This is a genomic window from Qipengyuania vulgaris, from assembly GCF_009827325.1.
Lineage (GTDB): Bacteria > Pseudomonadota > Alphaproteobacteria > Sphingomonadales > Sphingomonadaceae > Qipengyuania > Qipengyuania vulgaris.
The window spans coordinates 286,196-337,380 of the sequence record NZ_WTYC01000004.1 but is presented as its reverse complement, the minus strand read 5'-3'; the positions used below and the strand labels follow the sequence as shown (position 1 = coordinate 337,380).

Here is a 51,185-nt window from a genome sequence, read left to right as displayed (position 1 = left end):
CCATCTGTGGACGCCCCGCAGGATGCAAGCGGTATTTTGAGAGGTTTGGCACGTAGTCGGATGCTGCCATCTGTCCGGCCTCCTGGTGCAGCTTTTCGTGCTGCGGGCCCGTATGGGAGTTCGCGGACCGGAACCACATCACCCTCAGCGTACTGATGAAGCACGGTGGAAAGCCCTGGTTCTTCCGGTCCCGTCTCGCCGACTGTTTTGCCATACTCTCCTTCGTCCGCCTACGTCCTTCCGGCGACCTCTGGTCCGGCCCGGCTTACGCCGCGACCGAGACCGGAGCCCTGTAATCCTCGTTCTTCGTCAGCACTGCCCAGACGATGCGCGCGGTCTTGTTCGCGAGCGCCACCGTCACCAGCATGCGCGGCTTGCGCGCCATCATCTGTTCCAGCCACGATCCCGCGGGTGCGCCGCGCCTGCTTGCCTGGAGCACGACCGCGCTGCTGCCGATGATCAGCAGCCGCCGCAGCGTTCGCTCGCCCATCTTCGAGATCGCGCCGAGCCTCTGCTTGCCGCCGGTCGAGTGCTGGCGCGGTGTAAGCCCGACCCATGCGGCAAAGTCGCGGCCCTTGGCAAAGGTGCCGGGCGGAGGTGCAAGTGCGGTGATCGCGGTTGCCGTGATCGGTCCGATGCCCGGGATCGTCATCAGCCGCCGCGCGGTCTCGTCTTCGCGGGCACGCCGGGCGATCTCCCGGTCAAGTTCGGCAATGCGCTCGCTGAGCACTGCCATCTGATCGAGCATTATCTCCAGTACCGGCCGTGCGCTCTCGGGAACCGCGTCGGGATCCTCAAGCAGTGCGGCCAGCTTCTTCATGTGCGCCAGGCCTTGCGGCGCGATCCAGCCATGCTCGGTCATGTGACCGCGAACGGCGTTGCTGATCTGCGTGCGTTGCTTGACCAGCAGGTCGCGGGCCCGGAACACCAGCGCGGCTGCTTGCTGTGCTTCGGTCTTTACTGGCACGAACCGCATGCTCGGGCGCTGCGCCGCCTCGCAGATGGCCTCGGCATCCGCAGCATCGTTCTTCTGGCGCTTCACGAACGGCTTTACGTAAGCTGGCGCGATCAACCGGACCTCATGACCCAGCTTCGCCAGTTCACGCGCCCAGTGATGCGCGCCCCCGCACGCTTCCAGGACCACCTGGCAGGAGGGCTGCGAAGCAAAGAACGGCAAGAGCTTCGCCCTGCTGATCTTCTTGCGGAGCACCGCACGGCCCGACGCATCGGCCCCGTGAACCTGGAAAACAGACTTTGCGATATCCAACCCGATGATGCTAACTTCCGACATGGACGCCTCCTCTCTAGTGGTGTTCAAACACCTCCACTATGGCACATCGATGCCGCCGGGGGGCGTCCACCCCATCACCCCAAATCGGACCAATCACGCAGTTGCGACCGGCCCTGAAAGCGGACGCGTTCCGTTTGAAGTCTCAGCGCTCCCTCAAGCGCGGCATGAGTTCGACGAAATTGCAGGGGCGGTGGCGGCTGTCGAGCTGGTGGGCGAGGATCTTGTCCCAGCCATCCTTCACCGCGCCGTTCGATCCGGGCAGAGCGAAGATGTAGGTCCCGCGCGAGATCACTGCGCAGGCGCGGCTCTGGATCGTGCTGGTGCCGATGGTCTCGAAGCTCAGCCAGCGGAACAGTTCGCCGAAACCGGGAATGTCCTTGTCTTTCACCCTGTCCAGCGCCTCGGGCGTGACGTCGCGCCCGGTCAGCCCCGTTCCGCCCGTGGTGATGATTGCATCGATCTGCTCGTCATCGATCCAGCGGTGGAGATGGGCGGCGATTTCGTTCTTGTCGTCACGGCTGATCTCGCGTGAGGCGAGGGTGTGTCCTGCGCCCTCTATCCGACCGGCCAGGATATCGCCCGAGGTATCGTCCTCCGGCGCGCGGCTGTCGGAGATGGTCAGCAGCGCGATGTTGATCGGCTTGAACGGCAGGCTCTCGTCTAAAGCCATCAGCGGGTCCTTCTATCGGGTACGGGGAAACTGCGGCCAGTCGTTTTCGGCAAGGTCCGTCCGGCTCGGCGCGGCGGCGTCTGCCTGGCGTAGATACATCCAATAGTTGCGCATCACGATGGCAACATAGGAGCGGGTTTCCCAATAGGGGATCGATTCCATCCAGAGCAGGGGATCGTTCTGGTCGTTGATCTCGCTGTTCCAGCGCGCCACCGGTGTCGGGCCGGCATTGTAGGCGGCCATGATCTTGGGCAGGTGGCCCCGCGTATATCCCGCCTGTGCCAGCGCCTCCAGCGTGCGCTGACCGAAGGCGAGGTTGGTCTTGGCATCCTTGAGGTCCGCGCCCGCGCTCATGTTGATCGATGCGGCATATTCGCGCTGGGTGATCGGCATGATCTGCATGAGACCGATCGCCCCGGCGGGACTTACGACCCGCTCGCGGAAATTCGATTCCTGCAGGGCGTGGGCAAAGGCCAGCGCAGGATCGACCCGCCATCCGCCATGGGGCGTCTCGAAGGCGACGGGCCAGCGCAGGTTGGGCGGCGATGCGGTGCCGCGCGGCGCGTTGTAGGCCATGAAGGTTTGCGCCCCGGCCAGCCCGAGCGCACGGGCGAGGCGGGTGAGGGCGGCGAAATCGTCGGGATTGCCATATCGCACCTGCCAGCGGAGCACTTCGTCCGCAACATCGCGGCGGCCGACCTCGGCCAGCATGATCGCCTCGCGCACGGCGGGCTCGTCGGACAGGCGCCGCCAGTCCTCCTGCGTGAAATCCGGCGCGGTGTGATCCCTTGGCAGGTCCGTTCCGAGCCGTTCCGCTGCGAGCATGCCGTAGAGCGTTTCGTCATAGCGCGCTGCGCTGCGCAGGTGGGCCTGCGCCAGTGCGGCTCGCGGCAACGCACGAGCGCGCGCGCTGCCCAGTAGTGCGCGGCAACCTTCAGTTCGGGATTGGCCGCCCCGGAAGATGCGGCGTTGAAGAATTCGCCCGCGCGCGAACAATCGCCCAGACGCCATGCGGCAAGGCCCGCCACCCAGTCGCCCTCTGCCACCCACGGTCCGGATCCCTGCGAGACCTGCTGCGCCATGCCATAGGCTTCCGCATCGCGGTTCTCGATATAGTAGCTCCACGCCACGCGCTGGCGCCATTCCGCGCGCGCCTGCCCCGATAGCGAGGCATCGACGCCGTCGAGCAGCAGTCTTGCGCCGTCGGGATCGTCGTTACGGATACGTTCGAGAATGGCTGCGCGCACATTTGCGGGCATCGTCCCGTCCTCGATAGTGGAGGGCAGGGTCCGGCGGGTAATGCCGGGTTGACGCGAAAGCGAGCGTTCGTTCGGGAGACCGGGCATCCACGAAAGGCCGCGGGTCTGGCCGAGCCGGACGATGCCTTCCACCTGCGGATTATTGGGATAACGGCGCAGCCAGTCCTCGATCCGGGGCAGTTCGATACGGGGGCTGTTGGAATCGAGATAATAAGTGGCCAGTGCCGATCCGTGCAGCGGTCCGTCGGGACGCTGCGAGAACATGAGTTCGACGCGGTCCCAGTTCTGCGCCTCGATCGCCTCGAACAGCGAGGCGTAATAGAAGCGGTCTTCCTGCTGCAGCAGGCTGGGCAGGGCCGAGGAATGGGTGCGGGAAAAGTAGTTCACGCTGTCCGACTGGGCGGCGGCGGGGGTTGCCGAGGCGAGGGCAGCGGCGGCAGCGAGGAGGAGGGGGCGTAAGGTCATGCGGTCCAATCCAGCCAACGGTTCCAGAAATTGCGGCGGCGCGGCGCGGAACGAGCCAGTTCGGCCAGTTCCGGCGCAAGCAACAGGGGCAGGGTCTTTTCCCCGGCCTTCACGACCGCAGGCTCGCGTGCCCGTTCAAGCGGTACGTCGAACAGCGGTGCCAATGACCGGCCGAAGACGAGTACCCGGTGCGGCGCGGCGAGGGTTACGTGATGCCGGGTGACGTCGGCCAGCCCGCGCACGGCCAGCTCCGACCAGTCGGGCAGGGACGAGGGCGCGGGCAGTGCGCTGGCAAGATAGGCCTCGTGATCGGGTATCCCCATCGCGGCGAGGATGGCCGAAAGGAAGCGACCGGGAGTGCCGGAGAGAAGTTCCTCGGTATCGGCTTCCAGTGGCTCGGGAACGAGGATCATGAGCTTCGCCCCGGCAACGCCGCGCGGGGGAAGCCTCCGGTCGGGGCCGTGAGGGGAAAGCGTTTCGGCGCTCATCCACCATTGGCGAAAATTTTCGAGGGTTTGCGGATAGGCGTCGACCGGCCCGCCGATGTGCGCGGCGGCGGCGGACCCTTCGAACGCCCGTTCGATCGGAGTCTGCTTCGGTTCTTCTGGCGGCTTCTTGGGGCTCGGCGACGCTACGGCGTGCTTTTCTTCCGGTTCGGCGAGCCACTTGCTCGCCTCGTCGGTATAATCGTCCTCTACGCCTGCCTCGCGCCACCAGTCGAGCGCTGCTTCCAGCGCATCTGCAGGCGATAATTCGCGTGTTCCCGGCGTATCTGCGATCATATTCCGTCCGTGCTGGGTCTTGACCTCAAACCGCCCAGCAATCAAGGCAATCCCACAGTTTACGCGACGAAAAGAGAGAGACATGAGCGAACGCGAATCGATGCCCTGCGACGTCGTCATCATCGGCGGCGGCCCGGCAGGCCTTTCAGCGGCGATCCGGCTGAAGCAGATCAACGAAGAGCTCGAGGTCGTCGTGCTGGAAAAGGGCAGCGAGATCGGAGCGCATATCCTGTCCGGCGCCGTGGTCGACCCCAAGGCCATGAACGAACTCTTCCCCAAGTGGCGCGATATGGATTGCCCGCTGGCGGAAACTCCCGTGACCGAGAACCACCACTGGGTGCTGTCGGAAGGCGGCAAGTCGGACCTGCCCGAATTCCTCCTGCCGCCCTTCATGTCCAACGATGGCAATTACACCGCCTCGCTTGGCAACACGTGCCGCTGGCTGGCCGAGCAGGCCGAAGGGCTGGGCGTGATGGTCTTCCCCGGCTTCCCCGCCGCCGAAGTGCTGTTCGACGATCGTGGCGCGGTCGCCGGCGTGGTCACGCAGGACATGGGCGTGGCAGAGGATGGCAGCCACAAGCCCGACTACCAGCCGGGCATGGAAATCCAGGCGAAGTACACTCTCTTCGCCGAAGGTGCGCGCGGCAATCTGACGAAGAAGATGAAGGCCAAGTTCGACCTGGAAGCCGATTGCGAGCCGCAGGTCTATGGCTTGGGCGTCAAGGAACTGTGGGACGTCGCACCCGAGAAATACGAACAGGGCGTCGTCATCCATACGCAGGGCTGGCCGCTCAGCGAAACCGGCACCTGGGGCGGTGGTTTCATCTACCACCAAGCCAACGGACAGGTCGCGCTCGGCTTCGTGACCGCGCTGGACTACAAGAACCCTTACGTCTCCCCGTACCAGGAATTCCAGCGCTGGAAGCATCATCCGGAAATCGCGGCGTTGCTCGAAGGCGGCAAGCGCGTTGCCTACGGTGCGCGCGTGATCAACGAAGGCGGTTGGCAGAGCGTGCCGAAGCTGGCCTTCCCAGGCGGCGCGCTGATCGGCTGTTCGGCCGGCTTCGTGAACGTGCCGCGCATCAAGGGCACGCATACCGCGATGAAGAGCGGTATGCTGGCTGCCGAGAGTATCGCTGCGGCGATAGCGGCAGGCCATGAGTACACCGAGCTGGTGGATTACGATGCCGCCGTGCGTGACAGCTGGATCGCCACCGAACTCAAGAAGGTCAAGAACGCGCAGCCCGCCGTTGCCAAATACGGTGAAGACCTCGGCACGGTATTGGCCGGGATCGACATGTGGATGCGCACGCTCAAGATCGGGCTGCCGATCACGATGAAGCATCACCGTGATCACGAGATGCTCGAACGGGCGGACCTCTATGCGCCGGTGAAATATCCCAAGCCCGACGGCACGCTGAGCTTCGACCGCCTGACCAATGTCAGCTTCAGCTACACCAATCATGCCGAAGACCAGCCGGTCCACCTGAAGGTGTGCGACCGCGAGTTGCAGCGTGAAAGCGAACTGGAAGTCTTCGCCGGTCCCTCCGCCCGTTACTGTCCGGCAGGGGTGTATGAGTGGATCCTGGAAGATGGCGAGGAGCCAAAGTTCCAGATCAATTCGCAGAACTGCGTCCACTGCAAGACCTGCGACATCAAGGATCCGAACCAGAATATCGAATGGACCACGCCGGAAGGCGGCGGCGGGCCGAATTATCCGAATATGTGATCCCTAGGTGGCCATCACCGAAATCGCATACGCCAAGATCAACCTCGCGCTGCATGTCCGCAAGCGGCGCGAGGATGGGTATCACGAACTCGAGACGCTGTTCGCCTTTGTTGATGCGGGCGATGTTCTGCGTGCATCACCTGCTGCCCGGGACAGTCTCACCGTCGTCGGTGAGTTTTCGGGTTTCCTAAGCGACCCGTTCGACAACATCGTGATGCAGGCGCTGGGGAAACTTCCGCGGCCCGAGGGGCTGGACATAATGCTCGAGAAGAACCTGCCGGTCGCGGCAGGACTGGGGGGCGGTTCGGCAGATGCGGGGGCCATATTCAGGATAGTTGAACAGGCGCACGGCCTGCCCGACAATTGGCCAGCGCGCGCGTCTACACTGGGGGCGGATGTACCCGCTTGCGTGGAGAGCCGCACATGCATCGGGCGCGGCACAGGGACCGAGCTTGAAATTGTGGACGGCAGCCTAGCCGACAAGCCCGTCCTGCTGGTCAATCCACGGATTCCTCTCGCGACCGGGCCGGTTTTCATGGCTTGGGATGGCGAGGATCGCGGTCCGCTTCCTTTGGGCGATGCCCGGCACATCGCGCTGGAGGGTCGCAACGATCTCCAGGCGTCCGCGATTTCCGCCTGCCCTCAAATTGCAGACGTCCTTGATGCAATGCGCGGAACCGAGCCGTTTGTCGCCCGTATGTCCGGTTCAGGCGCGACGTGTTTCGCCCTCTACGAAAGCAATACGGCGCGTGACCTTGCAGCCGAACGCATAGCATCCGGCCATCCGGAATGGTGGCACTTGAAAGGTAACCTTCGATGATGATCGACAATCTGCCGTATCGCCAGGTCGGTGCGGAGAATGTTCGTCCGGACGGCCTCATGTGCGTCGCCGATCACGCTTCAAACTACGTACCGCAGGGCATCGAGCTGGGCATCGATGCGAAGCTCATGAACGAGCATATTGCGCTCGATATTGGGGTGGAGGGCATTGCTGAGCGCCTTTCCCGCCGTCACGACATGCCGGCCCACATCGCCTGCGTCAGCCGTCTCGTATGCGATTTCCACCGCCGGGAAGACGAGCCTGCCGTCGTTCCTGCGGAAAGTGACGGCCGGTTGATACCGGGGAACATCGGCGCCGATAAGGAAGCACGCCTCAATCTTTTCCATCGTCCCTATCACCGGGCGCTGGGCCAGATGATCGACCGGATCAAGCCGCGCATGATTGTGTCGGTGCACAGCTTCACGCCAAGCCTCGAGACGAGCGACGAGAAACGTCCGTGGCAGGTTGGCCTGCTCTACAACCAGGATGACCGTGCCGCACGCCACGCCATCCGTCTTTTCGAAGAGCAAGGGCTGACTGTGGGCGACAACCAGCCTTATTCGGGCAAACAGCTCAATGCCACGATGGACCGTCATGCAGAGGCGAATGGCATTCCCTATTGCACGGTCGAGATAAGGCAGGATCAGATTGCCACCGAAGCAGGGCAATCGCGATGGGCGATGATGCTTGCCGACGTAATGGGACGCGTCGCGCTCGAAGTCTAGGGGCGGGCCAAGCTTTCCTATGGGAGCCGGCTATTGCACCGGTCGGCCATCCCGCTCTACTCATCGGTAAGCAGATCAGCCCCTCAGCCGTTCGCGCTGAGCTTGTCGAAGCCTTGTCCTTCCCCTTGGTAGCAATGGCGAAGGAAAGTGCAGCCCATCGGCAAGTTCAGGGCGAACGGGGTAGGGAGGTTCCGGAGGGTTTCAGGTGGCAAAATTCGACAAATCCCGGCTCCCAAGCCGCCATGTTTCGGTCGGCCCCGAGCGCGCACCGCATCGCTCGTATTACTATGCGATGGGCCTCACCGAGGAAGAGATCGCCCGCCCCTTCGTCGGCATTGCCAGTGCGGGGAACGACAGCGCGCCCTGCAACACGACGCTCAATGCACAGGCGGATATTTGCCGGCAGGGAGTAAACGAGGCGGGCGGCATGCCCCGCCGGTTCAATACCATCACCGTGACCGATGGCATCGCCATGGGCCATCAGGGCATGAAAAGCTCGCTCGTCAGCCGCGAGGTGATTGCCGACAGCGTGGAACTGTCGGTGCGTGGCCATTGTTACGATGCGCTGGTCGGCTTTGCAGGTTGCGACAAGAGCCTTCCCGGCATGATGATGGCCATGCTGCGGCTCAATGTGCCGAGCATTTTCGTCTATGGCGGATCGATCCTGCCGGGGCGGTTCCACGACAAGGACGTGACGGTAGTGGATGTGTTCGAAGCCGTTGGCCAGCATGCGGCGGGTAATTGCCCGTTGAAGGAACTGACCGCGCTCGAAAAGGTGGCCTGTCCGGGGCATGGTGCCTGCGGCGGGCAGTTTACCGCCAACACTATGGCTTGCGTCGGTGAGGCCATCGGATTGTCGCTTCCAAACAGCAATATGGCTCCCGCTCCTTACAAATCGCGTGAGGAAATCGCAGTGGCGGCCGGGCGTCAGGTGATGCAACTGCTCGAGCATAACCTTAGGCCGCGCGACATCTGCACGCGCGCCGCGTTCGAGAATGCCGCCCGGGTGGTTGCGGCCACCGGTGGTTCGACCAATGCAGCGTTGCATCTGCCGGCCATGGCCCATGAAGCGGGCATCGCCTTCGACCTCCATGATGTCGCCGAAATCTTCAAGTCGACGCCATACATCGCCGACCTGAAGCCGGGCGGAAGATATGTTGCCAAGGACATGCACGAGGCGGGCGGCGTCTACATGGCGATGAAGACGCTGCTGGATGGCGGCTTCCTCGATCCCGAACCCATGACCGTGACCGGCAGGACGCTGGGCGAGAACATCGAGGAAATCACCTGGAATCCGGACCAGAAGGTCTTCTACGATGTTGCGCACCCGATCACTCCAACCGGCGGTGTGGTAGGCCTGGAGGGCACGCTCGCGCCCGAGGGGGCTATCGTTAAAGTAGCGGGAATGGAACGATTGCAATTCACCGGCCCCGCCAGGGTTTTCGAGTGCGAAGAGGACGCTTTCGAAGCGGTCGAGCAGCGGCGCATCGAGGAAGGGTGCGTCATCGTCATCCGCTATGAGGGGCCGAAGGGTGGCCCCGGCATGCGCGAGATGCTTGCCACCACGGCTGCGCTTTACGGACAGGGAATGGGCGAAAAAGTCGCGCTGATTACCGACGGGCGCTTTTCAGGCGCAACGCGCGGCTTCTGTATTGGCCATGTTGGACCGGAAGCGGCCGATCGCGGGCCGATCGCGCTGGTCGAGGACGGCGACGAAATCGCCATCGACGCGGCGCAGGGCACGATAGATCTGAATGTGCCCGCATCGGTGCTGGACGAACGCCGCAAGGCATGGCAGCCGCGCGCCAATGATTACCAGTCCGGAGCCCTGTGGCGCTATGCGCAGAATGTCGGCCCAGCCTATGCGGGCGCCGTCACGCATCCCGGTGCTGCCAAGGAAACGCACGTTTTCGCGGATATCTGAGGCACGCGGGGGCGCGCTGTGACCGGCTTCGTCCTGACCGTCGAACAGATGCGCGCCGCCGAGAAAGCGGCGATGGATGCCGGCACTTCCGAGTGGGAATTGATGCGCCGCTCAGGCGAGGGGGCGGCGCGCTGGATTACCCGCATCGCTGCCGGAGGCCCGGTCTGCTTGCTGTGCGGCCCAGGCAACAACGGCGGGGACGGTTACGTGATCGCCGAGTACCTCCGCCAGCTCGGCAACGGCGGGGAAGTTTTCGCGCCCAAGCCGCCAGCGACCGAGACCGCCAGGAAAGCCCGCGAGGCTTTTTCTGGAGAGATCGCCAGTGGTCCCCTGCCTTCGAACCGGGTCTTCGTCGATTGCCTGTTCGGCTACGGATTGACCCGCGAGGTCGAAGGGGAGTTTGCGGACCTGCTGCGTGCGTTGGGTGAAACAAAGGGCCAGAAGATCGCGATCGATATTCCGAGCAGCATTGCCAGCGACAGCGGGCAGCAGCTCGGACCACTCGTGCGATATGACCTGACTTTGGCTCTGGGCGCATGGAAGCGAGCGCATTTCGTCATGCCGGCCATGGCTTCCATGGGCCAGAAGCGACTTGTCGATATCGGGCTCGACTTCCCCGTCGGCTTGCCGCGCCTGAGCGCGGAGCCGCACATTGATCCGCCTGCTCCGGATGCGCACAAATATCGTCGCGGCCTGTTGGCTATTGTCGCGGGCGACATGCCCGGTGCTTCCCTTCTGGCAGCGCAGGCCGCGCTGCGCAGCGGTGCGGGCTACGTCAAGCTGCTGAGCGATCACTCCCATCCCGATGTGCCTGCCGAACTGGTGGTCGACGATGGTCCATTGGCCGAAGCACTGGAAGACGAGCGGATCGGGGCTTTGCTGATCGGTCCCGGACTTGGAAGAACTCCCGCCGCAAGGGACAGGCTCTCTGCGGCTCTGGCGGCAAAGCGTCCGATCGTTCTGGATGCAGATGCATTGCACTTGCTCGATCCAACGATGATATCGGGCGCCGACACTGCCAACATCGCCATTACGCCACATGAGGGCGAGCTTGCCCAACTGTGCGAGGCATTCGGGATTGAGACGGAAGGAAAGATCGCCAAGGCTCAGGCGCTGAACGCAGAAACCGGCATGGCCGTGCTCGCCAAGGGTCCCGATACCGTTCTGGCCGGACAGCGGGGCACCCGCTTTTTCGAGCGCGGGCCCGCGTGGCTTTCGGCAGCCGGGACTGGCGATGTGCTTGCGGGCATTTCGGCCTCGCGGCTTGCGGTGCATGGAGAGGCTCATCGCGCTCTCGAAGAGGCCGTCTGGCTGCATCACGAGGCTGCACGCATAGCGGGCGCCGCATTCACTGCGGGCTATCTGGCCCGCGCAGTCAAACCGGCGCTGGAGGCTTTCCTGTGAGCGAAGAAATCACGCGAATTGCTGCCAAGGGCGACGGAGTTACCGCGACCGGCCGGCATTTTGCAGGCGCGATTACCGGCGATATTGTGTCGGAAGACGGCACCATCATTCCCGGACCGCATCATGTCGATCCGCCCTGTCGCCACTTCGGGACCTGTGGCGGCTGCCAGCTCCAGCAAGCCGACGATGCGGCCTTGCGGCAATTCGTCACCGAACGGGTCGTCTTTGCGGCAGAATCGCAGGATATTCAGGTCGGACAGCTCCTGCCCACGCATCTTTCGCCCCCGCGGACGAGGCGGCGGGCGACGCTTCACGGTCTCAAGGCGGGGAAGGGGGCCGTCATTGGCTTCCGGGAAGGGCGCAGCAATCGCATCGTCGATATGCGCGAATGCCACATCCTGGCGCCGGAACTCTTTGCGCTCGTCGCCCCACTACGAAAGCTGATCGCCGATCATGCGGGCAAACAGCCCATCGATATTGCCCTGACGCTGGCCGATCAGGGGGTAGACTGCTTCCTCAAGAATTTCGCCGCCGACGGACTGGCTGCCACCGAAGCGTTGCTCGAATTTGCCGGCACTCACGGACTTGCAAGGCTCTCGTTCGACCAGGGCTATGGCGCGGAAACGGTGTGGGAGCCGGATCCCGTAACGATCACTTTGGGCAATGTGCCTGTGGACATGCCGCACGACTCTTTCCTCCAGCCGACCCGTGACGGAGAGGACCTGTTGGTGGGCGATGCACGCGACTTCGTTACAGGCGCGAACACCGTCGCCGACCTATTCTCGGGTCTCGGCACATTCGCTTTTGCTCTTGCCGGTCCTGCGAAAGTTCTGGCGGTAGAAGCGGCGCGCGACGCGTTCCTCGCCTGCAAGGGTGCGGCCAATGGTCATGGTGTCCCCATTCATGCCATGCACCGCGACCTGTTCCGCAATCCGCTGACCGCCGAGGAGATCGGCCGGTTCGGAGCGGTGGTGCTGGATCCGCCACGGGCGGGCGCGCGGGAACAGGTCGCGCAGATTGCAGCCAGCGAGGCCAATCGCGTTGCCTATGTAAGTTGCAACCCTTCCAGCTGGGCCAAAGATGCGAAGGCGTTGGTAGAGGCCGGTTTCCGACTGGAAAAGCTTCGCCCGGTAGGTCAGTTCCGCTGGTCGACCCATGTCGAATTGACCAGCTATTTTACACGGTAGAAGTCAGGCCCCGATGCACTTTGCTTCGGCAAAGGCGAGCAGCCCGCCGTAGGTATCCAGCATTTCGGCATCGACATCCTCGTCTTCGATCACGATGCCGAGGCGATCCTCCATTTCGGTGAACAGCGTGGCGACGGCCATGGAATCGAGTTCAGGCAGATGCCCGAACAGTCCCGTGTCGCTGTCGAACCCGTCGACCCGCTGGGCATCGAGCGACAGGACGTCGACCAGGATTGCCCGCAACTTATCGTCGATCTCGCGGCGGCTCGGGCCGATCGGTCCTGCGGTGGCGGTCTGGCCGGTCATCCTGAATCTGTACACCCTGCTGCTGAATGGGCCTGCCCTTAGCGGTGCGCCCTTTGCCGCGCAACAAAAGGGTTCGCGAGGCCCCCTTGCGCTATGCGGTCTATCGCGTGATAGCGATCCACGATGTCCCTACCCGACGCCAGCATTCCCGACCCGGTTCCGTACCCACTGGACCATATCGCAGAGCGGGGTGAACCCGACAGTCCGGCCGTGGTCCTGAAAGACCGCACGCTCAGCCACCGCGAACTGGCAGAGAGGGTTGCGCTTCTAGCTGGTTGGCTCGCCACCCGGTTGGAGGAGGGCGACCGAGTTGCCAGTTGGGCAGCGAAAGGTGAACTGACGTGTCTTCTGCCGCTGGCCGCTGCGCGGGCGGGACTGGTGCACGTTCCGATCAATCCGCTGCTCAAGCGGGCACAGGTCGGACATATCATGGCGGACAGTGGCGCGACCTCACTGATTGCAACAGCTTCACGAATCAACTCTCTGGAAGAAGGCGACATTCCAAATGGATGCGCCACGGTTGAAGAGGCTTCCGCATGGCAGGAGGCAGAGCTTGCGGGCGTCAGTCAGGCGCCTTCCGACCGCGATCCGCAGGAGCTCGCCGCAATCCTCTACACCAGCGGATCGACCGGTAAGCCCAAGGGCGTGATGCTGACCCATGCCAACATGTGGCTGGGGGCGGTGTCGGTGGCGCACTACCTCGGGCTGGAGAAAGACGACGTTACACTGGCAGTGTTGCCATTCAGTTTCGACTATGGGCAGAGCCAGCTGTTATCGACCTGGTATGCTGGAGGGAATGTGGCCCCGCTCGACTACCTGTTCCCGCGGGATGTGCCGAAAGCCTGCGCAAGGTTCGCGGTGACGACACTGGCCGCAGTCCCGCCGTTGTGGGTGCAGCTTGTCGAAGCGGATTGGCCCGAATCCGCAGTGGCGTCCATGCGCCGTGTGACCAATAGTGGCGGTGCGCTGACGGTGGATCTGATCTCAGCATTGCGCTCCATCTTCCCGGAAACCCATATTTTTCCAATGTATGGTCTGACAGAAGCCTTCCGCTCGACCTTCCTCGATCCAAACCTTGTCGGGGCTAACTCGACTTCGATGGGCAAGGCCATTCCCTTCGCCGAGATTCTCGTCGTGAATGACGAAGGGGCCCTGTGTAAACCGGGCGAAGAGGGTGAACTGGTTCATTGCGGCCCGCTGGTCGCTCAAGGATATTGGCGAGATGCCGAACGGACGGCGGAGCGCTTCAAGCCAGCCCCCGCGGCATCGCGGTACGGGGGGACTGCCGTCTGGTCTGGTGACCGGGTGAAGATGGACGAGAATGGTTTGCTCTATTTCGTCGGTCGGCGAGACGCGATGATCAAGAGTTTGGGCAACCGGATCAGCCCGCAGGAAATCGAAAGTGCCGCTTTGGCGACAGGACTGGTCAGCGAAGTGGTTGCGTTGGGCGTGGCCGACAAGAAGCTAGGACAAGCGATCCATCTGGTGGTGCGCGGGAATAACAAAGGCTTGGACGAATTGAAGAAGCAGTTGGCGCGAGAACTTCCCAATTTCATGCAGCCGCAGGTCATCCACTGGCGTGAGTCCATGCCTTTGAACCCTAATGGCAAGATCGATCGGGCAGCGCTCGCAAAGGAGCTCGAGGCATGAAGCCTGTCGGCCCAATTCCTGAAGGCTTTCAAACACTCGATGCCGAACTGGCTGTGTCGGGGCAGAAGGCGAGCACACTGGTCGCCATGGCCGGTCGGACCCCTCTCTTCGCCTACTCCCGCTCGATGATCAGCGATCGCGTAGCGAGCCTGCGCGAAGCAATGCCTGAGCGATTGCGGATCAATTACGCGATCAAGGCGAACAGCTTCCCGCCGTTGCTGGAGCATGTCGCCAGTCTGGTCGACGGTCTCGATATCGCCTCGGGTGGCGAACTGGAGATAGTTCGGGCGGCAGGCGTGAGTGGCGAACGCATGAGTTTCGCAGGACCGGGCAAGCGCGACGAAGAACTGGAGGCCGCAATTTCTGCCGGCGTCACGCTCAATCTCGAAAGCGAGAATGAGGCCCACCGCGCGCTCGCCATCGGTGAAAAGTTGGGCATCCCACCGCGTCTCGCCATCCGCGTGAATCCCGACTTCGAGCTCAAGGGATCGGGCATGAAGATGGGCGGCGGGCCAAAACCCTTCGGCGTGGATGCGGAACGGGTTCCGGCTCTTGCACGCGAGATCGTAGCCGGGAACTGCGAGTGGCGCGGGCTGCATATCTTCACCGGGAGTCAGGCACTGGACGCTGGTGCAGTCATCGAAGCCCAGGCGAACACGCTGGATCTGGCCCACCGGATCACCAGAAAGGCGGGACTTGAGCTACCCAAGCTCAACATGGGCGGCGGCTTCGGTATTCCCTATTTTCACGGCGACACGCCGCTGGATATCGGTCGTGTCGGTTCGGCACTGGCGGACCGCTTGGAGAGCCTTCCGGAAACATTGGCCCGCGCGGAACTCTACATCGAACTCGGCCGCTATATTGTGGGTGAGGCGGGCGTTTATCTGACCCGGATTGTCGACAGGAAGCAGAGCCACGGCGAGACATATCTGATCACCGATGGCGGCCTGCATCACCAGCTTGCGGCTTCGGGAAATTTCGGGACGGTGGTTCGGCGCAATTATCCGCTTGCGATAGCATCACGTTTCGGCGCCGAACCGCACGAAGTCGCCAATGTCGTGGGATGTCTGTGTACGCCGCTGGACCGGCTTGCCGACAAGGCGCACCTACCCCGCGCAGAAGTAGGCGACATCGTCGCAGTGTTCTGCGCGGGAGCCTATGGCGCCAGCGCGTCTCCCTCCGCCTTTCTCGGGCACGGGCCTGCGGCGGAAATACTGGTATAGGACGCGCTTTAAACACTTTAACCATATTTGAGGGTTAAGGGTCGCACAGGCGCCCGCGCGGCAGGATCAGGACCACAAGAGCGACATATGTACGAGGATTTCTACGGTTTCAGCGAGCGGCCTTTCCAGCTCACGCCGGATCCTTCGTTCTATTTCGAAAGCGTGACGCACAAGAAGGCGCTCAGCTATCTCGGCTATGGCCTTGCCCAAGGGGAAGGCTTCATCGTCATCACCGGCGAAGTGGGGGCGGGCAAATCGACGCTTGTCGGACACCTGCGAAATCGCCTGGACTGGAACAGCGTGACCGTGGGCGAGGTGGTCACCAGCGCGCTTGGCAGCGAAGAGATGATCACGATGGCTGCGCACAGCTTCGGTCTCGAGGTCGACCATAGCGACAAGGCTGGCGCACTTTCCGCCATCGAACTGTTCCTGCAGGACGAGGCGCGGGCAGGGCGCAAGGTGCTGCTGGTTGTCGATGAGGCTCAGAACCTCACCATCGGCGCGCTCGAAGAGTTGCGCATGCTCTCCAACTTCCATCTCGGCGCGAAGCCTTTGCTCCAGATGCTCCTGCTCGGCCAACCGGAATTCAGGCAGCTGCTCGCCGAATGGGACCAGCTCGAGCAACTACGCCAGCGGGTCATTGCCTCGCACCACCTCGAAGCGATGCAGCCGGGTGAGATCGAGCCTTACGTGATGCACCGGCTCGAACATGTCGGCTACAAGGTTCGGCCGCGTTTCGAAGGCGAGGTCTGGAAGCGCATTCACCGGGAAAGTCGCGGAATACCGCGTTTGGTCAATCGTATCATGTCTCGCGTTCTGATGAAGAGCGCGATGCAACAGCGCGAGACTATCGATCTGCCGCTTGTCGATACTGTGATCGACGAGATCAATGGCAAGGTACCCGAGGAGGCTCCGATGGGCGATTACACACCGCAGCGCGAAAAGCCTTCTTCACGGAAGGCGGAGGAGTTGGGGACCGATTCCGGGCTATTGCAAACGACTGAACAACCCCATGGAGGTGAAGCTTTGCCCCAATCCGAGAATTCCGCGCTCATGGATGCGCAGATCGAGGCTATCGAACAGGCGTTCGCCGAACGGGATCAGGCGATCGCTTTGGTTCGCAAGGAAATTACCAGCTTGTCGCAGCGCGCCTCACAGTCGGCAGAAGACGGCGACACTCTCCACCGCCTCGCCGCAATCGAGGCGCGGCTCGACGAACAGGAGCGCTCGCTGCGACACGTGCTGACGATGATGATCGACTATTTCGAGAACAGCGCCACGCGCAACGCGGCCTGATTAGTCCGCCCCGTGGCCGCGGGCCATGTACTCGGCGCTCTGCATTTCCTTGAGGCGGCTGACCGTCCTCTCGAATTCGAACGCTCCGTCCCCAGCGACATAGAGATCTTCGGGCTCCGCTGCGGCCGTGACGAACAGTTTCACGCGGTTCTCGTAAAGCGCGTCGATCAGCTTGGTGAAACGGATCGCCTCGTTGCGGTTCTCGGGTGAAAGGCGCGGCACGCCGACCACGATGACCGTGTGATAGGCATGCGCGATTGCCAGGTAATCTGCAGCCCCGCGGTTATCCCCGCATAGCCGCTTGAAGCTGAATACGCCCACGCCCTTGAGGCTCTTGGGAACATGCAGCGTGCGTCCACCACCGAGATCGAGCTGCCCGCTGGGGACATGCTCGGCATCCTCGGGCTTGTAATCGGTCAACCGAAAGAAAGCCTCGCGAACCTGAGCCGTGGCTTCGTCTCCGAGCGGTGTGTGCCAGGTGTCGATATCGCCGAGGCGATCGAGCCGGTAATCGGTAGGCCCATTGAGCGGCATCACGTCCAGCTCGGCCTGGACCAGTTCGATAAACGGCAGGAAGAGCGAGCGGTTGAGCCCATCCTTGTAAAGGTCGGAAGGCGGACGATTGCTGGTGGTGACGACCGCCACGCCTTCGTCGCAAATCAGCGCGGTGAACAGGCGCGCCATGATCGCGGCATCGGCGGTATTGTTCACCACCATTTCGTCGAACGCGAGACAGCGGATGTCACGCGCAAACCGCGCAGCGACGGGGGCTATCGGATCTCCTGCTTCCTTCTTTCGCTCCTCTCGGATGAGACGATCGACCTCCAGCATGAACTCGTGGAAATGGACCCGGCGCTTTTCCCCGATAGAGAGTGTTTCGACGAAGAGATCCATCAGCATGGATTTTCCCCGCCCAACGCCGCCCCACATATAAACGCCTTGCGGACGGGTCTTCTTCGTTCGGAAGAGCTGGCTCAGGAGGCCACCGGATGTTTCGGCCTCCAGGTCCTTCTGCAATCGGTCGAGACGTTCTGCGGCCCTGCGCTGATCGGGGTCGCTACGAAGCTCTCCCGCTGCGACCAGCTTCTCGTACCGCGCGAGCATGCCGGTCATTTCGGGCGCATCTTCTTCACGATACCCGAAAACGATGCGACGACATTGCTCTCCTGCTCGACCGTGCCGCGCACGAAGACGAGGCCGCGGGTTTCACGAACGATTTCCGTCACCGCGTCGAGCGGGCGATCGGGCTGGCCCGCTCCGGTGAACTGCGTCGATAGTTCCAGTGTTACCGACGGCCCGGCATTGCCGCTGCCAAGTGTATGCATTGTCGTGAAGAGCGAAATGTCGATCAGCGATAGGGTAACCGCGCCATGGATGATGCCTTGCAGATTCTCGTGGCGGCGCTCGGGAAACATGCGCAGCCGCGCATGTCGGCCGTCTTCATCCAGACGAGTGATGAGCTTCCCCATCACCGCGCCGTTGAACAGCGTTTCGTCCTTCAGATTCCAATGCCGCCAGCCCGGGTTGTCCGGGTCGGGACCATGCTCGAATACGTCGTCGGGCAGCACGTCAGATCGCGCGTTCAACCATCATCTTTTTGGTTTCGGCGATGGCCTTTGCCGGGCTGAGTCCCTTCGGACAGACATTCGCACAGTTCATGATGGTGTGGCAACGGTACAGACGGAACGGGTCTTCTAGCTGGTCGAGACGCTCACCCGTCATCTCGTCACGGCTGTCGGCAAGCCAACGATAAGCCTGCAGCAGGATGGCCGGGCCGAGGAACTTGTCACTGTTCCACCAATAGCTCGGGCAAGCGGTCGAACAGCAAGCGCAGAGGATGCACTCGTAGAGGCCATCTAGCTTCTCGCGCTGCTCGGGCGACTGGAGACGTTCCTTGCCACTCGGCGTTGTCGAGACGGTTTGCAGCCACGGGCGGATGCTGGCGTACTGCGCGTAGAAATGCGTGAAATCGGGAACGAGATCCTTGATCACTTCCATATGCGGAAGCGGAGTGATGCGGATTTCGCCCTTCAGATCCTCGATCGCGGTCGTGCAGGCAAGACCGTTCTTGCCGTTCATGTTCATGGAACACGACCCGCAAATACCCTCGCGGCAGGAACGGCGGAAGGTCAGCGTCGGGTCGAGCTCATTCTTGATCTTGAACAACGCATCGAGAACCATCGGGCCGCAGGCGTCGAGGTCGATCTCGAACGTGTCGTAGCGAGGATTTTCGCCCGTATCCGGATCGTAGCGATAGACCTTGAATTTCTTCACCCGGCCCGCACCGTCCGACTTGTGAGTACGGCCCTTGCCGTTGATCTTGGAGTTCTTCGGGAGAGTGAAGGTCGCCATTGATTTTATCGATCCTGTCTGCGTGTGGGTTCTCTCTAGTGATTGATACGCATGGCGCAAGGGGCGGAACGAGGATTAGACCGTCTTGCAGCGACATCGCCGAGATGCGACGGAGCGGCATGATGAAGGTGGCGATCTACGATCTCGACAAGACGCTGGTGCGGCGAGCTACATTCACACCGTTCCTTCTATTTGCCGCGCGAAGTCTGGCACCCGGGCGCTTGCCGCTCTTTCCGGTCTGGATCGCGATGATGATCGGATACCGGATCGGTTTCTACGATCGCACCAGGCTGAAGACCGTGGGCATGCGTTTGATGCTTGGCCGGCAGCCGATCTGCGCTTTGGAACGCGCAGGGCGGGAATTCGCGACCCATCATCTCCGCAAATGCGGATGGGTGGAGGGTGTAATTGCCATGCTCGAAGCCGACCGAAAGGAAGGCGCACATCTCGTCATCGCGACCGCCGCTTTCGAATTCTATGCTCGCGCCTTCGCCGAAAAGCTGGGCATTGACGATGTCATCGCGACCGGATGGGACGGCGCAAGGATCCCGGGGGGAAACTGCTATGGAGAGGAAAAGCGCAAGCGCGTTGCGCTCTGGCTCGAAGACAAGCCGCCCGGATATCGCACGCGCTTCGTGAGCGACAGCTTCGCGGATGCTCCGCTACTTCAGGAGGCGGACGATGCGGTTTTCGTCACGCAAAGCGGCAAGAAGCGCAAGCGTGCGGAATCCCTAGGCTGGCATGTAATCGATGGGAGCCTTTAACTCGCTACCAAAACGCTCAGGCGACCGACAATTTTTGCTGCAACCGCGTCGAAGCGCTCTTGCGAAAACTTCTCCAGCACTCGGTCTCGGGCATTCTGTCCAATTGCCGCCAATCTCTCGGGTCGGGACAAGACATCTTCGAGCGCTTGAGCCAACTCCGTTACGTCTCCGACGGGGAAAGTGAGTCCGACGTCCCGGCTGTTGATGGTGTAGGGCATTTCCCCTGTTTCTGCCGCGACTACAGGCAATCCGGCCTGCATCGCTTCATGCGCGGCAATGCAAAATCCTTCCCGGCGGGATGGCTGGACATAGAGGTGTTGCCGAGCCAAGAATTCCGTAGGATTCTCGATGAAACCCGCGAATTCTATGTCGACTGATACGGTTCGTGCACGCGCCTTCAGCGCCGCTTCTTCGGCACCTATGCCTCCGATCGAAATTCGAAGCGGAAAGCTGGGCCTAAAGCCGCGCTGGTCGAGCAAGGCCAAGGCATCGATCAGAAGATCATAGCCCTTTGCGGGATGAAGCCTGCCTAGGCTCCCAATTTCCAGCCTTTGGCCCGGTTGCCATTCTGCCGCTTGATGGACCTCCGGATCGGCCGCGAAGATTGGCCATGTGATGAGGTTCTCGTTGGAGACGCCAAGTCGTTCGCGCGTGAGTTCGGCAACTTGGGCACTGTCAGCGACCCATAAGTCTGCGGCCGTTGCGCGCCACCGTAAAAGCCGCTCGTTCCACGGCTTGAGGTATGCATTGTGCTGCCAGCTGACCACGGGGATGTTCAACCGCTTCGCCGCGATCTGACCAAGCAGGGTGGCTCGGGTCAGCGACGTCCAGAGCGCGTCCGCTCCCCAGGCTCGCGACTGGTCGATGATCCACGCAAGCGCCCTGAAGTGGTCGGTTTCGCTGCCTTCGCGAACCACGGGGACCACACCCTTTGCAAGCAAGCGCGGAAGTGCGAGCCCGTTCCTGCGCAACAATGCAAATACGCGCACTTCTGCACCAGCCTTTTCCAGTGCTTCGACAATTCGGGGAAGGGGAGACTGCGCGCCTCCACCCTCCATCGAGTTTATGATGTAGGCAATCCGCATCTGCTAACTCGTTCGGTGCCGAATGGCATCTGCAATCGCGTTTGCTGCGCGAACCGATGGCGGAGTATCGGTCAAAGAAAATGTGTGATCGATGATCTGTTGCTGCCTTGCGCGGTACTGATCGCCGATTTCATTCCACCGCTCCAGAAACCCCACAAGTTCCGCAGGAGTTCGAGCGACTGGTCCTGTTCCAAGGAAAGGGAGGTCCCGTTCACCCTGTCCCGTAAGTGCGTCGTTCGGATCGAGGAGAAATGCCGGTCTGGGACGAGCGAGAAACTCGTAAATCTGACTTGATGCATCCCCGATATATCCATCAGCGGAGAGCATGTAGCTCATGTCGAAGAGCTTGGGACCGTCGGTATCGATCAAGATATTCTCTGCAGAACGAGCCGCTTCCGGGACGTCCGGTCGACGCCTCGCTACTTTATACTCAGGCGAAACATGCGTCGCCTTTCGGAAAAGCATCACGTGAGGCGCGAAGATCAGGTTGAATTCCTGACCCGCCGGACTTGCGAAGAATTCTAGCAGTTCGGGTCCGGCATCATACCAGCTCGAGAGGTGCGGATCGAAGTGCGGATTGTATACGAAGGCGGGTCTGCCGTTCCCGAAGAAATCCGGTTTGGCGGAGAGGTCGATACGTTCGAACTTGGAGTAGCCCGTCACGCGAATACGTTCGGCATGCACTCCATTGGCTACGAGTTGCTCCGCCATCTTGGCGCCCGCCACGAGGCTGAGATCGAACCGCCGGTGATCTGGGTGGAACGTCACGCTCCGATCGCCGGTACCGTGAGGTACTCTGATGAAAAGTGGCGCGGCGTTCGGACCGAGTCTCTTCTGCACCCTCAAACACGTCCGCTCCGTCGAGATGACGGCATCCGAATTTCTGAACAATTGTTCGTATATGCGAAGCCGGGCGAGGCGCGAAGCTGGGATGATCCGGTCGAGAGCTCTGCAAAGCCTTCCCGAAATCATGCCCAGCTTCAGTTCTGTCCAGACAATGCGCCGCGCATCCTCGGGATCGATGAGCTGCTCAATCCGAGTTCTTATGTCCGGGGTGGCATAGGCTACCGTCGATTCTATATCGGGATGCTCGCGCGCGGTCGCAGCCGCGATCGGGGCAAGATGCGCGACCTGGTGGGCCGCATCGTGATTGAAGAGAAACAGGGCACGGGCCATCGAGGAGGAACCGGATAGGCATTGTTCCTGTTCGTGCAAGACCTTTCCCGATTCCGGCTATTTGCCAATATCGCCTGATCGACTAGGGGTTTTGTCACGTTACCGTGCGGAAGTTCGAACCCGCTGCCATTCATGATTTTTCACGAGGACCTTTGCCATGGAGACGGACCCGATGTTCCGCCCCCGTCGTGACGGTTTGGCGAATATTCTGAAGAACGTCGCATGGTTGATGGGCGGGAAGGGCTTTGGAGCTGTCTGCTCTATCGCCTATCTGGCCGTTCTTTCCCGATCGCTCGGGCTAAAGGACTTCGGCCACTTTTCCCTGATCTTCGCGACGGCAATATCGCTGGTGGCCCTGGCCAGCTTCCAGACTTGGCAGACGGTAGTGAAATTCGGGGCCCAATCAGTGCAGGAGAAGGACTGGACGCGGTTTGGACGCCTTATCTGGTTGTGCGGCGGGCTCGACGTAGCTGGAGCCGTCATTGGCTGTATAATTGCTGCTTCGGTTTTCTATGGGTTTGGCGAGACACTCGAGCTGAATGCCAGATACATCGACGTCGCCTTCTGGTTCGCATGCGCCATGTTGTGGTCGCGTATGACAACACCGAACGGGATCGTGCGGGTGCTGGATCGCTTCGATCTGGGAATCTATGTGGAAGCGGTGGTCCCGGCCGGTCGGCTCATCGCCTCTTTCATAATACTGGCTGTCGGACCTACGGTGGAGCGCTTCCTGTTCGCATGGGCCTTCTTCGATCTGATTGTCGGCTTGCTTTACTGGATCGTGGCATGGCGCATTGTGCCGGAGGCCTTGCACCACAAGCACTTGGGACATTTCCGCGAAACCTTGTCGACGAACCCTAGCTTGCCACAATTTTTCGGCGTGACATACTTTTCGTCGACTCTCGATGCTGTCTACAAGCAAGGACCGCTACTCGCTGTTGGATATTTTCTCGGCACCAGCGCGGCAGGTCTCTATCGACTGGCTGACCAGCTAGCGCAGGGCATCGGCAAGCTTTCGTCGCTTCTAGCCAGGGCGATTTTTCCCGAATTCGCAATGGCGCGCACAACTCATTCCATCGATAATTTCAGCAAGCTGGTACGCCAGACATCTATTATCGCTGCAATAGGGGGTGCGGCCGTCACACTTGCAGCGGTTTTCCTCGGTGAGCCACTCCTTCTTCTGATCGGCGGCGAGGATTACGTTCGCGGCGCCGCCATACTCATCCCGCTCGCTATCGGAGCTTCGTTCGAACTTGCTTCGGTGACTTATGAGCCGTTACTCTATTCGACCGGCCACGCGCTTTATCCCTTGCTGGTTCGCGCATTGGCAGTTGCTGTGCTTGCCGCCGGGATATTCCTGCTGGTTCATCTGGGCCCGATCGGCGTCGGTATCGCAGTGGCCATCGGCCTCGCGGTTTTGTGGGCTGTCATGAGCCTGACGGTGAAGCTGGTGCTCCGCAATCTGAAGCGCACGGAAAGCCCGCAATGACACCTTCTGCAATCATCCTCGCAGGAAGCAGACCCGGCGGAGATCCTTTTGCGGAATCTGTGGGAGTGCCGCACAAGGCGCTGATTTCGCTGGACGGGTCCACTCTCCTTGAACGGGTCGTAAGTGCGCTCCGAGCGGCAGGAATCAAGCGGATATCGGTGAGCTGCAATGCGGGGCCTGTCGCAGAACTGGCGCGCGCTTTGCAAGTCGCAACCATCTCGGCTGAAAATGGTCCGAGTGGGAGCGTCGCTGCAGCCTTCAAGGAACTGGGTGCCCCGATGATCGTGACGACTTCCGATCACGCTTTGTTGCGGAAAGAGTGGGTCGGCGAGCTAATCGACAAGACCCCGGAAACGGCCGATCTATCCGTGATGCTTGCCGAACGCTCCGCAATTGAACGCGCATTGCCTTCGGCCAGACGGACATATCTCCGGTTTTCCGATGGGGATTGGTCGGGATGCAATCTCTTTTACCTCCGTACGCCGCGCGCTGGAAAGGCGATCGATATCTGGGCGACGGTGGAGGCCGATCGTAAACGTCCCTGGCGGATCGCCGCCCGTCTCGGAGTGTCGACACTCATCCAAATGCTATTTCGCCGGCTGAGCTTGTCGGAGGGCGTGGCGCGACTTGGCGACCGAATTGGGATAAATGCCACCCTCGTATCCGCCACCGACGGACTCGCGGCAGTCGACGTCGACAAATTGGAGGATCTCGAAGCGGTGCGGCAAATTCTGCTGGAGCGACGAAACGATCCTTCCGAAAACTAGGTTTCGGGATAAGCTTGCCTGCGAATCGCACGCGGGAGAATGCATGGGGATAAAGCGCCTTTACGAAGCACACATCATGCCGCGAATTATTACATTTGCGTGCGGACAAAGGGGCATCGAGTCGCGGCGTCGGGAAATCATCCCTTTGGCCGAGGGACGAGTCTTCGAGCTGGGTTGTGGTGGCGGGCTCAATCAGGCGCTTTACGACAGCACAAGGGTCACTGGATTCGCCGGGATCGATCCGCATGCGAGATTGCTCGAGAATGCGCGCGAGCGAGCGGGTGCCGTGGGATGGGACTATGACATCCGTGAAGGATTTGGCGAAGAGATCCCGTTTCCGGATAGCAGCTTCGATACAGCAGTGTGTACCTATACGCTTTGCTCGGTTGGTGATCCGGCAAAGGTATTGAGCGAGCTGCGCCGAATATTGAAACCGCAGGGAAGGTTGCTCTTTCTCGAACACGGCAGAGCCCCGGATGCCGAAATTGCCCGATTGCAGGAGCGGATAGAGCCTCTTTGGAAGCCCTTGGCTGGCGGCTGCCACCTTACGCGACCCGTGGGAGCAAGCTTACGCGGTGCGGGTTTCGAAGTAGAGCCGTTCGGTCAGGCATATCTGGACAACACGCCAAGGGTGGTGGGCTGGATGGAATGGGGCATCGCTCGCCCCGCTGGAGCCTGACCGCTGGAAATACTGTCCCGACCGGCTGATTTGCCGGTCGGGACAATCAGATCATATCATTCGCCGAAAGTGCGCTGCCACCAGCCGCGCTTGGGTTTGGCATCGCTGTCGGGGCCCGTGTCGTTTGCGGTTCCGGTTTTCGACGTCGTGGCAGGTTTGGCTGCGGGCTGTTCTGGTGACACCTTTTCTACAGCCTGCGCAGTTTCGGCGGTCTCGTCAGCCTTCTTGCGGCGAGTGCGCTTGGGCTTCGGCGGAGCGGCTTCGGCTAGTTCCGACTTGGTATCAGCTTCCACCTCTGCTTTCTTCTTTCGGGTACGCTTCGGCTTGGGCGCGTCCTGTGCCGGAATATCCGCCGCTTCGGTTTCCACCTTCTTCTTGCGCGTACGTTTCGGCTTCGGCTTTTCCTCGGCCGTGCTTTCGGGCGGTGCCTCGCCGGAAGTATCCTCTTCGACGGGCTTTTTCCGTCTGGAGGTGCGCCTCTTGGGCTTTTCGTCGGCCGCCGCTTCAGCAGTTTCAGGGGCGCCTTCGGGACCGGCCACTACAGCCATGTCGTTGGCGACCTGTTCGGAAACCTCTTCCAGCTTCTCGGCATCGTCTGAACCGACTTCGCTGGAGCCTTCCTTGCCGCGGCCGCGGCCACCGCGACGACGACCACCACGCCGGCGACGCTTCTTCGGCTTATCCTCGCCGTCATTGTCCTCGGAAGTATTCTCCTCCGGACGTTCGTCGGCTTCATCCTGATCGTCATTCTGATCGCGATTCTTGTTGCGTCCGCGACCGCCACGGCGGCGGCGCCGCTTGTTGCGCTGGCGATCATCTTCCTCGTCCTCTTCGGAAGAATCGACCTCGACCTCGACGTCGTCGTCTTCAGCCTCATCTTCGTGGTCATCAACCAAGGCTTCGAATTTTGGTACGTCCTTGGGCTTGGGACCGTGGCTGGCGACGCTCATTTTCGCGCCTTCATCTTCACCTTCTGGCACGACTTCGACAGTGACGCCGTAACGCTCGCCTATCTCGACCAGTTCAGCCCGCTTTTCGTTCAGCAGGTAGACTGCAGCTTCCGTGCTAGCTGCGAGGCGTATCTTCGTGCCTTTGCCCTTTGCTGCCTCTTCTTCGATCAAACGTAGCGCCGACAAGCCTGCCGAACTCGCGGTGCGAACGAGGCCGGTGCCATCGCAGTGCGGGCATTCGCGCGTAGTCGCTTCGAGCACGCCGGTGCGGAGGCGCTGGCGGCTCATTTCCATCAGACCGAAGCTTGAAATACGGCCTACCTGAATACGCGCGCGGTCGTTCTTGAGCGCGTCCTTCATGGCGCGTTCGACCTTGCGGGTGTTCGAGTGATGCTCCTGATCGATGAAGTCGATCACAACCAGACCGGCCATGTCACGGAGACGCAATTGACGAGCAATTTCCTTGGCGGCTTCGAGGTTAGTCGAAAGGGCCGTTTGCTCGATATTGTGCTCCTTGGTGGAGCGCCCCGAGTTGATGTCGATCGAAACCAGCGCTTCGGTCGGATTGATCACCAGATAGCCGCCGGATTTTAGCTGGACCACCGGATCGTACATCGCCTTGAGCTGGTCTTCGGCGCCGTAACGCTGGAACAACGGCACCGGATCGGCATACTGCTTCACCCGGCGCGCGTGGCTGGGCATGAGCATCTTCATGAAAGCCTTGGCCGACTTGTAGCCCTCTTCGCCCTCGACCACGACTTCCTCGATTTCTCGATTGTAAATGTCGCGGATGGCCCGTTTTACCAGATCGCTGTCCGAATGGATCAGGGCAGGGGCCGCAGATGCAAGCGTGTTTTCGCGAATTTCGTCCCACAGGCGGGCGAGATAATCAAAGTCACGCTTGATTTCGGTCTTGGTGCGTGAAAGGCCCGCGGTTCGCACAATGAGCCCCATGGTCTTCGGCAGCTTGAGATCTGAAACCACTTGCTTGAGGCGCTTCCGGTCGCTCGCCGAATTGATCTTCCGGCTGATGCCGCCACCATGGCTGCTGTTAGGCATGAGCACGGTATAGCGTCCGGCGAGGCTGAGATACGTCGTCAGGGCTGCGCCCTTGTTGCCGCGCTCTTCCTTCACGACCTGCACCAGCAGAACCTGGCGGCGCTGGATGACGTCCTGAATCTTGTACTTGCGGCGCAATGCCATGCGCTTCGCGCGCGCTTCGTCGACTTCCTTGGCGCGGCTGCGTCCTTTGCCCTGACGGCGTCCGCGACCGCGGCGTCCGCGATCCTTGGAGCGACCGTCGTTCTCTTCTTCGTCGTCCTCGTCGTCTTCGTCCCGGTCGAGATGGCCTTCCTCGATCGTGGCGACGTCGTCCTTGTCGGAGGTGTCTACTTCTTCGAGGCCGTCTTCGGCGAGATCTTCGGCAAGCGCTTCGGAGCTTTCGTCATCGGCGTCGTACTCGTCGCCGGGCATCTCGCCGCGTTCTTCTTCCTCGGCGCGCAAGCGCTGTTCTTCTTCGGCGACCTCGGCTTCTGCTGCCAGCAGCGCTTCTCTGTCTTCCTTCGGAATCTGGTAATAATCAGGATGGATTTCGCTGAAGGCGAGGAAACCGTGCCGGTTGCCGCCGAAATCGACGAAGGCTGCCTGAAGTGAAGGTTCTACTCGCGTTACCTTGGCGAGGTAGATGTTGCCTTTGATCTGCCGCTTGTCGGCAGATTCGAAATCGAATTCCTCAATCCGGTTTCCCTTGAGGACCGCCACCCGGGTTTCTTCCGGGTGGCGCGCGTCGATTAACATGCGCGTTGCCATTAATAATTCTCCATGCGCTGCGGGGCGGGCTACACCCGCCGAGCCTGCTGCGCTTTAGTGTAGAAAATCCGCGTTTCCCCGAAGGGTTTGCGGCATTGGAAAGCCAGCTAGTCGCATTGGCGAGAGGCTGGTGATTCGTGTCTGCTAGGGCGCCCTGGACCGATTTACGGGCCGTCCGTCCCCCCGCCGCTGCAAAACGGTGAACCGCCTGCATGCTGTCGGCCGGTAGGGAGAGAAGCGTGTCCTGCATCAACCTGTTCGTTCGATGCCGCGACCGGAATGGCGACGGCGTCCTCGGTGGAGTGACCCTCTTCGTCGCGAATGTAGCGCGCCGATCGGAGGCACCGGTTTTCCGAGTACTTGTTCGCTAGCACCGTGGGTATCACACGGCAACTATATTGCGCCGTTCATGCCTTAGCCCCTAACCATTGGCCCGAAATGAAACGCCGTTTCCCGCTTCTTGCACTTATGCTCTCGCCCCTTATCATCGTAGGCGGTTTGGTGATGCTGGCACGCGGCACCGGAATTGTGGGTCATGGCGCAGGATATGTGGCGCGGGTCGAACTGCCACGCGAAGCCAGCCAGATAGGCTTGCCCGAGGTGGAGGGCGACACTGACTTGCCATTGGTTGTCATAGACGCGGGACATGGCGGACACGATCCGGGTGCCTCGGCCCGCGGCTATGTCGAAAAAGATCTGGTCCTCGGGTTGGCAAAGACGCTGCGAACCGAACTAGAAGCAAGGAATATCGCCCGGGTCGCGCTTACACGCGATGACGACACCTACCTCCTTCATACGGAGAGATATCGCATAGCGCAGCGGCTTGGGGCAGACCTGTTCCTGTCGCTCCATGCCGACAGCGCGGGCGCACAGGGCGAGGTTGCGGGAGCCAGCATTTATACGCTTTCGCCGGAGGCATCGAGCCGCGCCGCGGCTCTGTTCGCCCAGCGTGAAAATGCATCCGATGTACTTGGCGGTGTGGACCTGTCGCAGCAGGATGAACAAGTCAGCGACATCCTCGTAGAACTTTCGCAGCGCCTCACACAGGGACAATCACGCGAATTCGCCGCTTTGATCGAGCGTGAAGGCGAGGGGGCGATCCAGTTTCATCCGCAAGCGCGGCGATCTGCATGGCTTGCGGTGCTGCGCGCTCCGGACGTTCCTTCCGTGCTCTATGAAAGTGGCTTCATCTCGAATGAGGAGGACGCGATGCGGCTCGCATCAGAAGAGGGGAAAGAGGCTTTCGCAGGCGTCATGGCACGTGCGATACGCGCCTACTTTGTCCGGCAGGACGACAATTGATCGCAAGTCGAGATTCTTGTTCTGGTATTGTCCAGAATGCGCATGCTAAGGCCGCATCCGATTATGGTTGCCATTCCCAAACTGGACTATGTCCGCCAGCGCCTGACGGGTGATCCCGCACGTTTTCTCGCTTGGATGCGAGACAACTGGCATCACAGCCGCCGCTTGCGTGTGCTGACCTATCTCGTCGGTATCGGTTTGATTTTGCTCGTGCTCGCATGGGCCTCACTCGCGCGGAATTTGCCAGAAGCCGATTCGCTTCTCGAATATGAAACGCCGTTGCCCACCGTGGTTCGCGGCGTGGACGGGGAGATCGTTCATTCCTACGCGCGTGAAAGACGCGTGCAACTGCAATATGTCGATTTCCCCCAGCAGATGATTGAGGCGTTTCTCTCTGCAGAGGACAAGACCTTCTTCAGTCATGGTGGGGTGGATTTCACAGGCACGCTCAATGCCGTCGTCGATTATGCAACCAAGTTTGGTTCGGATGAACGGGCAGTAGGTGGTTCGACCATTACTCAACAGGTCGCGAAGAACCTTTTGCTCGGGGATGAATACTCGGTCACCCGGAAGCTCAAGGAAATGATCCTTGCGCAGCGTATCGAGCAAGTGCTGACGAAGCAGGAAATCCTTGAGCTTTATCTTAATGAAATTCCGCTTGGGCGCCGAAGTTTCGGGGTCCAGGCTGCCGCTCGCGCTTACTTCGATAAGGACGTGGACGACCTCGAACTTCACGAAACCGCCTTCCTTGCCATCCTGCCAAAGGCACCGGAACGGTATGGTCGTTCACGCTACGAGGATCTGGCTATCGAGCGCCGCAATTTCGTGCTCGACCAGATGGTCGCAAACGACTTCGTAAATGCCTCGGAAGCGGCGGCGGCCAAGCGGCAACCTCTCGGACTTGTCCAGCAACGCTCCGAACGCTCGGCAGATGCAGGGTACTTCCTCGAAGAAGTTCGCAGGCAGTTGATCGATGAATTCGGCGAGACGTCCGAAGACGGATCGAACAGCGTCTATGCCGGCGGATTGTGGGTGCGTACTTCGCTCGATGTCGAACTGCAGGACGCTGCACGCGATGCCCTGCGCGCGCAACTTCTCCGCTATCATGGAAACCGTGGGTACACTGGAGCTATCGCGACGCTGAACCCCGAGAATGGCGATCTTCACGGTCAGCTTCTTTCGTCCAACATCTCGATCAATTACGAGGATTGGCGGGTAGGTGTTGTTACCGAATCCGGCTCTTCGCCCAAGATCGGCCTTACCAACGGCGAAGATTACGATCTTTCGGGTGCCCCGTCCTCGATCGAAGTTGGCGATGTCGTCGCCGTGGAAGAATCCGGCAGCGGCTACCGGATACGGGGCGTGCCGGAAGTTTCCGGTGCGTTTCTTGCCGCCTCGCCCAAGACAGGGCGAATTCTCGCCATGCAGGGTGGTTTCGACAGCCGCCTAGGCAGCTTCAACCGCGCTACCCAGGCGCTGCGTCAGCCCGGTTCGACGATCAAGCCGTTCGTTTATGCTGCAGCTCTCGACCACGGGATGACTCCCGCGACGATGGTCCCGGACCAGACATTCTGCGTCTGGCAGGGTGCGAATTTGGGCGAAAAGTGCTTCCGGAATTTCGGTGGCGGTGGCGGCGGTGAGCACACCATGCGCTGGGGCCTCGAGCAGAGCCGGAACCTGATGACGATCCATATTGCGGACGACACGGGAATGAAAAACGTCACCGAGACGATCAAGCGCCTCGGCGTGGGAGATTACGAACCGTACTATTCTTTCGCGCTCGGAGCAGGCGACACAACCGTTGCGAAAATGGTGAACGGTTATGCAGCGTTGGCCAACTGGGGCCGACAGCACGAGGGCTCGGTCATCGATTACGTGCAGGACCGTCACGGCAAGGTCATCTACCGCAGTGACAATCGCGAATGCGTGACCTGCAACATGGACGAGTGGGATGGACAGCCGATGCCCCGCTTCGAACCGGGCGGGCGGCAGGTACTGGACCCGCGCACCGCGTTCCAAGTGGTCCATATGTTGCAGGGTGTCGTGACCCGGGGCACAGCCGTTCGTCTGCGCAGTCTCGAATTGCCGCTCTTCGGCAAGACAGGGACCACCAACGGCCCGACCAACGCTTGGTTCGTGGGCGGAACGCCCGAGATTATCGCGGGAATGTATGTGGGCTTTGACCAGCCGCGCAATCTCGGTGGGTGGGTCCAGGGCGGCAACACCGCCGCGCCGATCATGAAGCAGTTCATCGAGGAAACGCGAGAGCGCTGGACGGCGGACGACTTCATCGCGCCGCCGGGCATCCGCATGGTCAAAATAGATCGGCGGACCGGCAAGCGCGTATTCGAAGGATCGCCCAGCAACGAGCCTACGGCCTCGGTGATCTGGGAAGCGTTCAAGCCCGATACCGAACCAGCTCGTTCGACCCGTTCGGACGAATTGGCCGCACGGCGAAGCGAAATACTCGAGTTGATACGCCGCGCCCGCGAAGGAGTTCGGGCAAGAAGTGCGCAGCGTGCAGAAGAGCAACCTTCCGATTTCATTGAGGACCAAGGCGGCATCTATTAGTCCGCCACTCCGCGAAACTTTACAATCGCCGTCCGAGCGTTAGGTGGGCGGACCAATCGCTTGAGGAATTGAATTATGCGTGCCGAAGGGCAGGCCTATATCGACCGTATCGAAGCTGCACTTGCTCTCGTGCGCCAGTCACTGGACTGGGAGCGCGCACTTCGCCGTCTGGACGAGCTGGACGCGCGCGTGCAAGATCCCACGCTTTGGGATGATCCGAAGAAGGCTCAGGCCATCACCCAGGAACAGAAACGTCTCGAAACTGCGATCAATACCGTCCGTGAGATCGAGAGCGAAATGAGCGATGCCATCGAGTTCGTCGAGATGGGTGATGCCGAGGGCGACGACGAGGTGGTCAAGGATGGCCTCACCAGCCTGGCAGCACTGGCCGATCGAGCCGACCGAGACAAGGTCCAGGCCTTGCTGTCGGGAGAGGCCGACGGCAACGATACCTACGTCGAAATCCACGCTGGCGCCGGTGGTACCGAGAGCCAGGACTGGGCGGAGATGCTCTTCCGCATGTATGGTCGCTGGGCCGAACGTCGCGGTTTTAAGGTCGAGACGGTTGAATACCAAGCTGGCGACCAGGCCGGGATCAAGGGAGCGACCCTGCTTCTGAAGGGTGAAAACGCATATGGCTATGCAAAGACGGAAAGCGGCGTGCATCGCCTCGTCCGGATCAGCCCGTATGACAGCTCGGCGCGCCGCCACACCAGCTTCAGTTCGGTCTGGGTCTATCCAGTGATCGACGACGATATCGACATCGAGATCAACCCTTCCGATCTCAAGATCGATACCTACAGAGCGTCGGGTGCAGGCGGACAGCACGTCAACACAACCGATTCCGCAGTGCGCATAACACATCAGCCGACGGGCATAGTCGTGGCGAGCCAGAACGATCGCAGCCAGCACAAGAACAAGGCTACGGCCATGAACATGCTCAAAGCCCGGCTGTTCGAGCGCGAGATGGCAGAGCGAGAGGCTGTGGCATCGGGCGAATATCAGGAGAAAAGCGAGATCGGGTGGGGGCACCAGATCCGGAGTTACGTCCTGCAGCCCTATCAGATGGTCAAGGATCTGCGCACCGGCGTCCAGTCGCCCACTCCAGATGATGTGCTGGACGGCGCGCTCGACCCGTTCATTTCAGCTGCACTCGCCCAGCGGGTTACAGGTGAACAAATCGAGGTGGAGGACACCGAGTGACACGGCGCGTGCCGTTCCTGCTTGTTGCTTCACTGCTGGCGTCCGCTTGCGTTGAACAGCCGGAAGCCGAGGCGCTGTTTCCTGAGCCTGACCGGCCTGTTTCGGAAATCGGGTCCAACCAGTTTTCGACGGAAGATCAGCGCGATAGCCGCGGCGAAGCTAAAACAGTGATGGATCTGGCTGAAATCACCCCTGGGATGACCGTGGCGGATATTGGCGCAGGCAACGGGTATTACACTGTTCGTCTGGCCGAGCGAGTAGATGCCGAAGGCCGCGTGTTGGCACAGGACATTGATCAGCGAGCGCTCGATCGCCTGGCACGGCGCGTGGAGCGGTATAGGCTCGACAATGTGTCGATCCGCCGCGGTGAAGTCGCTGACCCGAAGCTGCCCGACAACAGTTTCGACCGCATTTTCATGGTCCACATGTACCATGAAATCGAGCAGCCATATGAATTCCTCTGGCGCATGTGGCCTGCCTTGCGAAACGAAGGGCAGGTAATAGTGGTCGATATCGATCGTCCGACTGACCAGCACGGGATCGCGCCGAAGCTACTGTTTTGCGAGTTCGAACAGGTGGGCTTCAAGCTTGTGGAGTTCGTAGAGCGGCCCGATCTCAAAGGGTATTTCGCACGCTTCGAACGCGCCGAAAAGCGCCCCGATCCTGAGGCGATCACTGCTTGTCCCAATACCTGACGTACACTTGCGGGTGCGCCCCTTCGCCTACTTGGAGTAACCGCTCAAACGAAATTTCCTGCGCTCTTTCCAGTAGCAGGACGTGATGCTAGGCGCAGCCTCAAGTAATACGCAATGGTGAGGAGTACCGTCTGGGATGGCAAATTTCCCGACCAGTTTTGACCGTGAGGACCTGCTGAAGTGCGCACGGGGCGAGTTGTTTGGTCCCGGTAATGCGCAATTGCCCGAACCTCCGATGCTGATGATGGACCGAATTACCGATATTTCCGGCGATGGTGGTTCACATGGCAAGGGTCATGTGGTCGCAGAATTCGACATCAAACCGGACCTTTGGTTCTTCGAATGCCATTTTCCCGGCAACCCGATCATGCCCGGTTGTCTTGGCCTGGACGGGCTATGGCAGCTTACGGGGTTCAACTTGGGCTGGCGAGGCTGGGAGGGGCGCGGCTATGCGCTCGGTGTCGGCGAAGTGAAGCTGACCGGCATGGTGCGGCCCGACCGCAAGATGCTCACATATTACGTGGACTTCACCAAGGCGATACAGTCCCGCCGCTTGACGATGGGTGTGGCCGACGGCCGCGTCGAGGCCGATGGCGAAGTCATCTATCAAGTCAAAGATATGAAAGTCGCCTTGTCAGAGGCGTGAGAGGATAACATGCGTCGAGTCGTCGTAACCGGTCTGGGGATCGTCTCCTCGATTGGCAATAATGCCGCCGAAGTGCTGGCCGCGCTGAAAGCGGGCAAATCCGGTATCACCTTCAACGAGGAAATGGCCGAACACGGCTTCCGCTCGCAGATTGCGGGGGCGGTCGACCTCGACGTTTCAGAGCATGTGGACAAGCGCACCCTGCGCTTCATGGGGCCGGGTGCGGCCTACGCCCACATTGCCATGGGGCAGGCCATCGCCGATGCCGGGCTGGAGGAAAAGGACGTCATCAATCCGATGACCGGGCTTATCGCCGGATCGGGTGGCCCGTCCACCTCGGCTATGCTTGCCGCCCACCAGACGGTGTTGAAGACCGGCGCAACGAAGCGCATCGGACCGTTCGCCGTGCCCAAGTGCATGTCCTCTACCGTGAGCGCCAACCTTGCCACGGCCTATCAGATCAAAGGCATGAATTTTTCCATTACTTCGGCCTGTTCCACCTCGCTTCACTGTATCGGCATGGCGGCACAGCAGATTGCTCTGGGCAACCAGGACGTGATGTTCGGCGGCGGCGGTGAAGAGCTGGACTGGACACTGTCGTGCCTGTTCGACGCCATGGGCGCGATGTCGAGCAAGTATAATGACACGCCAGAACGTGCCTCGCGTGCTTTTGACGCGGACCGTGATGGCTTCGTGATCGGCGGCGGCGGCGCCATCGTGGTTCTGGAAAGCCTTGAGCATGCGCAGGCACGCGGCGCGAAGATTTACGCCGAAGTTACCGGTTTCGGCGCCACTTCGGACGGGGCCGACATGGTTGCGCCTTCGGGCGAGGGCGGAGAGCGAGCCATGCGCGGCGCGCTTCGCACGCTCGCCGAAGATCGCAAGGTAAGCTATATCAACGCGCATGGCACCTCGACGCCCGTTGGCGATGTGGGCGAGATCGAGGCAGTGCGCCGGGTCTTCGGGGACGGCGCGACGCCGCCGGTCAGTTCGACCAAGTCAATGACCGGACATAGCCAGGGGGCCACTGGCGCACAGGAGGCGATATACTGCCTGCTGGCGCTGGAGCATGACTTCATCATTCCCTCGATCAATGTCGAAACACTTGATTCGGCACTGAAGCCGGAAGAGATCGCCACCGAAATGGTCGCGAATGCTGGCCTCGATACTGTGATGACCAATTCGTTTGGATTTGGCGGCACCAATGGTTCGATTTTGTTGTCAAAATTTCATGGGTAAAACCAAGGCCATGATGCTAATAGTTAAGGTGGATTGAGAATGGGCGTGCTTGCAGGAAAACGCGGTCTTGTAATGGGCGTGGCCAATGATCGATCGATTGCCTGGGGGATCGCCAAAGCTTGTGCCGATGCAGGCGCTGAACTGGCTTTTACCTATCAGGGCGATGCTTTCCAAAAGCGAGTGGAGCCGCTTGCCCAGAGCGTGGGTTCGGATTTCCTGCTCGATGTGAATGTCACCGATGATGCCTCGCTCGATGCTGCTTTTGGTGCCTTGCAGGATCGGTGGGGCAGGCTGGACTTCGTTGTCCACGCCATCGCCTACTCCGACAAGTCGGAACTGACGGGCCGCATTCTCAACACCTCGCGGGCGAATTTCAGGAACTCGCTGGATATCTCCGCTTACAGCCTGATCGAAATCGCCCGCCGCGCCCATCCGATGATGGTGGAACATGGCGGGACAGTACTGACCCTGAGCTACATGGGCTCCAACCGTGTAGCGCCAAATTACAACGTGATGGGCGTGGCCAAGGCCGCACTTGAGTCGGCTGTGCGCTATCTGGCCAACGACCTTGGGCCGGAAGGCATCCGCGTCAACGCGATCAGCCCGGGCCCGATGAAAACGCTAGCCGGCTCGGCAATCGGTGGCGCACGCAAGACTTTCAAGCACACCGAGGCCAACGCGCCGCTACGTGCCAACGCAACGCTGGAAGCAGTAGGCGGCACGGCAGTCTACTTGTGTTCCGATGCCGGGGCCTGCACTACGGGTGAGATCATCCGTGTCGACGGCGGCTTCCACGTCCTCGGCATGCCGCAGCACGACAATCTTTAAGTCGGCGCGCGTCGTAGATCCGGAACGGACTCAAATTAGAACCGGACCTAACGCCAGAGTTGCATCGACCTGATTGCATCTGGCATTTTCTCGTCCGTATCAGGCCGCGAGAGCGTGCGCTCAACGATGCGCCATTTTCGCCTTACCTTCGATTTCTGCCATAGGTCCATCAGCCAAGTTTCGCCTGACCATTCATGGTCGCCCATGTTCGCGTCCAAGGTCATGCGGGTAGCGAACACCGCGGTGGGGCCGTGGCGTCGGACATAAACTTCGTCGAAACGATAGCCCGAGCAGCGAAAGCGGGTGGTCGCTGCCTCCAGCCAGCTCGCGCGGTCGAGGATTGCGGGGCTTCTTGAGCCCAACAGGAAAATGAAATCCCGTGCGGCCAGAGCTTTCATCTGGTTGCGGTCACGCTGCACCCAGCTTCGCATCCACAAATGCTCGAGTGCTTCGATTTTTGCGGCGAATTCATCCATGACCGCAATCGCTTACAGCATGGCGCGCGGGGAGCAAGAGCCGTCAGCTAAGCCCGCTAAGTACCTGGTCCGGCGGTCGGTGTCCATCGGCCCACATGCGGATGTTCGCGATGACCTTGTGCCCCGAATCCTCGCGGCCTTCCCGCGTAGCGCTTCCGATATGGGGAAGGGTCATCACATTCGGATGTCGGATCAAGCGTTCGTCGACGTTTGGCTCGTCCGGATAGACATCCAGCCCGGCTCCGGCGAGATGCCCGCTTTCGAGCGCCGTGATCAGCGCTTCCTCGTCGACGAGATCGCCGCGCGCAGTGTTGATGAGGCTCGCACCCTGTTTCATCAGGGAGAGGCGCCGCTCGTCTATCAGGTGATGGTTTCCCGGTGTGGCAGGACAGTGGAGCGTAAGGATATCCGCCTGCGCGACGAGTTCATCGATGCTTTCGACCCAGCTTGCAGCGACCATGCGTTCGATCGCCTCGGGTAGGCGCTTACGGTTGTGGTAGGCAATCTCCAGCCCGAAAGCCCGTGCCCGGTGTGCCACCGCCTGGCCAATCCGCCCCATGCCAACGATGCCCAGGGTCTTCCCGCCGAGCTTGCGGCCGAGCATGGCAGTGGGCGCCCAGCCGGTCCATTCGCCGCTGCGGATCAGCTGGACGCCTTCACGAATCCGGCGCGGCACACCAATGATTCCGGCCATGGTCAGGTCGGCGGTATCGTCAGTGAATACACCGGGAGTATTGGTCACCATGATTTTTGCCTGCGCGGCTGCGTCCAGATCGATATGCTCTGTACCGGCACCGAAATTGGCGATCAGACCGAGATCTTCGCCGGCCTGCAAAATCATCTCGCCATCGATACTATCCGTAACGGTCGGCACGAGAACGTCGCAATCCTGCATCGCTTCCAGCAGTTGGTCGCGGGTCAGCGGCATGTCGGACGCATTGGTGCGCACATCGAAAAGTTCGGTCATCCGGTCCTCCACCCAAGGGCCGAGACGCCGGGTCACCACCACGCGCGGTTTCCGGTTAATACGCTTCTCGGGAGCTGACGCTGATGTCGATGTCGTTACCATGCAATCCAACTCGCTACGCTTTCCGCATCGGGAGGGTCAAGCAATGCTTGTGAGCGCAGCTTGCTGCCGGTATTGGGGGAGGACATGATGCTTCGTTTAATTCTTTGCCTGTCAGCACTTATGTTGGCCACATCTGTCCAGGCCCAGGATCGCGAGGTTCCCTATTGGGCAAGCCTGCGGGCCGACGAGATCAACATGCGTGTAGGACCGAGCGCCGATTACAAGATCGATTGGGTCTACCGCCGCAGGGGGCTACCGGTGAAGGTGGTCCGCGTGATGGAAGGCTGGCGGTTGATCGAGGATCCCGATGGGGCACGAGGCTGGGTGGCTTCGCGGTTGCTCGATCCGGATCGGGGTGCGGTGGTGATCGGGAAAAGCCCTGCAACCATGCATGAGGATAACGATAAGACCTCGAAGGTCAAATGGCGATTGGAGCCGGGCGTGGTGGGAAGGCTCGGCGACTGCGATGATGGATGGTGCGAGTTCACCGTCGGTGAACGTGCAGGCTGGGTTCGTCAGAAAAGTCTCTGGGGCGCAGGCGAACCGTGAACGTGTTGTCGGAAATCGGGGCGTGCCAATTCCAGAAAGGGGCGACCTTAAGCCGCCCCTTTCAGAATTTTGGGAGGCAAGCAGACTCGTAAGATCGCGTCAGCTTCCTGAATTTTACACCTAGAGAATTTCGACGGCCACAGCCGTCGCTTCCCCGCCGCCGATGCAAAGGCTGGCCACGCCCTTCTTCTTGCCTTGGCTCTTGAGCGCGTTGAGCAGCGTCACAATGATACGCGCGCCGCTGGCACCGATCGGATGACCAAGCGCAGTGCCGCCGCCATTTACGTTGATCTTGTCATGCGGGATGCCGATATCCCGCATGGCGAACATGGCGACACAGGCGAAGGCTTCGTTGACTTCCCAAAGGTCTACCTCGTCCGCTTTCCAGCCAGCCTGATCCAGCACCTTTTCGATTGCGCCTATCGGAGCGACAGTAAACTGGGCGGGTTCTTGCGCATGCGCAGCCATGGCGACGATCTTGGCCACGGGCGCCTGACCATTTTCCCTCGCTACGCTTTCACGGCTCAAGACGACGGCCGCCGCACCGTCCGAGATCGAAGACGAGGTGGCGGCCGTAATTGTCCCATCTTTCGCAAAGGCGGGTCGCAATTGCGGGATCTTGTCGGGATTGCCACGACCGGGTGCCTCATCCGTATCGACGGTCACGTCACCCTTGCGGGTCGAAACTGTGACCGGGACGACCTCGCTCGCAAAGGCACCGCTTTCGATCGCCGCGTTGGCCCGGCGCAACGATTCGATGGAATACGCGTCCATTTCCTCGCGCGTCATCTGGTATTCGTCGGCAGTGCCTTGGGCGAAAGTGCCCATGGCTCGCCCTTCCTCATATGCGTCTTCGAGGCCGTCGAGGAACATGTGGTCGTAGGTCGTGTCGTGGCCAATACGCGCGCCGCTGCGGTGTTTCTTCAGCAAATAAGGCGCGTTGGTCATGCTCTCCATACCGCCAGCGACTACATAGTCGATCGTTCCGCTGGCGAGCGCCTCTGCACCCATGATGACCGTCTGCATGCCGCTGCCGCATACCTTGTTGACCGTGGTCGCCTGAACGGACTTGGGCAGGCCGGCCTTGATCGAGGCCTGGCGGGCAGGGGCCTGGCCGAGGCCAGCCGGAAGAACGCAGCCCATGTAGGTGCGGTCGAACTTGTCGACCGGCACTCCCGAGCGCTCGACCGCGGCCTTCACCGCCGTGGCGCCGAGATCTGTCGCGGATGCATCGGATAGGGCGCCCTGCATGCTGCCCATTGGAGTGCGGGCGTAGGACAGGATGACGACGGGATCGTTTGCGCTGAACTGGCTCATGCTTGTGCTGGTCCTTGTTGTCTGGAATATCTGCCTGTCGAGATAGGACTTGTGCTGCTGCAGCGCAACATAGACCCCAGGAGAATATGATGGCGGACAATCGCAAACTTGAGATGGAAGATGTCCTGCGCAAGCAGCGCGCCGTGTTCACCGAGGCGCGTCCCGAGCCGATCGAAGCTCGCAAGAGCCGCATCGAGCGCGCGATGAAGCTTCTCAAGGAACACGGCGATGACCTATGCAAGGTGATGAGCGCCGATTTCGGCAACCGCTCCCCGATGCAATCCATGATTACCGACATAGCGGGCACGGTGAACTTCGGAAAATACTGCCTGAAGCATGTCGACAAGTGGTCGAAGCCCGAGCGGCGTAGCGTGCAGTTCCCACTTGGTCTGCTGGGTGCGAAGGCAGAACTGCGGTATGAACCGAAAGGCGTGATCGGCATCCTCAGCCCGTGGAATTTTCCGGTGAATCTCACCTTCGGCCCGCTGATGCAGGTCTTCGCCGCCGGGAACCGGGCGATGATCAAGCCGAGCGAATTTACCGCGAAGACCAGCCTGATGATGCAGGAACTGGTCGAAGAATACTTTACGCCCGACGAATGCGCCGTATTCACCGGTGGACCCGAAGTTGCCGCGGCCTTTTCCGAACTACCCTTCGATCATCTGGTTTTCACCGGTTCGACTGCTACAGGCCGCAAGGTGATGGAAGCCGCGTCGAAGAACCTCGTACCCGTCACGCTGGAACTCGGCGGCAAGAGCCCCGTCATTCTCGGAGAAAGCGCCGATTTCGCCAAGGCAGGTGAGCGGATTGCCATGGGTAAGATGATGAACGCGGGCCAGATCTGCCTCGCGCCGGATTACATGTACGTACCCGAAGGCAAGCAGGACGAAGCAATTCATGGCGTTTGGCAGGGCACTGCCAAAATGTATCCGAGCTTGCTCGAGAACGAAGACTACGCCAGCCTCGTTTCCGATCGTCATTTTGATCGTCTGCAGGACATGGTTGCCGATGCGCGCGACAAGGGTGCCGAGGTGATCGAGGTCAATCCCGGTAACGAGGATTTCGGCAGCAGCAATGCCCGCAAGATGCCTCTTACCATCCTCAAGGGCGTCACCGACGATATGAAGGCGATGCAGGAAGAAATCTTCGGCCCCGTCCTGCCGGTGAAGACCTATAGGCAGCTGGACGAGGCAATCGATTACGTGAACCGGAACGATCGCCCGCTCGGGCTCTATTATTTCGGCGACGACAGCAACGAGCGCGAAACGGTCCTTACACGCACGATTAGCGGGGGAGTGACGGTGAATGACGTGATTTTCCATGTGTCGATGGAAGATCTGCCATTCGGCGGAGTCGGCTCCAGCGGGATGGGCAGCTACCACGGGATCGAGGGCTTCCGCGAATTCAGCCACGCTCGCAGCGTCTATACCCAGCCGAAGATCGACGTGGCTAAGCTGGGCGGATTTAAGCCTCCCTATGGCCCTGGGACTGAGAAGGCTGTCAGGAGCATGATGAAGTAAGGCGCAAGCTGCCGCCCGCTGGCCGAGTGCCAGCGGGATTGCTCTCCTTGCAAAGCTTTTAGCCATCGGATAGTGGCTCGGCTCCGACATCCGATTTACAGAGTATCCCTCCCAAAATGTTTGTGCAGCGCATATTGGGCAGGCACCGCAAGCTCCTTTCCAGCATCATGGTTTCGGGTGCGATCAAGGGTTTCGGCGCGCTCTTCACGTTCCTTTCCTTCGTCGCTGTTGCGCGCGCAACCTCGGTTCAAGAGTTTGGTCGCTTTTCGATCGCCTTTTCCCTCGCGACGATCTTGTCATTTTTTCTACTGGGTGGGCAGCACAGGATCGTCCTGAAATACTTTCCCAAGTATTTGACGATCAATGATGAAGGCGCTTCGGCACGGTTTGCATTAAAGCTCGCGTCGCGCAATCTGATGAAGTTTATCGCTGCGGGCGCACTATTCTCTGTCATAACAACTTTGGTCGCGATCTGGCTCGGATTGGAGTTTTCTACCAAGCTTCCGCGTGCCGCATTGCTTCTTACCCTTTGCCTTGCGATGTTAATGGCATTCGCCGAATTCATGTCCAATTATTACCGCGCGAAGGGATCGCTGGCTTATGGAATGTTGCCCCGCGATATAATTTGGCGTCTGTTGATCTGCATCATTTTTGGCGTCTTGCTCTTTGATGCTTCAGGTTTGCAATTCAGGGCCAATCTGGTTTCTTCGACGGAGGCCATTTCAATCCTCGCTTGCTTGCTCTCGCTTGCAATCGTGTCGCAGGTGGTCGGCTGGATCCGCAGCTTGCGCCTTCCGTCAGGCGTCCCCTTGGAGCGCGAAACAGAAATTCGAAGCGATTATCGACGCTCGACAGCCCCGTTCTGGGGGATCGCTTTGGTTTGGCCTGTCCAGAGTCAAATTGGTGTGCTGGTGGTAGGCTACCTATTGGGCGCCGCTGATGTAGGTGCATATTTTTCGGCACAAAAACTTTCGGGCCTTCTGGCAATCATTTCAGTTGGTATTAATCAGGCGATCGCACCGAAAATTTCGACTGCCATTGCTAAAGAGAATTTTTCAGAATTACGTCACACCTTTGCGATTTCGTGCATCGTCGGTGGCGTAATGAGCTTCTCCGTTTTTGCGGCCTACGCTGTATTGGGAGACTTTTTGCTCGGAATATTCGATCCAGCATATTCCAAGTTTCATGGTGTACTGCTCGTACTGTCACTTGGTCATGTAGTGTACAACGTATCTGGCCCGGCGGCTCTCCTTCTTGCGTTTACCGGGCAGGAGAGATTTGTCCTCGCAATAACCACCGGTGCCGCGATATTGGGGACAATTGCCGTATGTATCTGTACGGTCCTTTATGGCGTTTACGGAACGGCAGGAGCGGTCGCGGCGACTACGCTTGCTTGGAACCTGACGTTTTTTTATGTCGCAATACGTTATCTCAGGAGTACGAGAAAAATTTCAAATGAGTGATAGTGCCATACCCAATCTGTTTATCCCAGGCACCCCGAAGGCAGCGACCACGTCGCTGGCCGCATGGCTCGCGCAACATCCTTCGGTCCATGTTCCATCGGTTAAAGAGCCGCATTTCTTTAACGATGACCGTTCGAACTCTCGGTTCGCGTCGAATGAAGAGGCATATCGAAGTCTATTTCCGAAACGGGAGCACGTCACCTATTATTGCGATGCTACTCCAGGGTATCTTTTTTCCCCGAACGCTTTGAGGGCGATCGCGCAAACTTCTCCTCACGCTAAGCACATCATCACGTTTCGTGATTACGCGGAGACGTTCTTCTCGCTGCATCAACACGAACGGTTTTTGCAGACGGAATCAATTGCAGATCCTGTCCGAGCTTTCGCGGCCGCGCCAGAGCGGAGAAGGCGAGACAGGAAGCGGCCGAAATCTTACAGCAAATCACTGTACTATGATGAGCGACTGCGGGTTGGTGCCCAGCTTCTGCGCGCACTTGAATTCGTGGATCGCGACAACATTCTATTCATCGATTTCGATCGTGTGAAGGGCAATCCGGACAAGGTTTGGGAGGGAATGTGCGAATTCCTGGAACTAGATCCAGTGCCTATTGAGTTCATCAGAAAAAATTCTCGCAAAACCGTGCCTGCTGATGGCGTGGTATATCGCATGTTGAGGCTTGGCATCTCCGCGAGAAATGCTTTGGGTTTGGGGCGCGGAACTGGGCTTGCCCGCAAGCTTCGTTTGCGTTTCGCCAAGCCTGACACAGAGCCTCCGGCCCCGCCTCCGGAACTGGCCGAAAAGATCAATCGACAGTTCGAATATGATCGTGCCTTGGTAGAGAAGTTTGCTCAAGCCGGGCCAGCCTTGGTGGCCGAAGGGTTTTACACGAATGCAGGCAGCGACATTCTGTGACTGCCTTTCCTAGAGAGAGCAGTTCTATCCTATCAATGGGAAATTGTACTCCTAATCTGTTCATTCCGGGAACGCCAAAGGGAGCGACGACTTCGCTCGCGAATTGGCTGTCGCAGCACTCGGAAATCCACGTCTCGGATGTCAAAGAGCCCTGGTTCTTCAATGATGATCGCTCGACAGGCCATTTTGTTGGACGCGAGCAAAAATATCGCGAGTTGTTTCCCGTACAGGAAGGCGTGAAGTATTATTGCGATGCCACACCGGATTATCTCTATTCCCCCAGCGCGATGGAACAGATTTCCAATTTTTCTCCCAGCGCACGGTTTCTCGTGACCTTCCGATCCTACGCGGAGGCGTTCTTTTCGCTACATCAGCAAGAGCGTTTCATGAATCTCGAACCGATTGAATCCGCTGAAGAAGCGCTGCAGGCATGTAACGAACGGCGTCGTGAAGCGAAGCGGTCGCGGCGCCCGGAGCTCAAATCGCTATTCTATGACGAAAGGCTGCGTGTTGGCGCACAATTGTACAGGGCGCTCGAATGCATCCCACGCGAGCGGTTCCTGCTCATCGACTTCTCGTTAATCCGCGATAAGCCTAACGATGTCTGGCGCGCAATCGAGGATTTTCTCGGTGTCGGGTCAGAGACTGTCTCATTCAATGTGCAGAATACGCGCAAATTCGTCGCGACTGGCAACGCCGCGCGGATCTTGCGTCAAGCGAAGAAATTGAAGAATGTGCTCGGCATAAGGGGCAAGTCGCGCCTTGCCGACGCCCTGCGGGAACGGATGTCACCGCCCGATCAGGCTCCTCCTTCGATTTCGGATGAGTTCCGAGCCGCCGTAAATTCGAGGTTTCGGCCTGACCGCCAACTTGTCCAGCAGTTTGCAATAGCTGGTCCCGCGATCATGGCGGATGACTTCTATTCTGATGCGGACCAAGAAATGATGGCGGGAAGCTGAGATGATCAAGAACGTCCAACCCCCTTTTTTCTCGGTCATAATTCCTGCGTATAATCGCGCCGACGTGATTGGTGAGGCGATCGAATCCTGCCTGTCGCAAACATTCACCGACTTCGAAATCGTTATCGTCGATGACGGTTCGAAGGATGGCGCAAGACTGGCTGCGGTGATCGACGAATTTGCAGACGAGCGGATCGTAGTTCATCGCCAAGAAAATGCCGGAGCTTCAGCGGCGCGCAACACCGGCATGGACATTGCACGGGGTCGGTTCTTTGCGTTTCTCGACAGTGACGATCGGTTTCTTCCCACCAAGCTCGAGCGGTTCAGAGAGCGGATCGCCAGCAAATCGAGGTTTGCCGGTTTCGCACCTGCCATAGTGGATCGCGGTAAGGGACGTGCTGCGCTAAAGCCCGGTGGAACGCTGCATCCAGATGAGCCGCTCGAACACTATTTTTTCTCGCGTAACCAGATGATACAGACCTCTGTCTTAGTGGTGGATCGCCAGTCGGCAATCGACGTACGGTTCAGGCCCGATATTCTGGTTGGAGAAGATCTCGATTTTTGCCTTGCGATCGAGGCTGAAGGAATTGATTGGGAGCGGATCGATGAGCCTCTGAGTATCTGGTTCGACGTTCCACAGGAAGGACGATCAGCAGATTATCGGGGCGATCTCAAGCAGGCGTATAAAGGTTTTCGAACGTGGGGACTGCTGTCCGAGAGGGGCCGTTATGCGTACGAGGGAACGGTTGGAGCATTTCACACCGCACCTTTTAACCGAATGGCTGCCTTAAGGATGCTGTTGAATGGCCCATTGAAGGGTGACGTGAAACTTTCGGTCACCGGCCGACAGTTCATTCGATGCTTCTTACCCCGTGCATTTTATCACAGGCTGGTAGGTGCGGTTCTGGAAATGACGAAACCCTTGAGAAAAATCAGAGTTCATCGATAATCTGATTATTCAATCCTCATGGAAATAGCCCAACTCAGGAACAATTATTTCCGATCATTCTCCAACGAAAACTCCGCAAAGGCGACCATGATTGCTTCCCAGTAAGCCAGATTGTCCATGAAGAGTTCTTTCGGCATTCCGCCTGCTTCAAGGTCGATGTCCATTTCGATTACAGGATCCCGATCGTCGTCGAGGTATATCCGGCCAAAGCGGTTTCTAGACGCGTAAGTATTCATTGCCTCAAGCGTCGGCTCCGTTTCGGTCGCAAAGGCAATGTAGAACTGTACCGACTTGCAATTCTCGCCGGCGTCATCGCAATCGAACGGGAGGATGAGGAAGTTGTAACCGGACATGCCGGTCTTGATGTACCGGTCATCTTTTTCACCGATTAGCTTTGCTTGGTACCCTTCGCTTTCGAGGATTGCCGCAATCTGGTCAACGTCGGCAACGACGTTTTGAGCGGTCGCCGGGGAGGAGGCTGTGATTAGGCCAATACAGAGTGCGCCAATGAAACCGATTTTAGCCATAGATGGGTTTGCTCTCGTAAAAATCATGTGCAGCGTATGTTGAAGCCGAGTTAACGAAAACTCAATTGCGCTTGAAAATTTGGCGGCAAAACCTCTTCGCCTTGCCCTTGCACCATCTCGGCTAGAAGCCTAGAGGCTGCCCCGCAAACTTCCCCCTGACGGAATCGTACGTGGTTGACCTCGAACAATATCTTCCGATCCTGATTTTCCTGTTCATCGCGGCGGGCCTCTCGGCTCTCTTCGTGTTCCTGCCGATGGGTGTCTCGCGTCTGACCGGGACGCATCAGCCTACAGCAGAAAAGTACAGCGAGTATGAGTGCGGCTTTCCCGCATTCGAAGATCCGCGCAGCCAGTTCGACGTTCGCTTCTACCTCGTCGCGATCCTGTTCATCATATTCGACCTCGAAGCCGCATTTTTATTCCCATGGGCAGTCAGTCTAGACCTGACCGGGTGGCCGGGTTGGATCACCATGATGGTATTCCTCGGCGAACTGATCGTCGGTTTTGCCTACGCCTGGAAAGTCGGCGCGCTGGAGTGGGAGTGACGATATGAATACCCCCCAATCCCTAACCCCCACAGCACAGCCCGGCGAAATCCGTCGTCCAGACGCGGACTATTTCAATGCGCTCCAGACCGAAGTGAACGACAAGGGCTTCCTTGTTACTTCGACGGAAGACCTGTTCCAATGGGCCCGGACCGGATCGCTGTGGTGGATGACCTTTGGCCTCGCGTGCTGCGCGGTCGAGATGATTCACGTGAACATGCCACGTTACGATATGGAGCGTTTCGGCGTTGCTCCACGCGCGTCCCCGCGCCAGAGCGACGTGATGATTGTCGCCGGTACGTTGTGCAACAAGATGGCCCCCGCACTTCGCAAGGTGTACGACCAGATGTCGGAGCCGAAATACGTCATCTCGATGGGTAGCTGCGCGAATGGCGGCGGCTATTATCATTACAGCTATTCTGTCGTGCGCGGCTGCGACCGGATCGTGCCGGTCGATATTTATGTTCCTGGCTGCCCGCCGACTGCCGAAGCACTACTTTATGGAGTCATGCAATTGCAGCGGAAAATCCGCCGCGTGGGTACGATCGAGCGTTGAGGGCACAGGTGATGGCTACACTACATTCCGCGCCCCGCTTCACGCAGATCGATGGGCTGGCCAGCACGCTTTCGGGCGCGCTCGGGGAACATCTTGTTGAGACCCGCGAAGAGCATGGGGAGCTCCTGTTCACCGTGCGCCGCGGCTCGGTCGAAGATGCCTTGCGGATACTGCGCGACAATCACGGTTATCAGCAGTTGATGGAGATCGCCGGGGTCGATTATCCGAGCCGAGCCGAACGGTTCGAAGTCGTCTACATGCTTTTGAGCCTGACGAAGAACAGCCGCATCATGGTCAAGTGCACCGCATCCGAGGATACGCCGGTGCCGACCGTTACGACGCTATGGCCGAATGCTGGCTGGCTCGAGCGTGAGGTGTTCGACATGTACGGCGTGCTGTTCGATGGAAATACCGACCTGCGCCGCATCCTGACGGATTACGGTTTCGAGGGTCACCCCTTCCGCAAGGACTTCCCGCTCACTGGCTACGTCGAACTGCGCTATTCCGAAGACGAGAAGCGCGTGGTCTATGAACCCGTCGAGCTTGCGCAAGATCTTCGCCAGTTCGATTTCATGAGTCCTTGGGAGGGTGCGGATTACGTCCTTCCTGGCGACGAGAAGGCGAACACTTCACCGGTCGATGACCCCAAGGTCACGGAAAAGCCTTCCGATACCGGTGCGGGCAAGGACACAGACAAAAAGGCCTCTGCAAAAGTGAGCGCGGGTGCGCCGGCCGAAGAGGATGCGGGCGAAGATGTTCCCGCCCCTGCGCCGACCGAAGATCAGCCTGATCGTGCGAAGCGCAAAGGCAAGGCCAAAGACACTTCGACGGCGACGGAGCCGGCCAAGAAAAAGAGCACTGCGAAGAAGGCCGCCCCTAAGCGCAAAGCTCAGGTCAAAAAGAAGGACGATCAGTAATGCGTTCTACGATCTTGCCGATTTTTGTCTTTGCGCTAGCCGCCTGCTCTCAGCAACCTGCACAAGAGCAGGAAGGCGCTAACGATTTTGCGAGCCGTATCGGTCAGCAGGAATCGGGCGCTCAACTCGATCCGTCACAGCCCGACCCCAATGCGCCGAATGTTGCCGTAGACACACCGCCAACCGAAGCGAACCTCACCCAGCTTCAGCGCCTCGGCGATATAGGCGGAGTGAACCTTGGGCCGCGGGAAGGTGGTTGCACCTTTATGGTCGGCAATCAGGAGATGATGATCGCTGCAGGTATGAAGGAACCGACATTACCCGGAAAAGCTGTCGTTCGCGTGGGTGATACGCTCGTCATGACTGACGCCGCGCCTGGCGGGCTGGCTGCGATCAAATCCGGCACTACCTTTAGCGGAGAGGGCTTCACCGTCGAGGTTGCACCGGCCGCAGGCGAAGAACAAAGCCGCCCGGCCAATGTCGTGGTTACCGATGAGGCAGGCAATTCGCAAAATTATTCCGGCAACTGGATCTGCGCATGAGTAGTGCAATGCAAATCGAGGAATCGCCGACCACCGGCGACGAAACGATCACCAACTACACGATCAACTTCGGGCCCCAGCACCCTGCGGCGCACGGCGTGCTGCGCATGGTTATGGAACTGGACGGCGAGATTATCGAACGGATCGACCCGCATGTCGGACTTCTGCACCGCGGCACGGAAAAGTTGATCGAGCATAAGACCTATCTTCAGGCGCTGCCCTATTTCGACCGTCTCGATTACTGCAGTCCGCTGTGTCAGGAGCACAGCTACGTCCTCGCGATAGAGAAGCTGCTCAATGTGGAGGTGCCCGAGCGAGCGCAGTATCTTCGTGTCCTGTTCGCCGAGCTGACTCGCATCTGCAACCACATGCTCAACATCGGCGCCCACGTAATGGACGTCGGCGCGATGACTCCGAACCTGTGGGTCTTCGAGCTGCGCGAAGACTGCATGAACTTCTTCGAGCGGGCGAGCGGTGCGCGCATGCACAGCGCTTGGTTCCGCCCGGGCGGAGTGCACCAGGATGTTCCCGAAAAGCTCCTCGTCGATATCGGCGAATGGCTGGATACTCGGCTCCCCGAGTTGTTTGGGGACGCAATGAGCCTTGTGCTGGACAACCGCATCTTCAAGCAGCGTAACGTCGATATCGCCGTAGTTAGCAAGGACGACGCAGTGGCATGGGGTTTCTCCGGCCCGATGATCCGTGCGGCCGGCATTCCTTGGGACCTGCGCAAGTCGCAACCTTATGATGTCTACGACCGCATGGAGTTCGGCATCCCGGTCGGTACCAACTCCGACTGCTACGATCGCTTCGTGGTGCGCGTGAAGGAAGTTTACGAAAGCGCCAAGATCATCAAGCAGTGTCTGCGCGATATGCCATCCGGCCCCGTGGCGAGCGACGACCGCAAGGTTGCACCGCCAAAGCGTGCCGAAATGAAGCAATCGATGGAAGCGCTGATCCACCACTTCAAGCTCTATACTGAAGGCTTTCACGTTCCCGCAGGCGAAGTTTACGTCGCAACTGAGAGCCCCAAGGGGGAATTCGGCGTCTACCTTGTGAGTGACGGTTCGAACAAACCCTACCGCTGCAAGATCCGCCCAACCGCTTTCAGCCACCTGCAAGCAATGGATTTCATGTCTAAGGGCCACATGTTGCCTGATGCCACCGCAATTCTCGGCGCTATCGACGTTGTCTTCGGGGAGTGCGATCGCTGATGGCTGACCGTAACCCCGCACCGGATACTCCCGAACTGCGCGAGCGCTGGGGTGCTTTCGAATTCACGGAAAGCTACCGCGAACGTGCGGACAAGGCGATTGCGCGATATCCCGAGGGGCGTCAGCGCTCGGCGGTGATGCCGCTGCTCGACCTTGCCCAGCGCCAAGTGGGCGAAGAGACTGATACGCAAGGCTGGCTGCCGCTGCCGGTGATCGAATATGTCGCCGACTATCTCGACATGCCGGTCATCCGCGTGCTTGAAGTGGCCAGCTTCTACTTCATGTACAACATGAAGCCGGTGGGTAAGTACCACGTGCAGGTCTGCGGCACGACGCCCTGCATGCTGCGCGGTTCGGACGGACTGTTCGAAACCTGCAAGAAGCGTGGCATGAGCAAGGGCCATGTCTCCGAGGACGGCCTTTGGACGCTCACCGAAGTCGAATGTATGGGCAATTGCGCCACCGCGCCGATGGTTCAGATCAATGACGACAATTACGAAGACCTGACCCCCGAGCGTCTCGACGCCATCCTGGATGCGCTGGCGAAGGGCGAGCAACCGAAAACTGGCACGCAGGAGCCCGGTCGCCACACCAGCGAACCGGCCAATGCGCTGAGTTCGCTCGAGAAGATGGCCGAAGAAAATCATGACTACCGGAGTGAATGGTGATGGATAGCTCGATCATCACGATCATCCTCACGATCCTTGCAGTCGTGATTGCCTGGAAAGTGTTGAAGGGTGTCATCAAGACAGTCGCACTGGTCGGAATCCTGATTGTGGCGGCAATCCTCGTGTTCGGGGGAGGTTTCTGATGCTTGCCGACAAGGATCGCATCTTCACCAACCTCTATGGCTTCCAGGACTGGGGGCTCAAGTCGGCGCAGCAGCGTGGCGACTGGGACGATACAAAGTCGCTGATCGCGCGCGGGCATGACCATATCATCGAGGAAATGAAGGCCTCTGGTCTTCGCGGGCGGGGTGGTGCTGGCTTCCCGACGGGTTTGAAGTGGTCGTTCATGCCCAAGGAGAGTAAGGACGGCCGGCCAAGCTTCCTTGTCATCAATGCCGACGAGTCCGAACCCGGTTCCTGCAAGGACCGTGAGATCATTCGTCACGATCCGCACAAACTAATCGAAGGCGCGCTGGTGTCCGGTTACGCCATGCGGGCGAGGGCGGCATACATCTACATCCGCGGCGAATATATCCGCGAAGCCGAAACCCTTCAGGTTGCCATTGACGAGGCCTATGCTGCGGGCCTGATCGGCAAAAATGCGAGCAAATCGGGATACGACTTCGACGTGTTCCTCCACCGGGGCGCGGGTGCATATATCTGCGGCGAAGAAACCGCAATGATCGAGAGTCTCGAAGGCAAGAAAGGCCAGCCT

51 protein-coding genes (1 of these 51 cut by a window edge) are annotated in these 51,185 nt (G+C 59.8%); 34 read left to right on the top strand and 17 right to left on the bottom strand.

Annotated elements, in window-relative coordinates; all coding sequences use genetic code 11:
• The 6 genes from GRI69_RS16110 to GRI69_RS10160 all read right to left on the bottom strand — a co-directional run.
• Positions 1-214, bottom strand: a 214-nt coding sequence (locus tag GRI69_RS16110; protein WP_237453006.1) for a hypothetical protein, incomplete at its 3' end; no start/stop codon positions are given.
• A 51-nt stretch (positions 215-265) separates the two neighbouring features.
• A complete protein-coding gene (locus GRI69_RS10175) occupies positions 266-1,291 on the bottom strand; it encodes an IS110 family RNA-guided transposase (protein WP_160728164.1) in 1,026 nt (341 codons plus the stop codon).
• A gap of 142 nt (positions 1,292-1,433) precedes the next feature.
• Positions 1,434-1,961: a molybdenum cofactor biosynthesis protein B gene (moaB, locus tag GRI69_RS10170; RefSeq protein ID WP_160728163.1), complete on the bottom strand. Its 528-nt coding sequence runs from the start codon at positions 1,959-1,961 to the stop codon at positions 1,434-1,436.
• Between the two features lie 12 nt (positions 1,962-1,973).
• Positions 1,974-2,420 carry a lytic transglycosylase domain-containing protein gene (locus GRI69_RS16105; protein ID WP_237453053.1) on the bottom strand — a complete coding sequence of 149 codons (447 nt, stop codon included), beginning with the start codon at positions 2,418-2,420 and terminating at the stop codon, positions 1,974-1,976.
• Positions 2,387-3,685 (bottom strand): hypothetical protein, encoded by a 1,299-nt coding sequence (locus tag GRI69_RS10165; protein ID WP_237453037.1) that lies wholly within the window; start codon positions 3,683-3,685, stop codon positions 2,387-2,389. Before GRI69_RS10165 ends, GRI69_RS16105 begins: the two co-directional genes overlap by 34 nt.
• On the bottom strand, positions 3,682-4,467 hold the full coding sequence (locus GRI69_RS10160) for a hypothetical protein (protein WP_160728162.1): 786 nt from the start codon (positions 4,465-4,467) through the stop codon (positions 3,682-3,684). Before GRI69_RS10160 ends, GRI69_RS10165 begins: the two co-directional genes overlap by 4 nt.
• Positions 4,468-4,549: 82 nt before the next feature.
• Between GRI69_RS10160 and GRI69_RS10155 the strand changes: the two genes are divergently transcribed.
• The 6 genes from GRI69_RS10155 to GRI69_RS10130 all read left to right on the top strand — a co-directional run bounded on the left by GRI69_RS10155 (position 4,550) and on the right by GRI69_RS10130 (position 12,256).
• Positions 4,550-6,196: an electron transfer flavoprotein-ubiquinone oxidoreductase gene (locus GRI69_RS10155; protein ID WP_160728161.1), complete on the top strand. Its 1,647-nt coding sequence runs from the start codon at positions 4,550-4,552 to the stop codon at positions 6,194-6,196.
• A 7-nt stretch (positions 6,197-6,203) separates the two neighbouring features.
• Entirely contained in the window at positions 6,204-7,016 is an 813-nt protein-coding gene (locus GRI69_RS10150) for a 4-(cytidine 5'-diphospho)-2-C-methyl-D-erythritol kinase (protein ID WP_160728160.1), read from the top strand.
• Positions 7,016-7,741, top strand: coding sequence for an N-formylglutamate amidohydrolase (locus GRI69_RS10145; protein ID WP_160728187.1), 726 nt, complete (start codon positions 7,016-7,018; stop codon positions 7,739-7,741). The genes GRI69_RS10150 and GRI69_RS10145 overlap by 1 nt, the downstream gene beginning before the upstream one ends.
• A 205-nt stretch (positions 7,742-7,946) precedes the next feature.
• Positions 7,947-9,665, top strand: a complete 1,719-nt coding sequence (gene ilvD / locus GRI69_RS10140; protein WP_160728159.1) for a dihydroxy-acid dehydratase — start codon at positions 7,947-7,949, stop codon at positions 9,663-9,665.
• An 18-nt stretch (positions 9,666-9,683) separates the two neighbouring features.
• A complete protein-coding gene (locus GRI69_RS10135; RefSeq protein ID WP_337191054.1) occupies positions 9,684-11,069 on the top strand; it encodes an NAD(P)H-hydrate epimerase in 1,386 nt (461 codons plus the stop codon).
• Positions 11,066-12,256 carry a class I SAM-dependent RNA methyltransferase gene (locus GRI69_RS10130; RefSeq protein WP_160728158.1) on the top strand — a complete coding sequence of 397 codons (1,191 nt, stop codon included), beginning with the start codon at positions 11,066-11,068 and terminating at the stop codon, positions 12,254-12,256. Before GRI69_RS10135 ends, GRI69_RS10130 begins: the two co-directional genes overlap by 4 nt.
• Before the next feature lie 3 nt (positions 12,257-12,259).
• Here GRI69_RS10130 and GRI69_RS10125 read toward each other — a convergent pair whose 3' ends face one another.
• Positions 12,260-12,562 (bottom strand): acyl carrier protein, encoded by a 303-nt coding sequence (locus GRI69_RS10125; protein ID WP_160728157.1) that lies wholly within the window; start codon positions 12,560-12,562, stop codon positions 12,260-12,262.
• Positions 12,563-12,685: 123 nt separating this feature from the next.
• On the opposite strand from GRI69_RS10125, the gene GRI69_RS10120 reads away from it, so the two are divergent.
• From GRI69_RS10120 to GRI69_RS10110, 3 genes are all read left to right on the top strand, one after another.
• On the top strand, positions 12,686-14,212 hold the full coding sequence (locus GRI69_RS10120; protein ID WP_160728156.1) for an acyl-CoA ligase (AMP-forming), exosortase A system-associated: 1,527 nt from the start codon (positions 12,686-12,688) through the stop codon (positions 14,210-14,212).
• Positions 14,209-15,435, top strand: a complete 1,227-nt coding sequence (locus tag GRI69_RS10115) for a pyridoxal-dependent decarboxylase, exosortase A system-associated (RefSeq protein WP_160728155.1) — start codon at positions 14,209-14,211, stop codon at positions 15,433-15,435. Before GRI69_RS10120 ends, GRI69_RS10115 begins: the two co-directional genes overlap by 4 nt.
• Before the next feature lie 87 nt (positions 15,436-15,522).
• Entirely contained in the window at positions 15,523-16,731 is a 1,209-nt protein-coding gene (locus GRI69_RS10110; protein ID WP_160728154.1) for an ExeA family protein, read from the top strand.
• Here GRI69_RS10110 and zapE read toward each other — a convergent pair whose 3' ends face one another.
• Genes zapE through GRI69_RS10095 form a run of 3 tightly spaced genes read right to left on the bottom strand, consistent with a single transcriptional unit; the run spans position 16,732 to position 19,083 of the window.
• A complete protein-coding gene (zapE, locus tag GRI69_RS10105; RefSeq protein ID WP_160728153.1) occupies positions 16,732-17,844 on the bottom strand; it encodes a cell division protein ZapE in 1,113 nt (370 codons plus the stop codon). It abuts the gene before it with no gap.
• Positions 17,841-18,317 carry a PaaI family thioesterase gene (locus tag GRI69_RS10100; protein WP_237453036.1) on the bottom strand — a complete coding sequence of 159 codons (477 nt, stop codon included), beginning with the start codon at positions 18,315-18,317 and terminating at the stop codon, positions 17,841-17,843. Before GRI69_RS10100 ends, zapE begins: the two co-directional genes overlap by 4 nt.
• Positions 18,301-19,083 carry a succinate dehydrogenase iron-sulfur subunit gene (locus tag GRI69_RS10095; RefSeq protein ID WP_160728152.1) on the bottom strand — a complete coding sequence of 261 codons (783 nt, stop codon included), beginning with the start codon at positions 19,081-19,083 and terminating at the stop codon, positions 18,301-18,303. The genes GRI69_RS10100 and GRI69_RS10095 overlap by 17 nt, the downstream gene beginning before the upstream one ends.
• Before the next feature lie 119 nt (positions 19,084-19,202).
• Between GRI69_RS10095 and GRI69_RS10090 the strand changes: the two genes are divergently transcribed.
• Positions 19,203-19,847 (top strand): HAD family hydrolase, encoded by a 645-nt coding sequence (locus GRI69_RS10090; RefSeq protein WP_160728151.1) that lies wholly within the window; start codon positions 19,203-19,205, stop codon positions 19,845-19,847.
• On the opposite strand, the gene GRI69_RS10085 is transcribed toward GRI69_RS10090, so the two are convergent.
• Positions 19,844-20,932, bottom strand: coding sequence for a glycosyltransferase family 4 protein (locus tag GRI69_RS10085; protein WP_160728150.1), 1,089 nt, complete (start codon positions 20,930-20,932; stop codon positions 19,844-19,846). The genes GRI69_RS10090 and GRI69_RS10085 overlap by 4 nt on opposite strands.
• Positions 20,933-20,935: 3 nt before the next feature.
• A complete protein-coding gene (locus tag GRI69_RS10080; RefSeq protein WP_160728149.1) occupies positions 20,936-22,108 on the bottom strand; it encodes a hypothetical protein in 1,173 nt (390 codons plus the stop codon).
• 172 nt (positions 22,109-22,280) lie between these two features.
• Here GRI69_RS10080 and GRI69_RS10075 point away from each other — a divergent pair, with 172 nt between their 5' ends.
• The 3 genes from GRI69_RS10075 to GRI69_RS10065 all read left to right on the top strand — a co-directional run bounded on the left by GRI69_RS10075 (position 22,281) and on the right by GRI69_RS10065 (position 25,043).
• Positions 22,281-23,597: a lipopolysaccharide biosynthesis protein gene (locus GRI69_RS10075; RefSeq protein ID WP_237453035.1), complete on the top strand. Its 1,317-nt coding sequence runs from the start codon at positions 22,281-22,283 to the stop codon at positions 23,595-23,597.
• Positions 23,594-24,364, top strand: coding sequence for a nucleotidyltransferase family protein (locus GRI69_RS10070; RefSeq protein ID WP_160728147.1), 771 nt, complete (start codon positions 23,594-23,596; stop codon positions 24,362-24,364). The genes GRI69_RS10075 and GRI69_RS10070 overlap by 4 nt, the downstream gene beginning before the upstream one ends.
• Positions 24,365-24,509: 145 nt before the next feature.
• Positions 24,510-25,043 carry a class I SAM-dependent methyltransferase gene (locus GRI69_RS10065; protein WP_337191053.1) on the top strand — a complete coding sequence of 178 codons (534 nt, stop codon included), beginning with the start codon at positions 24,510-24,512 and terminating at the stop codon, positions 25,041-25,043.
• A gap of 56 nt (positions 25,044-25,099) precedes the next feature.
• On the opposite strand, the gene GRI69_RS10060 is transcribed toward GRI69_RS10065, so the two are convergent.
• A complete protein-coding gene (locus GRI69_RS10060; protein ID WP_160728145.1) occupies positions 25,100-27,802 on the bottom strand; it encodes an Rne/Rng family ribonuclease in 2,703 nt (900 codons plus the stop codon).
• 438 nt (positions 27,803-28,240) lie between these two features.
• Between GRI69_RS10060 and GRI69_RS10055 the strand changes: the two genes are divergently transcribed.
• The 7 genes from GRI69_RS10055 to GRI69_RS10025 all read left to right on the top strand — a co-directional run bounded on the left by GRI69_RS10055 (position 28,241) and on the right by GRI69_RS10025 (position 36,286).
• Positions 28,241-29,104, top strand: coding sequence for an N-acetylmuramoyl-L-alanine amidase family protein (locus tag GRI69_RS10055; protein WP_160728144.1), 864 nt, complete (start codon positions 28,241-28,243; stop codon positions 29,102-29,104).
• A gap of 63 nt (positions 29,105-29,167) precedes the next feature.
• On the top strand, positions 29,168-31,675 hold the full coding sequence (locus GRI69_RS10050; protein ID WP_160728143.1) for a penicillin-binding protein 1A: 2,508 nt from the start codon (positions 29,168-29,170) through the stop codon (positions 31,673-31,675).
• Positions 31,676-31,750: 75 nt separating this feature from the next.
• Positions 31,751-32,878 (top strand): peptide chain release factor 2, encoded by a 1,128-nt coding sequence (gene prfB, locus GRI69_RS10045; protein ID WP_160728142.1) that lies wholly within the window; start codon positions 31,751-31,753, stop codon positions 32,876-32,878.
• The gene (locus GRI69_RS10040; protein WP_160728141.1) at positions 32,875-33,573 is read left to right on the top strand and encodes a class I SAM-dependent methyltransferase; all 699 of its coding nucleotides are present in this window, start codon (positions 32,875-32,877) and stop codon (positions 33,571-33,573) included. The genes prfB and GRI69_RS10040 overlap by 4 nt, the downstream gene beginning before the upstream one ends.
• Before the next feature lie 136 nt (positions 33,574-33,709).
• Positions 33,710-34,219 (top strand): bifunctional 3-hydroxydecanoyl-ACP dehydratase/trans-2-decenoyl-ACP isomerase, encoded by a 510-nt coding sequence (gene fabA / locus GRI69_RS10035; protein ID WP_160728140.1) that lies wholly within the window; start codon positions 33,710-33,712, stop codon positions 34,217-34,219.
• Between the two features lie 9 nt (positions 34,220-34,228).
• Positions 34,229-35,458, top strand: a complete 1,230-nt coding sequence (locus GRI69_RS10030) for a beta-ketoacyl-ACP synthase II (protein ID WP_160728139.1) — start codon at positions 34,229-34,231, stop codon at positions 35,456-35,458.
• A gap of 39 nt (positions 35,459-35,497) precedes the next feature.
• Positions 35,498-36,286 (top strand): enoyl-ACP reductase FabI, encoded by a 789-nt coding sequence (locus tag GRI69_RS10025; protein ID WP_160728138.1) that lies wholly within the window; start codon positions 35,498-35,500, stop codon positions 36,284-36,286.
• A gap of 47 nt (positions 36,287-36,333) precedes the next feature.
• On the opposite strand, the gene GRI69_RS10020 is transcribed toward GRI69_RS10025, so the two are convergent.
• Together GRI69_RS10020 and GRI69_RS10015 are read right to left on the bottom strand one after the other, a co-directional pair.
• The gene (locus GRI69_RS10020) at positions 36,334-36,762 is read right to left on the bottom strand and encodes a nuclear transport factor 2 family protein (protein WP_160728137.1); all 429 of its coding nucleotides are present in this window, start codon (positions 36,760-36,762) and stop codon (positions 36,334-36,336) included.
• A 43-nt stretch (positions 36,763-36,805) separates the two neighbouring features.
• Entirely contained in the window at positions 36,806-37,831 is a 1,026-nt protein-coding gene (locus GRI69_RS10015; protein ID WP_160728136.1) for a 2-hydroxyacid dehydrogenase, read from the bottom strand.
• An 84-nt stretch (positions 37,832-37,915) separates the two neighbouring features.
• Between GRI69_RS10015 and GRI69_RS10010 the strand changes: the two genes are divergently transcribed.
• Entirely contained in the window at positions 37,916-38,380 is a 465-nt protein-coding gene (locus GRI69_RS10010) for an SH3 domain-containing protein (RefSeq protein WP_202391949.1), read from the top strand.
• Between the two features lie 120 nt (positions 38,381-38,500).
• Here GRI69_RS10010 and GRI69_RS10005 read toward each other — a convergent pair whose 3' ends face one another.
• Positions 38,501-39,697 (bottom strand): thiolase family protein, encoded by a 1,197-nt coding sequence (locus GRI69_RS10005; RefSeq protein ID WP_160728134.1) that lies wholly within the window; start codon positions 39,695-39,697, stop codon positions 38,501-38,503.
• Positions 39,698-39,786: 89 nt separating this feature from the next.
• Here GRI69_RS10005 and GRI69_RS10000 point away from each other — a divergent pair, with 89 nt between their 5' ends.
• The 5 genes from GRI69_RS10000 (at position 39,787) to GRI69_RS09980 (ending at position 45,501) form a co-directional block, all read left to right on the top strand.
• Positions 39,787-41,217 carry a coniferyl aldehyde dehydrogenase gene (locus GRI69_RS10000; protein WP_202391948.1) on the top strand — a complete coding sequence of 477 codons (1,431 nt, stop codon included), beginning with the start codon at positions 39,787-39,789 and terminating at the stop codon, positions 41,215-41,217.
• A gap of 116 nt (positions 41,218-41,333) precedes the next feature.
• Complete coding sequence (locus tag GRI69_RS09995) at positions 41,334-42,680, top strand: lipopolysaccharide biosynthesis protein (RefSeq protein ID WP_160728133.1); 1,347 nt, start codon at positions 41,334-41,336, stop codon at positions 42,678-42,680.
• Positions 42,673-43,593, top strand: coding sequence for a sulfotransferase family protein (locus tag GRI69_RS09990; protein ID WP_160728132.1), 921 nt, complete (start codon positions 42,673-42,675; stop codon positions 43,591-43,593). The genes GRI69_RS09995 and GRI69_RS09990 overlap by 8 nt, the downstream gene beginning before the upstream one ends.
• Positions 43,590-44,552 (top strand): sulfotransferase family protein, encoded by a 963-nt coding sequence (locus GRI69_RS09985; RefSeq protein WP_160728131.1) that lies wholly within the window; start codon positions 43,590-43,592, stop codon positions 44,550-44,552. The genes GRI69_RS09990 and GRI69_RS09985 overlap by 4 nt, the downstream gene beginning before the upstream one ends.
• Before the next feature lies 1 nt (position 44,553).
• Positions 44,554-45,501 carry a glycosyltransferase family 2 protein gene (locus GRI69_RS09980; protein WP_160728130.1) on the top strand — a complete coding sequence of 316 codons (948 nt, stop codon included), beginning with the start codon at positions 44,554-44,556 and terminating at the stop codon, positions 45,499-45,501.
• A 44-nt stretch (positions 45,502-45,545) separates the two neighbouring features.
• Here the strand turns inward: GRI69_RS09980 and GRI69_RS09975 are convergent, their stop codons facing one another.
• Positions 45,546-46,028 carry a YbjN domain-containing protein gene (locus tag GRI69_RS09975; RefSeq protein WP_160728129.1) on the bottom strand — a complete coding sequence of 161 codons (483 nt, stop codon included), beginning with the start codon at positions 46,026-46,028 and terminating at the stop codon, positions 45,546-45,548.
• A gap of 170 nt (positions 46,029-46,198) precedes the next feature.
• Here GRI69_RS09975 and ndhC point away from each other — a divergent pair, with 170 nt between their 5' ends.
• The 8 genes in view from ndhC to nuoF are tightly spaced (at most 11 nt apart) and all read left to right on the top strand, a layout consistent with a single transcriptional unit that may run on beyond the window.
• Positions 46,199-46,573 (top strand): NADH-quinone oxidoreductase subunit A, encoded by a 375-nt coding sequence (gene ndhC, locus GRI69_RS09970; RefSeq protein ID WP_160728128.1) that lies wholly within the window; start codon positions 46,199-46,201, stop codon positions 46,571-46,573.
• Between the two features lie 4 nt (positions 46,574-46,577).
• Positions 46,578-47,129 carry a NuoB/complex I 20 kDa subunit family protein gene (locus GRI69_RS09965; RefSeq protein WP_160728127.1) on the top strand — a complete coding sequence of 184 codons (552 nt, stop codon included), beginning with the start codon at positions 46,578-46,580 and terminating at the stop codon, positions 47,127-47,129.
• 11 nt (positions 47,130-47,140) lie between these two features.
• Complete coding sequence (locus GRI69_RS09960; protein ID WP_160728126.1) at positions 47,141-48,046, top strand: NADH-quinone oxidoreductase subunit C; 906 nt, start codon at positions 47,141-47,143, stop codon at positions 48,044-48,046.
• Entirely contained in the window at positions 48,046-48,588 is a 543-nt protein-coding gene (locus GRI69_RS09955; protein ID WP_160728125.1) for a hypothetical protein, read from the top strand. The genes GRI69_RS09960 and GRI69_RS09955 overlap by 1 nt, the downstream gene beginning before the upstream one ends.
• A complete protein-coding gene (locus GRI69_RS09950) occupies positions 48,585-49,802 on the top strand; it encodes an NADH-quinone oxidoreductase subunit D (RefSeq protein WP_160728124.1) in 1,218 nt (405 codons plus the stop codon). The genes GRI69_RS09955 and GRI69_RS09950 overlap by 4 nt, the downstream gene beginning before the upstream one ends.
• Positions 49,802-50,470 carry a complex I 24 kDa subunit family protein gene (locus tag GRI69_RS09945; RefSeq protein WP_160728123.1) on the top strand — a complete coding sequence of 223 codons (669 nt, stop codon included), beginning with the start codon at positions 49,802-49,804 and terminating at the stop codon, positions 50,468-50,470. Before GRI69_RS09950 ends, GRI69_RS09945 begins: the two co-directional genes overlap by 1 nt.
• Entirely contained in the window at positions 50,470-50,613 is a 144-nt protein-coding gene (locus GRI69_RS15760) for a hypothetical protein (protein ID WP_202391947.1), read from the top strand. The genes GRI69_RS09945 and GRI69_RS15760 overlap by 1 nt, the downstream gene beginning before the upstream one ends.
• Positions 50,613-51,185, top strand: partial view of an NADH-quinone oxidoreductase subunit NuoF gene (gene nuoF, locus GRI69_RS09940; protein ID WP_160728122.1) — the 5' portion only. 720 nt of this gene lie beyond the right edge of the window; 573 of the gene's 1,293 nt are visible here — the first part of the coding sequence; it begins with the start codon at positions 50,613-50,615; the stop codon falls past the right edge of the window. The genes GRI69_RS15760 and nuoF overlap by 1 nt, the downstream gene beginning before the upstream one ends.

What these genes read in the sequence shown, in the direction of transcription:
- GRI69_RS10050 (WP_160728143.1), top strand. Translation starts at nt 29,168, where the DNA reads ATGGTTGCCATTCCCAAACTGGACTATGTCCGCCAGCGCCTGACGGGT.
- fabA (WP_160728140.1), top strand. Translation starts at nt 33,710, where the DNA reads ATGGCAAATTTCCCGACCAGTTTTGACCGTGAGGACCTGCTGAAGTGC.
- prfB (WP_160728142.1), top strand. Translation starts at nt 31,751, where the DNA reads ATGCGTGCCGAAGGGCAGGCCTATATCGACCGTATCGAAGCTGCACTT.
- GRI69_RS10080 (WP_160728149.1), bottom strand. Translation starts at nt 22,108, where the DNA reads ATGGCCCGTGCCCTGTTTCTCTTCAATCACGATGCGGCCCACCAGGTC.
- GRI69_RS09980 (WP_160728130.1), top strand. Translation starts at nt 44,554, where the DNA reads ATGATCAAGAACGTCCAACCCCCTTTTTTCTCGGTCATAATTCCTGCG.
- GRI69_RS09955 (WP_160728125.1), top strand. Translation starts at nt 48,046, where the DNA reads ATGCGTTCTACGATCTTGCCGATTTTTGTCTTTGCGCTAGCCGCCTGC.
- GRI69_RS09990 (WP_160728132.1), top strand. Translation starts at nt 42,673, where the DNA reads ATGAGTGATAGTGCCATACCCAATCTGTTTATCCCAGGCACCCCGAAG.
- GRI69_RS10165 (WP_237453037.1), bottom strand. Translation starts at nt 3,685, where the DNA reads ATGACCTTACGCCCCCTCCTCCTCGCTGCCGCCGCTGCCCTCGCCTCG.
- GRI69_RS10020 (WP_160728137.1), bottom strand. Translation starts at nt 36,762, where the DNA reads ATGGATGAATTCGCCGCAAAAATCGAAGCACTCGAGCATTTGTGGATG.
- GRI69_RS09965 (WP_160728127.1), top strand. Translation starts at nt 46,578, where the DNA reads ATGAATACCCCCCAATCCCTAACCCCCACAGCACAGCCCGGCGAAATC.
- GRI69_RS09995 (WP_160728133.1), top strand. Translation starts at nt 41,334, where the DNA reads ATGTTTGTGCAGCGCATATTGGGCAGGCACCGCAAGCTCCTTTCCAGC.
- GRI69_RS10025 (WP_160728138.1), top strand. Translation starts at nt 35,498, where the DNA reads ATGGGCGTGCTTGCAGGAAAACGCGGTCTTGTAATGGGCGTGGCCAAT.
- GRI69_RS10000 (WP_202391948.1), top strand. Translation starts at nt 39,787, where the DNA reads ATGGCGGACAATCGCAAACTTGAGATGGAAGATGTCCTGCGCAAGCAG.
- GRI69_RS10085 (WP_160728150.1), bottom strand. Translation starts at nt 20,932, where the DNA reads ATGCGGATTGCCTACATCATAAACTCGATGGAGGGTGGAGGCGCGCAG.
- GRI69_RS10125 (WP_160728157.1), bottom strand. Translation starts at nt 12,562, where the DNA reads ATGACCGGCCAGACCGCCACCGCAGGACCGATCGGCCCGAGCCGCCGC.
- GRI69_RS10010 (WP_202391949.1), top strand. Translation starts at nt 37,916, where the DNA reads ATGATGCTTCGTTTAATTCTTTGCCTGTCAGCACTTATGTTGGCCACA.
- GRI69_RS10005 (WP_160728134.1), bottom strand. Translation starts at nt 39,697, where the DNA reads ATGAGCCAGTTCAGCGCAAACGATCCCGTCGTCATCCTGTCCTACGCC.
- GRI69_RS10075 (WP_237453035.1), top strand. Translation starts at nt 22,281, where the DNA reads ATGTTCCGCCCCCGTCGTGACGGTTTGGCGAATATTCTGAAGAACGTC.
- GRI69_RS10070 (WP_160728147.1), top strand. Translation starts at nt 23,594, where the DNA reads ATGACACCTTCTGCAATCATCCTCGCAGGAAGCAGACCCGGCGGAGAT.
- GRI69_RS15760 (WP_202391947.1), top strand. Translation starts at nt 50,470, where the DNA reads ATGGATAGCTCGATCATCACGATCATCCTCACGATCCTTGCAGTCGTG.
- GRI69_RS10030 (WP_160728139.1), top strand. Translation starts at nt 34,229, where the DNA reads ATGCGTCGAGTCGTCGTAACCGGTCTGGGGATCGTCTCCTCGATTGGC.
- GRI69_RS10120 (WP_160728156.1), top strand. Translation starts at nt 12,686, where the DNA reads ATGTCCCTACCCGACGCCAGCATTCCCGACCCGGTTCCGTACCCACTG.
- moaB (WP_160728163.1), bottom strand. Translation starts at nt 1,961, where the DNA reads ATGGCTTTAGACGAGAGCCTGCCGTTCAAGCCGATCAACATCGCGCTG.
- GRI69_RS10095 (WP_160728152.1), bottom strand. Translation starts at nt 19,083, where the DNA reads ATGGCGACCTTCACTCTCCCGAAGAACTCCAAGATCAACGGCAAGGGC.
- GRI69_RS10175 (WP_160728164.1), bottom strand. Translation starts at nt 1,291, where the DNA reads ATGTCGGAAGTTAGCATCATCGGGTTGGATATCGCAAAGTCTGTTTTC.
- GRI69_RS10145 (WP_160728187.1), top strand. Translation starts at nt 7,016, where the DNA reads ATGATCGACAATCTGCCGTATCGCCAGGTCGGTGCGGAGAATGTTCGT.
- zapE (WP_160728153.1), bottom strand. Translation starts at nt 17,844, where the DNA reads ATGACCGGCATGCTCGCGCGGTACGAGAAGCTGGTCGCAGCGGGAGAG.
- GRI69_RS09945 (WP_160728123.1), top strand. Translation starts at nt 49,802, where the DNA reads ATGGCTGACCGTAACCCCGCACCGGATACTCCCGAACTGCGCGAGCGC.
- GRI69_RS10110 (WP_160728154.1), top strand. Translation starts at nt 15,523, where the DNA reads ATGTACGAGGATTTCTACGGTTTCAGCGAGCGGCCTTTCCAGCTCACG.
- GRI69_RS10155 (WP_160728161.1), top strand. Translation starts at nt 4,550, where the DNA reads ATGAGCGAACGCGAATCGATGCCCTGCGACGTCGTCATCATCGGCGGC.
- GRI69_RS10160 (WP_160728162.1), bottom strand. Translation starts at nt 4,467, where the DNA reads ATGATCGCAGATACGCCGGGAACACGCGAATTATCGCCTGCAGATGCG.
- GRI69_RS09975 (WP_160728129.1), bottom strand. Translation starts at nt 46,028, where the DNA reads ATGGCTAAAATCGGTTTCATTGGCGCACTCTGTATTGGCCTAATCACA.
- GRI69_RS10055 (WP_160728144.1), top strand. Translation starts at nt 28,241, where the DNA reads ATGAAACGCCGTTTCCCGCTTCTTGCACTTATGCTCTCGCCCCTTATC.
- GRI69_RS10060 (WP_160728145.1), bottom strand. Translation starts at nt 27,802, where the DNA reads ATGGCAACGCGCATGTTAATCGACGCGCGCCACCCGGAAGAAACCCGG.
- GRI69_RS09950 (WP_160728124.1), top strand. Translation starts at nt 48,585, where the DNA reads ATGAGTAGTGCAATGCAAATCGAGGAATCGCCGACCACCGGCGACGAA.
- GRI69_RS10015 (WP_160728136.1), bottom strand. Translation starts at nt 37,831, where the DNA reads ATGGTAACGACATCGACATCAGCGTCAGCTCCCGAGAAGCGTATTAAC.
- GRI69_RS10090 (WP_160728151.1), top strand. Translation starts at nt 19,203, where the DNA reads ATGATGAAGGTGGCGATCTACGATCTCGACAAGACGCTGGTGCGGCGA.
- GRI69_RS10115 (WP_160728155.1), top strand. Translation starts at nt 14,209, where the DNA reads ATGAAGCCTGTCGGCCCAATTCCTGAAGGCTTTCAAACACTCGATGCC.
- GRI69_RS09960 (WP_160728126.1), top strand. Translation starts at nt 47,141, where the DNA reads ATGGCTACACTACATTCCGCGCCCCGCTTCACGCAGATCGATGGGCTG.